The organism is Vibrio sp. Vb2131 (genome assembly GCF_033338535.1).
Classification (GTDB): Bacteria; Pseudomonadota; Gammaproteobacteria; order Enterobacterales; family Vibrionaceae; genus Vibrio; species Vibrio alginolyticus.
Map to the genome: position 1 here is coordinate 1 of NZ_JAWOSW010000024.1, position 57,389 is coordinate 57,389.

A 57,389-nucleotide genomic window follows, 5' to 3' on the forward strand; every position below is an offset into this window, starting at 1 on the left:
TGGCGCTGGACTAAACAAAGGCCCCCTTTTAGGGGGCTCACACAAAGCCACCTTCTTTAGAAGGTGGTAATTTACTTGGTTCTTCTACTGAGCTTAATGTTTAACGCTTAAGAGCGTGTCCACTCTTTTCAGCTTGGAACAGAGCGAGGTAATGGGCAAAAAAGCGCTGCATTTGTTGTTGGTTGTTTTGTTCTCCAAGTTGCCCGAGCAAATGTGCAGCGACTTCAAACGTGCACAAGTTACCTTGTTGTTGGTTGCGTCGCAGCTGATATTGTGAGTCCGCCGACGCAGACAATCCCATAGTAGGGATACCTTCTAACCAACGGCTCTTATTGATCATCTTGCGCGCCTCTTGCCAGGTGGCATCCAAAATAATAAACAGCGGAGTTTTGGTTTGTTGCTGGCTTTGGAGTACCACATCTTCGAGTGTGATACTTTCTTCACAGGGGAAGAGCAACACCGGATACCGCGACGGATCAGCTAATAGAGTGAGCAATTCTGCTGGTGGCTGTTTGCGATCCCAGATTACTCGCTCAATGTTGAGTTGGCACTGCTCTAGTAGCTGGCCGGTATTAGTATCACGCTTCAGTTCATTCGGATGCATTAACAGCAGGATGTTGTGCTCACTGGTAAGTTTCGGCATTAGCGAGCACATACAATTGAATTGAAAACCGCAGGTTGGACACGGTTGTGACATTACAGACGAACTCCTTCGCGCACCGGGCTTATCCCATCAGAGAACAGACGCACACCACTGACTTGGTTCGGCGTTGCCGTTGGCGCCATGCTTGGGTTGAGTGGGTAGCTAACCCCAGTGTATTGCATCACGTGTTGAGCCGCTTTAGCTCCGCCACCGCTGACATTAAAAATCAGATCTCGCCAACCATGAGAGGTTTGTTGGCCGAGCATAATCGGGCTTTGCACTAGTGTAATGCGGCTATTAAATCGCCATTCCTTTTCGTGATGTTCAAATATCAGCAATGTACAGCCTCCGGAACCACACCAATCCAACTGTACCAATAGCTCTTCGTTACCATCGCTGTTGAGGTCGTAAGTTAGCCAACGGTATTGGTTATTGTTGGGGGGGGGTTGATGGATAAAGAAGTAGTTGCGCACCGCGGCATCTACTTTTGAATCAAACTCTGCACTAGAAGGGACGTCAGCACTACCGATGGGGTTGTTGGTGCGTTTTTCGGCTGGTTGCATGATGCCTTCATCACGAACGGTGGCAGGATAAAGGACTAAACCACCATCGGCGATTGGGTATACCAAGTTACCGACTTTTTCTTTGGTCGCTTTGAGCTGATTGCCTTCTCGAGTAAACAGTCGCTCTGACACTAGCCTTTGCTGTTGATGATGCGTCATGACAACTTGAACCTGATACGGACTTAACTGTTGCCAGTAACCACGCTCGATTAATGGTGCTTGTCCATTGGCGTAACGGTATTTTGTTGTGGCGCTATGGTCTGGGTTTAAGGTCATTTGTACTTCAAAGCCTTGTGATTGGGTTGAGGTCGCGACATAGGTATTAGCCCAGCCAAGCGTTGCATCGACGTTTGCAGCCATACCACAACCTTGATACGTCTCGCCATCATGTTTTAGTGTTGCTTTCCAGCCATACAAAGAATCGCTCATTGTGTCTGAGCAGAGGTTTTCTGTTAAGCGAAGCTCACCATCTTGTAGTTGATAAGTGCGCTGGCGAGGTTGAAGCTGACTGCTTTTAATCGCTAATTTTGTGGTTTGTTTGCCGATTTGCTGGAATGTTAGTCCATTAGCCTCAAAGCTTGCCGACCAAGAAGGCTCATTACCAAACACGCGAGTTGGTTTGTTTGGTTGCTGACAACGGTTTGGATTTTCCGTTGTGAGGAAGTTCACTTGTTCCACGACAAAGTTAGCATCGAAATCAGCAGAAAACCCATCGATGCCCGGTGGGTTGAGGTGGCCGATAACCTCGCCATACATGGTCTGGTAAGGCTCGTTATTTAACTGAATTGCTCGTTGCATTTGCTGTGGTGACAGTTGCAACCAATATTGCTTGTCGCTGCCACAAGGCATGATGTATTGGCTCTCGTGACCGACGATCACTTTTCCGCGCAGCATAAAAGTTTGAGGTTGAATGGTTTCAGGCTTATCTAAGGTTGCTGGTGGAGAGGTTGGGTCAGCGGCACCAGATTGTGGCGACTGTGAACTACATGCTTGCAGAACCAGCAGGGTGGCAAGCGCCACTGGGTTTTTCAAAGCCTTCATGTTATATCTTCCTCATTATTGTTACTCAATCGGCATCGGATGGCATTATGGCATATTGGTTATTTAAAACTGAACCAGATACCTTTTCTATTGACACGCTTCGAACCCAAAAGGTTTCATGTTGGGAGGGAGTTCGTAATTATCAGGCGCGCAATATGATGCGTGACCAAGTGAAGGTGGGCGATTTAGTCCTGATTTACCACTCTTCTTGTAAACATGTTGGCGTGGCAGGTATTGCTAAAGTTGTGAGAGAAGCCTATCCCGATCATTTCCAATTCGATCCCGAAAGCGATTATTACGATCCAAAGTCAGACCCAGACAACCCGCGTTGGATTATGGTGGATGTCGAGTTTGTACGTAAAACGGCGCGAGTGATTCCGTTGTCGGTGATGAAAGCGATGCCAGAACTTGAGAACATGCCGTTGGTGAAACGTGGAAATCGCTTGTCGATTATGCCCGTGACAGAAGAAGAATGGGACGCGATTCTTGGCAAAGAGAAGCTGCCAAGTCAGCGATAAAAGAAAAGGGCTGCGAATGTGCAGCCCTTCATAATTTGGAGTATTGAAGCTTACAGCAAGTGTTCTTGTAGGTAGTGTGCAACCGCATCTTCCGCATTGCTGCCAATCACTTCATTATTTGGTAGAGCTTTCATCACTTTTTCGTGTGATGTACCCATAACTAGCCCTTTACCTGCCATCGACAGCATTTCTACGTCATTCATGCCATCACCAAATGCTACGCAGTTTTCTAACGTGAGGTCGAGTTTTTTCGCTACCGCTTCAAGAGCATGGCCTTTAGACACGCCAGCGCTCATTACTTCCAAACACCAAGGCGTTGAAAATGCGATGTTCAGCTTATCACCAAACTGCTCACGTAGTTTGTTTTCAAATACGACCAAACGTTCGTGGTCTTCTCCTGGATGCGTGAAGAAAACTTTCGCAATACCGTCAGTTGGGGCGTGGTCTTCATCAAATAAGACGTAAGTGAATTCATCGTGGAAGTCACGTAACGTTTCATCATCCTTGTTCATCAACCAGCTATCATTTTGATACATGTGAATAAGTATTTCTTGATCATGTTTGATCGTGTCGATCACGCCTTGTACCAGTTCCGCAGGGACATTCTCGCTGTACATTAGCTGATCTTCCTGGTCATGCACTCGGGCACCATTCGACGTGATCATATAAGCTGGAATGCCAACTTGGCGACGGATGCTCGCAACGTCTACGTGGTGACGGCCGGTTGCAAAGACAAAGGTATAACCCTTTTCATGCAGCGCTTTTAGCGTCTCTTTTGAGTAAGCACTGAGCTGATGGTTTGGTGCGAGTAACGTGCCATCCAGATCAGAGGCAACGATTTTGGTGATCTCTTTGCAAGGTAGCGATGTGCTCATGAAGTCCTCGTAAACGGTTTGGATAGTGTGGAACAGGTGAATTGCAAACGGAGTACAGCAGACTGACTAGATCGTACTGCTCCGAATGCGGGGGAACTTGGGCCCGTAGCACTATGCGGTTAAACACTGTGTCAAAGTAGCCAAGTTCAAGCAGTGTACGCCAAAATGAGGATGAAAAAGAGGGTAAATCGATGTGTAGACATTTCCTCTTTAATCTTAGTCGTGAAATGGTCGCCTAGAGTTCTTATTGTGCTTGTTCGTTTGATGGCGATTTAGGGTCATTCATAAAGCGGAAAATCGCATCGAGCGCTTGATTACGATACTTGTCGGTCTCGAATAAGATTTCATGCTGTGCGCCTTCGATGGAAAGCAGCTCCGCGTGCGGGTTGGTTTTCCGCAATTTATCAATAAAACGCTTTTGCGCGAGGTTGCTAACAATCCGATCGTTTCCGGCTTGGATTAGGATTACTGGTATTTTGACTTGGCGAGTTAATAAAAAGCACTGCTTAGCGGCCATGAGCCCTTGCCAAACCCAGCGAGTGCTTGGCCCACCGACTTGCAGTTCCGGTTTTTCCGTATATAGGTTTCGGAACCATTGGTAGCGGCCGTAACTTTGGCTAAGTGGGTTATCTTCAAAGGGCTTAGGGAAGTAGGCCTGATGTCCTGGTGCATAGCGTGGCAAAGTCGATACCGCTGACATAATTTGTGTGACCGGAATCGCTATTGGTGATAGGTACCATGGCAGGTTAATGCCAAACATGGGCGCACTTAGAATCAAACCAGTAAAAGGGTGTTCTGGGTGAGTTTGCAGGTAACGTGTGGCGATCGCGCCGCCCATAGAGTGCGCGATGATGAAGCATTGTTGATATTCGCTAAGGTCGTGTTTTTTTACGACGATGTCCATATCATCAATATAATCAGTAAAGTCATAGACGTGACCCATATCTGAGTCAGATAATAAACGATCTGATAAACCTTGTCCGCGGTGGTCAAAGGAATAGACATCGAAACCTTGGCGGTAGAGATCGTAAAACAGCTCTTGGTATTTCCAGGAAGACTCAATGCGTCCATTTACGATGAGCACGGCTTTTTTATGCTCTGGGTTGGTTAGCTTGCACCAGTAAATGTTCTTTTTCTCAGTCCCTTTAACAAAGCCCTCTTGGCGAGTTTGCCAAAGTGCTGCGATCGGACCACCAATTGCTTGCTCAAATAATGTCTCTTGAGTATAAGTCAAAGGTGAATGGTTAGTCGCCATTAGTTGATTACCTGAAGATACGTTGTTTACGCGATGTATCATCGAAGAATTAGTGAGGAAATGCAATGGATACCCATGTCTGGTTAGCTTATGTAGTAACAGCAATCGTTTTTAGTTTGGCTCCGGGCTCTGGCACGGTGAACTCAATCAGTAATGGTTTGAGTTACGGTACCCGTAAATCACTGGGTGCCATTATTGGCTTACAAATTGGTTTAGTTATCCACATCGCGCTGGTGGGGGCGGGTATTGGTGCGCTTGTCGCGCAGTCAGCAACCGCATTTTCTGTCATTAAATGGGTTGGTGCCGCTTATCTGGTTTGGTTGGGGATTCAGAAATGGCGCGATACATCAAGCTTAGTCGCAGCTGAAAACCACAACGAGATGTCAGGCACGGCGCTGTTGTACAAGGCAGTGTTGATTAACCTCACCAACCCTAAATCGATTGTTTTTCTGGTGGCGTTGTTCCCGCAGTTTATTGACCCGGCAAAAGACCAAATCACGCAACTGTTGGTGCTTGGCGTCACTACAGTCGTGATTGATGCGTGTGTAATGTTGGGTTACACGAGCTTGGCAGCACAAATGGGACGCTTTATTCGCTCCGATAAAATCATGGGAAAAATAAACAAAGTATTCGGTTCAATGTTCATGGGTTGTGGTGCATTATTAGCAGCTGCAAAGTCATAAGCCATTTATAGGTCCTTCTTTAGCATGAATACAACGTATGTCGCTCGCCAGCCGATCTTTAACCGAAAAAGACAGACGCTGGGTTATGAATTGTTGTTTCGAGACGGGGAGAGTAACGCATACCCTTCACATATTGATTCAAATCGAGCGACATACCGACTGATCGTCGAAAACTTCCTATCACTGGGTACTAACCCAGTGATTGCCTCTTCAAGATGCTTTATTAACTTTCCTCATCAAAGCTTGGTGCGACGTTTGCCGCGCAGTTTGCCGAAAAACAAAATTGTCATCGAAGTGTTGGAAACGTGCCAACCTACGGATGAGCTTCTTGATGCGATTCGTGAGTTTTATCGAGAAGGTTACTTGATCGCTTTGGATGACTTCACCCTAACACCAGAATGGCGTCGTTTTTTGCCATATGTGCATATTGTGAAGCTCGACATTATGGCGATGGGGCTCGAAAAGGCCTGTGAACTGGTCAAAACACACCTGGCCAAACGCGTCAAATACCACTTTTTAGCAGAACGTGTTGAAACCGCAGAAGAGTTTGAGCAAGCGAAAGCGGCTGGCTTTAAATTTTTCCAAGGTTATTTTTTAGCAAGCCACTCGTCTCGCAGACTAAATACGTCAGTCCTGAGCAAGTGTTGGCATTGCAACTGTTTCGTGAAGTTTGTGCTCCTGAGCCTGACTTTACTCGTATCGAGTCCATCATTACGCAAGATGTCGCGTTGTCATATAAATTATTGCGTTTTGTAAATACGCAAGCGCCGAATTTGGCTGTCGAAATCAGCTCTTTTCGTCAGGCATTGATTTATCTTGGCCAGGATAACCTTAAGCAGTTTGTCTCTTTGGTTGTGGCATCGTATATCTCCAGTAACAAGCCTCGAGAGCTGTATCACCTTTCATTGCAACGAGCTCAATTTTGCCAATTGATGTCGCGCTATCAGCCATTCTCTCACCTCAACGAGCAAGGTTTCATGGTTGGTTTGCTGTCGATTCTAGATGCGCTGCTGGATCTTTCGGTGGAATCTTTAGTTAGGCAGTTACCGCTTAGTCATTCAGTACAACAAGCGCTATTACATCGCAAAGGGGTTTATGGTGCACTTATTTCCCTCGAAGAGTGCTACGAGCGTGCCGATTGGTCAGGGGTTGAAAAAATCACGATGCAATTGGGGTTGCCTTTAGAGGAAGTGAAGCTCTCCTTAGGTGAAGCGGCTCGCTGGAGTCAAAGCATCGCGACTGCATAATTTCTTGTCTTATCTTTTATCTCTTTGAATCTCTCTCTTTACAATCAAGCTGTTCGTTAGATGTGAAACTTTTATGACGATGGACGGTTTCCTCTTGACGATATATCTTAATTAAATAAACATATACGCATATCCATATATAGGTATGTTCATTATGCTTCCACATCAGTTTTTTAAGCTGTTATCCGATGAAACACGCGTACGTTGTTTAATGCTCGTGGCCCGTGAAGGTGAAACTTGCGTTGGTGATTTGGCGTTTGCTCTACAAGAGAGCCAGCCGAAAGTTTCTCGTCATCTTGCTCAGTTACGATCCAGTGGCATCTTGGTGGATAAACGCCAAGGACAATGGGTGTATTACGAGTTATCACAGCAATTACCAGGTTGGATGCGAAAGTTAATTGAAGACTTAGTGGCATCAAACTGTTTGAAGCAGGAATACCAAGACGACATCACACGCTTACACGATAAAAGTCGTGAGGCTTGCTGTTAACAGCGAATAGAGATTCAAGGTAGAAGATTAGAGGGTAAAACTATGACAATTAAAGTAGGAATTAATGGCTTTGGCCGAATTGGTCGCTTAGCGCTGCGAGCGGCATTTGATTGGCCAGAATTGGAGTTTGTGTTAATCAACGATGTCGCAGGTGACGCCGCTACGCTTGGTCACTTATTAGAATTCGATTCAGTGCAAGGTCGTTGGCATCATGGAGTTCAGGTCGAAGGCAGTGAGCTCGTCATCAACGGCAAGCGTGTCGCCACGACTCAACAACGCGATATCGATGCGGTGAACTGGTCTGATTGTGATGTTGTGATTGAAGCGACAGGCGTACATCGCAAAACATCATTCCTAAACAAATACCTAGAGCAAGGCGTGAAACGTGTCGTGGTAAGCGCACCTGTGAAAGAAGAAGGTATTGCGAACATTGTGGTGGGCGTGAACGACCATATTTTCGACCCTGAAAAACATCGTATCGTGACAGCAGCTTCGTGTACGACTAACTGTATCGCACCTGTGGTTAAAGTCATTCATGAGAAATTGGGTATCGAACAATCTTCTTTTACGACCATTCACGACCTGACGAATACGCAAACTATTTTGGATGCGCCACACAAAGATCTACGCCGTGCAAGAGCATGCGGCATGAGCCTTATCCCGACCACGACGGGTAGCGCGAAGGCGATTGTCGAAATTTTCCCAGAATTAAAAGACAAAATTAATGGTCATGCGGTTCGCGTACCTCTAGCAAACGCATCGTTAACAGACATCATTTTTGATGTGAAGCGTGATACCACAGCAGAAGAAGTGAATGCACTGTTAAAAGAAGCATCTGAAGGTGATTTGAAAGGCATCCTTGGCTTCGAAGAGCGTCCTTTAGTTTCTATCGATTATAAAGGCGACCAACGTTCAACCATCGTTGATGCGCAATCAACCATGGTTGTGGGTTCTCGTATGGTTAAGATTTACGCTTGGTACGATAACGAAATGGGTTATGCAACGCGCACAGCAGAGCTGGTTCGTAACGTTGGTTTGGCTTAAAAAGGGGGTCACAATGTCTCATCCTACATGGCAATTAGATTTGGACTCCGGTGCTTTAATCTTAACACCGTGCCCAGGAACGAAAGGTGTCGATTTGCATGCGTCGTTAGAACAGTTGAAAGAGCAGGGTGTTCAAGCGGTCGTTACTGCATTAGATGATAGTGAATTAGCTGCGAAGAATGTCTCTGCATTGGGTGAAGCCACTCAGCAACTGGGTATGAAATGGTTCCAGATCGAGATTGAAGACGACTGCGCACCAAATGAAGAATTTGCGACGAAGTGGCAACAAGCCAGTCCGGAACTGCACGCGATTCTTGCTCAAGGTGGCAAAGTTGCGATGCATTGTATGGGTGGTTCGGGGCGCACAGGTTTGTTCGCTGCTCACCTACTCCTAGAAAAGGAATGGCAGTTAGAAGATATCGTGCGAGAAGTGCAGGCATTGCGCCCTGGTGCATTTACAAAACCTGTGCAAGTTGAGTACATCGAACGCGTGGCTCAAGACGCTTGATCAGCTTAAATAGCTTTTGGTTCATCATGATCCAAAAGCTAAATTCGAGCTTCTTCAGGATACGACTGTTTACAAAAAATGCCACTAACATTGACTAATGTATTGTTTTTAAAGTGCATTTTTCTTTTTATTGATGTTGGGGAATTTTTTGAAAATCACAGCAACATTGTATTGGTCAATGTTGCTGTACAGGTTAGGAAGTATTTAGAACATGATGATCTAAATACTTCTATCGCTGTACATATGAGGTCAATATGATTTCTCAATTAAGCAAAAGTATTCGTCAGTACATGTTAGTGACGTTTAACTATTGGAACTTTACGGTGACCGATGGCGCACTGCGTATGCTGGTGGTGCTCTATTTTCATGACTTAGGTTATTCCACGTTAGCTATTGCCTCACTGTTCCTTTTTTATGAATTTTTTGGTGTGGTGACAAACCTAGTTGGTGGTTGGCTGGGCGCAAGGTTAGGCCTAAATAAAACCATGAACATTGGTTTAGCGATGCAAGTGTTTGCGTTGCTGATGCTCGCAGTACCAAATGCATGGCTGACCATTCCTTGGGTGATGGCAGCGCAAGCTCTGTCGGGGATTGCCAAAGACCTGAACAAAATGAGTGCTAAGAGCGCGATAAAAACGCTAGTACCAGACGAGCAGCAAGGTGCGCTCTACAAATGGGTAGCGATTTTAACTGGCTCGAAGAATGCACTCAAAGGAGCGGGCTTTTTTGTTGGCGGCTTGCTGCTGTCTTGGGTGGGTTTTCAAAACTCGATGTTTATTATGGCGGGTGTACTTACATTAGTGTTTGTTTTCAGCATGATCTGGCTAGAAGCGGACATGGGTAAAGCAAAGCGTAAACCTAAGTTTCGCCAAATATTCTCCAAGTCTGAATCGATAAACATTTTATCCGCAGCTCGCATGTTCTTGTTTGGTGCTCGTGATGTGTGGTTTGTCGTTGCTCTGCCTATTTATCTTGGTAGCGTGTTTGGCTGGGATCACTTGTGGGTTGGTAGCTTTCTCGCTACGTGGGTCATTGCTTATGGGTTTGTGCAAGGCTTTGCGCCGCGTATTACTGGCAAAGCGCAAGGTCGTGTGCCTGATGGTAGTGCAGCATTGGTGTGGGCAGGAGTCCTAGCGTTAATTACGGCTGGTATTGCTTATGGTGTGCAAATCGGTTGGCAGCCTGAATTGGTGATTGTGGTAGGTTTGATGATTTTTGGCGCTGTGTTTGCCATTAACTCTTCGCTGCACTCGTACTTGATAGTGAGCTACGCTAAAGGCGATGGCGTCTCGTTGGATGTCGGTTTTTATTACATGGCCAATGCGATGGGACGTTTGATTGGCACGGTATTATCGGGTTGGATCTACCAAGAGGCAGGCCTCGCAGCGTGCTTATGGGTTTCTTTTGCTTTCTTGGCACTGACGACGCTGATTTCAATTAAGTTGCCAAAAGCTGATGTTGCTACTGCGTAACTATCCCCAGTATCGCTATCTGTAGATGGTATAAATGGCTCCAAATCGGAGCCATTTTTGTTTCTTATGCGCCGTTTGCTGTAATCAGATTGTGTCGGTTTGGCATCGAGAGTGAATACTGATGCTTGGTTTTTGGTTCTCGTTAAGTGATTAGAGTGGTGATGAAATCCCCGTTGTAGGTCATTGTTGAGTTAAAAATAAGCAAAAACAGATTGTTAACCATTTCACTGCTTGAGATTTACCCTATGCTATAAACGATAAGCGACTCAAAGTAGGGAAAGGTATGAGAGAAAGGGTTCTGTTTTTTGATTTATTGCGCTGCTTCGCAGCGGTAGCAGTGATCGCCATTCACGTCTTGGCACCGTATCGAAATGAGTTAGGAGTGATTCCATTTGACCAATGGCTGACAGCGGTAGGCGTGAATAGCGTAACCCGTTGGGCAGTGCCAGTTTTTATTTTGATCACCGGAGCGCTAATGCTCAGTGACACTCGACCATTTGACGGTAAGTATTATATCAAAAGGCGTTTGGGCAAAGTTTTAGTTCCATTTCTTATTTGGTCGATGTTTTATGCATACCTTTCAGGTTGGACTTCTCAAGGCTTTGATTTTGAAACCGTAAAAGAGGTATTAAGCAATAGCCCATTCCACGCAACGTATTACCATCTCGGCTTTTTCTATTACTTTATACCACTGTATTTTGTGATTCCGCTGTTTCAATGGATGGTACGCAACGTGGATAACAACGTCTTGTATACCTATCTCGCATTTTGGCTTTTCACCAGCACTCTGTTCTTGTTCAAGATTGATGGCCCTTGGAGTAATCAGATGTGGCTTTATATGGGTTACCTTCCACTGGGGTATGTTTTATTTCAAAAGGTACCTTCGAATCGCTCTATGGTGACCTTATTTGTTGGGCTAGGACTCGTGGCGTTGGCAGTGACCTTTACGATGGTTGTGACAAATAGCTTAGAGGCGGAGAAGTATACGGTTGGGCGCTGGCTCTCTTATAAAACACTGAATGTGATTCTAGCGGCTTCGATGATTTTTATGATCGGGCGTTACTTTGGTGAAGGCTTATCACCAAAAGTACAAAAAGTGGTTAGTGTGATCAGTCAGCACAGCTTAGGGATTTACTTACTTCACCCTATTTTCTTATGGCCGATGAAAGAGTTCGGTTGGTACACAGGACATCCTGCGTGGGTGATTCCAGTCTGGATCGTTCTAAGTGGAGCTGGAGCCTTGGCGATGAGCTATCTCTTTTCTCGTTCTGCCAAGACTCGTTGGTTACTGCCTTAACGTTTGATAGCGAAGTGAAGGAACTTGTTGCCGCGATAGGTCAGTGTTCCCTTATCTCCAGGGTTGAGTGCATGGTAGTAATGCACTCCAATTTGGAATTCACGCTTTGGACCGATAGAACCACGTTGAACGTAAATCCAATACTCTTGATCGTCTTGACCTGGTGGTGCGTTTGGTATGTCTATCGCTTGTTTATCTAAAACCGTTACCTGCGCGCTTTGCTCTGGAGCGTCTTCGCCCACATAGTGCTTACTATAAAAACGGAAAAACACCCACGCGCCCAAGGCAATAAGGGCGAATAGGGCGACAATAAGTGAGATTGGCATATTAACCTCCAATGTTTTATCGGGTCCCATTCTACAGTACTCGCTGACGAAACGATGAGTTGAGGTAACTTATTCATAATCTAATGAAAGGGATATGGAGATTATTCGGCGCACTTCACGATTTATCTTAATGATGCACGATGAAATCGTCGCTTCATCTGCAAGCGAAGTCACTAAAGCTGAACGAAGCGGCTTTCACTTGTTAGGCTATATGCGCTCAAGGGCACAAATTGAAAGTAAAATTGCACTTAACGGCTCGAAAAAGCTCTAAATTTATAGAAGAATAAAAATAATGAACATAGGAAGGGTCTGGTAAGGAGGGTTACGATGTCAGATATTGAAAAAGTAGTCATGCGTACCCGAACGATCGAAAAACTTTTGCGTACTCAGTACCATGCAGAAGGGAAAGGGTTGCACCAACTTATTAATAGTTGTGAAGAACGTTTACCGCATGACGTGATAGCAAAGCTTCGATTCATCGCAACCGTGCGTAACAAAGTGGTGCACGAAGACGATTACAAGCTGGATGATCGTAAAGGCTTTATGGCGGCATGTGATGCTTGTGAAAAAGAGCTGACACCAAGAAGCTCTCGCTTTATTTGGCGTACAGCAATTTTGCTAATGACGTTGATTACGCTGGCCGCTCTTGGTTTCTACTATATGCACTGGGATATTTTGTCTAAGCACATTCAGTAGAGCTATACAGATAAATAAAAAAGGACGCATTTGCGTCCTTTTTTATTTTAAATCATTGGGTTAGTACATCATTGGCAGTGTCATTAAACCCACAACCACTGCAATCATAACCAGCCCTTGTTTTTGAGAAGATGAAATCATAACACTACCCCTTAATCTTTGATGAACTCGATGAATTTAATATAGCACTGTTTTTGGGGTTTGATCAACATATGCTCGTTAATCTTTTCAAAAACCACACTTAACTTGTCTGGTTTTACATGATTCTGACTAATGAAACTATGTTTTTTGTGCTGTGTTTAAAGTGTTCACATTGTTTTATTTCTATCCTTTTTTGTTTTAAGTGTATGATTTCATAATGTTAAATGGTTTGTGATGTTGGCTTTGTAATTGTTTTTTGTTTCGAATGGTATGTTGGGTGTTTATTTTGTCTGTATTTCTCAAAAATTGAGAAAATTAAAAAATGTGCTATGAGGTTGCATCGTCAAATCGAAAGCATGGAGTGAGATTTTCTTACCTTATGAGAAAATATGGGCTTCAAAAGTGTTTAGTGATTTTATGGTTTATGAAGTCCGCACTTTTATCTGTTATTGAAATTATGGTTTTATTTATCATTGACTTACTTTTCTTGTCTGATGTTTTTTTTACTGAATTAAGGTCGGTTTTCTTAGTTTTTACCCCTAGTCATCAGTGGTTTCTCCTCTCTTAGAGCGCTACTAAGACTATTTTCTATTTTGTGTCTGTTATTTATTCTTGTTGCCTGCATTACATACATCCTGGTGGTTTAATCGTCAGTTTGTGAAATGGCGGCTTACCTGGAGCACTTATCTGTTTTTCAGTTAAATAGTTTTAGAAAGCGTTGGTTATTGTGTCGTGTGATTTGATGGGTTCGGCTGATGAGCAAAGCTTGGCCCCAATGTTTAGTGGCATCATTCAGGCTCATCGGCTTTATTATTACGTAGGCTGAGGGTTACAAAATGTTTCGAATCGCTAGCGAGATCCAACTTTCGTAGATTGTGTCTTTACATCAAAACTGGTCTACCTAGACTAGCGGCGAGTTTAAGTAAAAGGTGTATACTGCATGTGGAGTTGGCTGGCGATAGGGCTATCAGGTGTGTATTCCGTGTTGGGAGCAAAGCAAGCTAACCCGACACAATCCCTCGTGTTTAAAATCTTTACTCTGCTACTTCTTCTTGTGTTGGTGTTAACTCAAGGTGCATCCGCAACATATACCTACTGGATTGCGGGTGGGCTTATTGTATCTATGGTGGCAGATACGCTGCACTCGTTTAAAACTCGTAAGCTAATCTATTTTACGGCTTATCTGGTTGCCCAGGTATGCTACAGCAAGTCATTTTGGGTGCAGCTTAATGGTGAGATTGTCTGGTGGCTGTTGGCCCTGCTGCTTGCAGCGAGTATCGTGGCGTTCTTTTTGTTGCTACCTCAACTCGACTCTCTGGTATTCCCCGTTGTGATCATGGGGATGATGCTGGTTCAACTTGCTTGGGCAGCCGGTGAAGTTTGGTTACAAGTGCCGAGTTACGCCAATGCTATCGGTTTTAGCGGAACCTTAGTTCTGATCTATTCGGCGCTGGCATACGCGATACACGGTTATCGAAAACCGATGAAACACGCCTATTTGTGGGTGAGTGGCAGTTACTTTTTTGCTCATGCCCTCATTGTTGCCTCAATCATTTACTAATTTAAGTCAAAGCAGCTCTTGAGGATTTCAGTAAACTGAACGCATTGTTCTTAATAACTGGAGTCAATAATGAGTGAAATCCATGCTCACGAGCTGCTAAACCTACTTAGAGAAACACCAATGGATCGCGAAGCCCTCACACAGCACTTTGGTGCTAGCGTTCGCTTTCACACCTGTAAACTGAATGATCTAGACTTAGATGCATTACTAGCATTTTTGCTCAAGCGCGACAAAATTCGTGAGCTTGAAGGTAAGTTTGTGGTCAATATGGCGCGAGTTTGCAATCACTAAACGGCGGCTAAGATCGAGGGTGACTATGGTGTTTTCGCCCTCAGTCATATACTCATGTTGTCAGTTTGCTATACACTGGCCGCCATTTTTTAGGTGAGGCCAGAATATGGACATTCTTTCTGCAGCGACCATGCTGTTTCTAATCATGGACCCCCTCGGTAACTTGCCGATTGTGTTGTCTATTCTCAAACATATCGATCCCAAGCGTCGTCGTAAGGTATTGATTCGTGAACTACTGTTTGCCTTACTGATCTTGATGCTGTTTCTGTTTGCAGGACAAAGCATCTTAAGTTTTTTGCATGTCCAGCCAGAAACGCTCAGCATTTCAGGTGGCATTATTCTCTTCATTATTGCGATTAAGATGATTTTCCCGAGTGCTGGCAGCATCACTGGACTGGCAGCAGGCGAGGAGCCCTTTATTGTTCCGATGGCCATTCCTATGATCGCGGGCCCTTCAGTGATTGCAGCCTTGCTTTTACTGTCTTCGCAACATCCAGAGAAAATGTTGGAAATGTCAGCATCAGTCGTAATTGCGTGGGGCGCAACATTTTTTATACTGATGTTTTATGGCTTCTTTAATCGCTTGTTGGGTGAACGTGGCTTGAAGGCGGTAGAACGCTTAATGGGCTTGTTACTGGTGATGATCTCCACTCAAATGTTCTTAGATGGTGTAAAAAGTTACATTGGGTGACGAACGAAACGCAGAAAAAAGCCGCTCACAAGAGCGGCTTTTTCGTATCTGAGCGATTACATCATGTGTTTACGACGAATATCGAGTAGGGCAAAAATACCAAAAATCAGGATTGAATATTTTTCCCAACTGCTCATTTTTATTTTGTCGCCAAATGCACCAATGAAGATGGCCATTTGTAAACCGTGCATGATGAACAAAAAAGCGGTCATGATGTAAAGCGCAATCGCGGCATTGCCGGGGAAGGGCATAAAAATATTTAGGATTAATACTAACCAAACAAAGGCGATAGCCGCTTTGGCCAGCATAATTAGTGCTTTCATTTAAGTATCCTTTTAAATCGAGGCGTTATGCGGAGGTACGTTCGTACAGACGATAGCTCACTTGGCCTGCTGTTTTTTCTCGATGTAATTGCCAGTTTTCTGGTAAGTCGGCAATATTGAGTTCTTTTTCTGTTTCAATATAAATCATCGCATCTTCCGCGAGCCAGCCATTTTGTTCTAGCAGAGCCACGGTCTCATCCAATAGACCTTTGCGAAACGGTGGGTCAATAAACACCACATGGTGAGCAGAACCCGGTTGCTTCAAAAAACTCAGTGCGTCGGTATTTACCACTTGGATGTTGTTCGCGTTAAGAGAGGCAACATTCTTTTGTAACTGTTGGAAAGCTTGTGGGTTTAGCTCAACCATGGTCACTTGCTCTGCTTGGCGCGAAGCTGACTCAAATCCCAAGCCGCCAGAGCCAGCAAACAAGTCGAGACATTTTGCCTGTGGTACATCTTGAGCTAACCAGTTAAACAGCGTTTCTTTGACGCGATCGGTCGTGGGGCGTAAGCCTTCAGCATCGTGTACAGGAAGTTTTCTGCCTCTCCATAAGCCACTAATAATGCGAACAAAGCCCGTTGTTGGCTTTTTTTGTGATGAGTTTTGCTGGCGACGTCTTACCATAGATTTTTTGACCGCTAATAAAGTGATACTATATCTAATCGCCCAAGCAATGAGCTTGGAGCTTGGATACAGCCCAGAATATTCAAGATGACAGAGTGTAACACTAATAAGATTAGAATTACCTAATCGGAAAGTTTTCAGAACTTTGTCATTAGCCTTTTTTAGACAGATAATAATCTTGTCAAAAAAGAGTCATTAATAGATAAAAGAACAATCTAGGATAGCCCCAGATGACGGAAAAAAAGAAGCGCGGATTACTTTCGTGGCTAGGTTTTGGTGACGAAGAACAAAGCCCAAAACCAAAAACTGAAGAAACAGTAAAAGAAGAAGCAGTGGAAGCGCCTTCTGAAGAGCAGCAAACCGAAGCGGTTGCTGAGCAAGCGGAAGCAACGCCAGAACTTGAAGAAGAAGCGAAACAATCAGAGGCTGCCCCAGCAGAAGCAGAAGCAGAAGCAGAAGCAGAAGCAGAAGCAGAAGCAGAAGCAGAGGAGCCAGAAGTCGTATCGGCCGCGCCTCGTGTTCAAGAACAAGAAAAGCCAACAGAAAGCTTTTTTGCTCGTCTTAAACGCAGCCTAAGCCGAACAAAAGCAAATATTGGTGCTGGCTTCTTCGGTCTATTCAGTGGTAAGAAAATCGATGAGGACTTATTTGAAGAGCTAGAAGAGCAACTGCTTATTGCTGATGTGGGCATGAATAGCACAACAAAAATCATCAACAACCTGACAGAAAAAGCCACACGTGGCGATCTGAAAGACGGCGAAGCCCTTTATGGTTTGTTGAAAGAAGAAATGGCTGAGATTCTTTCTAAAGTCGAACAGCCACTAGAAATCGATAGCAACAAAACGCCTTACGTCATCTTGATGGTAGGTGTAAATGGCGTGGGTAAAACCACGACCATCGGTAAGCTAGCGAAGCAGTTCCAAACTCAAGGCAAAAAAGTGATGCTTGCAGCGGGCGATACTTTCCGTGCCGCAGCGGTTGAGCAGCTACAAGTGTGGGGGGAACGTAATAATGTTCCTGTGATTGCTCAACATACTGGCGCAGACAGTGCCTCTGTTATCTATGATGCGATTGAAGCGGCAAAAGCACGTGGTGTGGATGTGGTGATTGCTGATACAGCAGGTCGTCTACAGAACAAAGCGAACCTAATGGAAGAGCTGCGTAAGATTGTACGTGTGATGAAGAAAATTGATGAATCTGCACCACATGAGATCATGCTAACGCTTGACGCAGGTACAGGACAAAATGCCATTAGCCAAGCGAAACTTTTCAGTGATGTTGCCCCTCTAACCGGGATTACTTTGACTAAGCTGGATGGTACAGCCAAGGGCGGCGTAATTTTCGCTATTGCTGATCAGTTCGGTATTCCAATTCGTTACATTGGTGTGGGTGAAGGTATCGAAGACTTGCGTCCATTTGAAACTCAAGAGTTTATTGACGCACTGTTTAGTCGTGAAGAATAAAAAGAGTTAGAGGAAATCAACGGTGATCAAATTTCAGCAAGTAAGCAAAGCTTACCGAGGTGGTCGACAAGCACTGCAAAAAGTCGATTTTCACCTGAGGCGCGGTGAAATGGCGTTTTTAGGCGGACATTCCGGGGCTGGTAAAAGTACCTTGCTGAAATTGATCTGCGCGATAGAGCGACCAACCGATGGCAAAATCCATTTTAATGGCCACGACATCACGCGTATTCCAGGCAAAGACATCCCTTTTTTGCGCCGCAATATTGGGATTGTTTTTCAAGATCATCGCCTATTGATGGATCGCAGTGTGTACGACAATGTCGCTCTGCCAATGCGTATCGAATCGATTTCTGAAAACGAAATCAAACGCCGTGTTTCTGCGGCGTTAGATAAAACGGGCTTACTCGATAAAGCTCGTTGTCTACCTAGTCAACTTTCTGGTGGTGAGCAACAGCGCGTCGGTATTGCCCGTGCTGTGGTTAATCGACCAACGTTGCTGGTGGCTGATGAGCCTACGGGTAACCTTGACCCAGAATTATCCAACCGTGTGTTGCGTCTATTCGAAGAATTTAACCGTGCGGGCGTGACTATCCTACTTGCCACGCACGATGTGGGGTTAGTAAACACTCGCCCACAGTATCGTCATTTTGAATTGAACCAAGGCTTCCTAAGTGAGGTAGAAGACTATGGCAGGTAACAAGCACTCCCAAAAGAAGGGGAAAGGCCGCAGTGCCAAGCGTGCGAATACCGATGGTTTTTTCTCTGTCCACGCAAAACAAGCTAAATCCTCTTTTAGCGCCTTATGGCAACGACCACTAGGCAACATTCTGACCCTAGCGGTCATCTCCATGGCACTTGCCATGCCAGCTTGTTTGTATCTATTGGGGAAAAACGTTGCGGGGGCAGCGGAAGATGTCGCTTCTCCTTCACAAGTTAGTGCTTACTTAGTTGAAGGCATGCCGGATGCGCGAGTGATGGTTCTCAAAGATCAAATTGAAACTTGGCCTTTGGTAAAAGAGGTAGAGTATATTTCACCGCAACAAGGTCTATCTGATTTAAGCCAATATGCAGGGTTCGACCAAGCTATCAGCCTCTTAAGTGGCTATGCGCTACCTGGTGTGTTGGTGATTACGCCAGATTCGGAGCTAAAAAGTGATATTCAGTCATTAGCCAAAGACGTTCGAGAGCAACAAGATGTGACCGACGTGAGACTTGACGAAGACTGGCTGGCGCGTCTTGATGCCATCAAAACTCTCGCGAGTATTATTGTCATTACCCTGACAGTGCTGATGCTCGGTGCGGTATTTTTAATCGTTGGCAATACATTGCGATTTAATGTGCTGGCGAATAAAGAAGAGATTCAAACCATGAAACTGATCGGTGCGACGGACAGTTTCATTCTGCGCCCTTACTTGTACACAGGTATGTGGTTTGGCGTGTTAGGTGCCACTATTGCGTGGTTGGTAACGGCTTTAGTGACCATTGTCATGAATAGTGCGGTGGAAGACCTTGCTGCGTTGTACGATAGCCAGTTCCGCCTGATTGGTCTAAGTTGGGATGAATCTTTGTTACTAATCATCATTGGGAGTCTTTTGGGATGTATTGCGGCGCGCTTTTCTGCGCAACGACATTTAAAAGAAATTGAACCAGTTTAAGTGATGGCGGTCTTATTACTTGGATTTCATTAGCACTAGCTAATTTTGAACCCTTGCTTAGACCAAATGTTTATGGATAATTGCTTCCCCTTCTTGAAACTTGTTCATTTTGAGTTCAAGATATCGAAGCTAAATTGCAATGTAATGCTCCAGATCAGAGATTGATGAGGAATTGAATGACAAAAGAAGCGTATCCGATGGCTCTAGTCACGCAAGATAGCCTTGATAGCTATATTCGCTCAGTAAACAGCTACCCAATGCTGACTGCAGACGAAGAGCGTGAGCTGGCAGAACGATTACACTATAAAGGTGAGATTGAGGCTGCAAAAGGTCTAATTCTTTCGCACCTACGATTCGTTGTTCACGTTGCTCGTGGTTACTCTGGCTACGGTTTGCCAATGGCGGATCTTGTGCAAGAGGGTAACATCGGTCTAATGAAAGCCGTTAAGCGTTTTAACCCAGAAGTAGGGGTTCGCTTGGTTTCTTTTGCTGTCCACTGGATCAAAGCAGAGATCCACGAATACGTGCTACGTAACTGGCGTATCGTGAAAATTGCGACCACTAAAGCGCAACGTAAATTGTTCTTCAACCTGCGTAAGTCGAAAAAGCGCTTGGGTTGGTTTAACAACGGTGAAGTGGAAACCGTTGCGCGCGAGTTAGGTGTTGAGCCTTCTGAAGTTCGCGAGATGGAATCACGCTTAGCGGCGGTGGATTCAACCTTTGATATGCCAACTGATGAAGACGACAGTTCAAACGCTTACACAGCGCCGATGCTATACCTAGAAGACAAATCGTCTGATGTGGCCGACAACATTGAAGCCGCCAACTGGGAAATGCACACCAACAATCGCTTGGGTCATGCATTAGCGAGTTTGGATGAGCGTAGTCAGCGCATCGTGCGTTCTCGTTGGTTAGATGATGAGAAAGCAACATTGCAAGACTTAGCTGATGAGTTCGGTGTTTCTGCCGAGCGTATTCGCCAGCTAGAAAAAAATGCAATGAAGAAACTAAAATTGGCCGTGGGTGAATTTTAATTTCCACTGCTAATTGAAAGTAAGATTTTCATAGAAAGCCGAGATCATGTGATCTCGGCTTTTTTATTGTCGATCGAAAATCGATAGCGTTTGCGATCCGGATTTTATGTGCTACCTGTGTATAACTCTGTGAAGTAATTATTTATCAACTGTTCGAAACCCGGACAAAACAAGGGATTCAAGCACTTTTCCATCTGGGGATAGTTATAGATATACACACAGTTAGATCAGGATCATCACTACATATTGTGGATCAAAAGATCCAAATACACTTTATCAACGCAATTCACAGCTTTATCCACAAATGGTTGGAATGTGTACACTTTTGAAAACCCTGATTATCCATGTGTCTAAGTTTGCCGTTGGATAGGTTACAATAGCGGCAGTATACCCAAGCAGCTTCAAATATGGATTTTATGCTGTACCACGGGTGCTGATTAGTACGTTAGGTTCGAGGTTGCTTGGGTATATTAATAAGACAATGAGAAAGTAAATGGATCAGTTTAAGCATATCGATGTACAAGGTGCGCAAGCGCTGCTCGAGCAGGGTGATGCGAAGCTTGTAGATATCCGTGACCCTCAATCGTTTGCCGTTGCGCATGCGGAGTCCGCGTATCACTTAACTAACGATACGATCGTTGCGTTTATGGATGAAGTGGAGTTCGAACAACCTATTCTAGTGATGTGTTACCACGGCATTAGTAGCCAAGGTGCGGCGCAATATTTGGTTAACCAAGGCTTTGAACAGGTGTACAGTGTAGATGGTGGCTTTGAAGCCTGGCATCGAGCAGAACTACCGATAGTGAGAAGTTAATGAAGAGATTGGTAACGTTAAATAATCCACGTATGGCGCAAGCCTTTATTGATTATATGGCCTCTCGCCAAATTGACATCGAAATGATGCCTGAAGGGGATGGGCAATTTGCGCTGTGGCTGACTGATAGCCAGCATGAAATAGAAGCGGAAGCCGAACTTAAGCTGTTCCTTGCTAACCCGTCTGATTCAAAATACAGCGCCGCCTCGTGGGACGTTGCCGATACTCGTAAGAGCACATTTCATTATTCCAGCCCGAGTATCATGAGCATGGTCAAAGCGAAAGCTGGCCCCATGACTTTGCTGATCATGACAGTCTGTATCATCATCTACTTGTTACAAATGTTTGGCTTTGGCAATGGCGTGTTTAAGTTGTTGCACTTCCCGGCTTTTGAGGGGCAACAATGGCAAGTGTGGCGATGGCTAAGTCATGCGTTACTGCACTTTTCAGTAACTCACATCGTGTTTAACTTACTATGGTGGTGGCAGTTGGGGGGCGACATCGAACGTCGTCTCGGTTCCGGTAAGCTATTGCAACTCTTTGTGGTGTCGGCAGCGCTTTCAGGGGCAGGCCAGTTCTATGTTGAAGGGGCTAACTTCGGCGGCTTGTCTGGTGTGGTCTATGCACTGCTTGGTTATTTGTGGATATTGGGTTACCGCTTGCCACATTTAGGCCTTACGCTACCCAAGCCAATTATCGTCTTTATGTTGGTATGGTTAGTTCTTGGTTTTGTGCAGCCATTTATGGCGATTGCAAACACCGCTCACTTAGTTGGGCTACTGTCGGGGATGGCGATTGCGCTGTTTGATTCAGGCAAGATGAAATACCAACAGCAAGCCTAAAGCAGATGAAATGAAAAGACCGCTCAAGGGCGGTCTTTTTTTATGTTCAAAACGGATTTGGGTTTATTGATAAAGGTATTTTGTAAACAACAAATCGGCAATGATGGTTTTACCTGTTTCAGGCAAAAGTGTTTCGTTGAGGGTCGTCACTAAGGTTTTGCGCAGATCTTCTCGGCCAGACAGGGACTTAATCGTATCTTCTGTTTGCTTACCCAGTAATTCAATCACTGCATCGCGAATCAAAGGTTGGTGATGCTCAACAACTGATAAATCTTGTTGACTCATTACCATGATGTCGATGCGCACTTGCACATAACCTAACTTTTTGCCTTTGGTGTAAAAGTTAGTAGTGAGATCAGGCTCTAGGGTAAAGTATGCCAACTTAGGTCCAGCTTCTTCCGTTTCAGCCCAACTTGGTGCGGCGAATAGTATGGTTAACGCAAAAATAATTTGGGCTATATAACGTTTGTACATATTTCTAACTTTTCTTTCTCTGGATCGCGATATTCGAATCGCTTCAGTCTTGATACAATGGGCCGTCTATAACAAATAACGGAACTTACGGTTACATACATTACTATGGACGGTAAGTTGTTGCTTTATTGTACGCATAAAGCCTCCAATTGAATACTAGTATGAATCAGCCAACATCACTCTATCTTGCTTCTTTATTGGAAGTAGAGTGGCAAAACCCCGAAGAATTCGAATTTCCAAATGAATTTGCCAAGCATTGGCTTGAAGAGCAAGGGTCTTTGTCACGTCGTTTAAAACAGCACTGCCAAGCGTTAACGGTAGAATTACTACAAAATCAGATCGTCACTGCAGCGACATTAAAACAGGACGAAAGCCAGTTATTGTCCGAACAAAATTGCTTACTGAGAGAGGTAATTTTGTGCGGTGACAATAACAACTGGGTTATTGGGCGGACATTGATTCCTCGTTCAACCTTAGTTGATCAGCAGTATGATTTGGCTCAACAAGGGGATATCCCATTAGGACTAACTGTGTTCAGCGCAGATAACGTTGAGCGGGACTCTTTGCAAATGGGATGGGTAGCCGTACCAGAAGGACGTTTGTTAGCGCGACGCTCAAGGTTGTGGATGAATCACAAACCGATGCTAGTCGCCGAGTTATTCTTATCTAATTCACCAGTTTACGCTAAGGAGACAGTGTAAATGTCCGCAGAAAAAGCCAAAGCATATTGGCAACTGATGCGCATGGATCGCCCGATTGGTTCACTGTTACTGATGTGGCCAACGATTTGGGCGCTAATTATCTCAGCCCAAGGGATGCCAAGTTGGGATGTATTCATCGTGTTTGTATTGGGGGTATTCCTAATGCGTAGTGCGGGGTGCGTGATTAATGATTTTGCAGATCGCAAAGTCGACGGCCATGTAAAGCGTACTAAGCAACGTCCACTGCCATCAGGGAAAGTGACAGCAAAAGAAGCGATTGGATTATTTTTGGTTTTGGGTATCAGCTCGTTTTTGTTAGTGCTGACCATGAACCCGCTGACGATTCAGCTATCCTTCGCTGGCATTGTGTTGGCGTTCATCTATCCATTTATGAAGCGTTACACTCATATTCCACAGCTATTTTTAGGCTTGGCTTTTAGCTGGGCGATTCCAATGGCGTGGGCTGCACAAACTGGGGAATTACCATTGATTGTTTGGTTTTTGTTCCTCATTAACGCTTTGTGGACCATTGCGTACGACACTCAATATGCGATGGTAGACCGAGATGATGATCTAAAGATTGGCATTAAATCGACGGCAATTCTGTTTGGTCGTCATGACAAGCTTATTATTGGTGTGTTGCAACTTATTACACTCGCGATGTTGGTTTGGTTAGGGCAGTTCTACCAATTGGGACAAAGTTACTACTGGACCCTTTTGATTGCAGCGTCGTTGTTTGTTTATCAGCAGCACTTAATTCGTCACCGTGAGCGTGAGTTGTGCTTTAAGGCTTTCCTTAACAACAATTATGTTGGCATGGTGATAGCGATAGGGTTACTGGTCGCATTTTGGTAAGCGAAGAAATAGAAAAAGGCATCCGATTGGATGCCTTTTTTCTTATTGGACGAAGGTAAAACGGTTACGACCGAAGTTGGTGAATACTCTCTTCGATCGTCAGTTTCACTTCTGGATAAAGCAGAGTGAACAGTAGCCGTGCAAATTGCTGCGTTTTCTTCGTATCACAGTTACCATCGTTATCGAGGTATTTTTGCTGTTTGAGCGTATTGAACATCGCGGTAAACACACCTTTATCGAAGAATTCTGGCGCATTAATACCGTGCAAACGCCCTAGGCGCTGAGCAATATCTTGGCTCTTCTGCTCTAGGTCCGATTTACCCAGCTCAGGGTAAGCAACAAGCAAGTTCATCGCGATAGAGTAGCGTTGCAGCGTTTCAGTTATCGTTCGACCTAACAGAACCAAAGGCTGGTTGTTCGATTGATTGATCTCTAGCTTATCACCATCAAGACTAATCATTTTCTGATCGGCAAATTCATGCAGTGTTTTAACGACCAATTTATCTAACTCGTCTTCTTGGTAACTTAAGAACAGCTCTTTCTTCAAGAATGGGTAGATTTGCGCGACATTCGCTTGAATCTTGGCTACCGAAAGGTTGCGCTGACGAATGAGCATTTGGGCAATTAATGACGGCAGAGCGAACAAGTGGATGATGTTGTTGCGATAGTAGGTCATCAGGATCGATTGGCTACGGTCCAGCGAAATGATGTCACCCATGCTATCGGTTTCAATCACGAACTTATCAAGCGAAATTGCATGATCGACCAACTCCTCAGCACTTTCGGTAGGGATAGTGGAGGTGCTTGAGTACGGGTTATTTTTGAGTAGCTTTAAGTAACACTCAATCTGATTGATCAGCGAGTCACGAGAAAGTGCACGTTGACGAGAAGCAAGCAGTGCGGTTGCACACAAGGTCAACGCGTTTGCCGCCGCCGCATCGTTGATGTGCGTCATCATCTTATTAGCAAGGTCGTTCACAACAGGATTCATCCATTGTGGTTTGTTACCACCCATGCTGTCGATGTCTTTCGTCCACTCAGGAGCATGCTCGTTCAAGTATTGGTTGAGCTGAATTGGCTCACCGAAGTTCACATAGCCCAAACCAAAGTTACGCAGTTTACGCAGAGTACGCAGTACAAGCCCTGCGTTTTCTTTCTCTTTGCGTTTGCCACGCAGCTCTTTCGCGTAAGTGCCTACTTCCATTACGTGCTCGTAACCGATGTAGACCGGCACTAGTGTTACTGGGCGGTTTAGACCACGTAGCATTGCTTGGATGGTCATAGCCAGCATACCCGTTTTCGCTTGCAGTAAGCGACCTGTACGTGAACGACCACCCTCACTGAAGTACTCGACTGAATAGCCTTTGGCAAACAGCTCAGCTAGATACTCACGGAAAATGGTTGAGTACAGTTTGTTGCCTTTAAAACTACGACGAATAAAGAACGCCCCACCACGACGGAAAAGAGGACCGGCCGGGAAGAAGTTCAAGTTAATGCCTGCCGCAATGTGCGGAGGCACCATGCCTTCATGGTATAAAACATAAGACAAAAGCAGGTAGTCCATGTGACTACGGTGACAAGGAACGTACACAATTTCGTGGCCGTCTTGCGCTAAACGACGCACAGTCGAGGCGTTATTGATGTGCAAACCTTGGTATAGTTTTGTCCATAACCAACTCAGGATGCGGTCGCCGTTTTTCACCAGACTATAGGAGAAGTCGGCAGCGATTTCATCCATGATGTCGTGGGCTTCTTTACGTGCCTTATCAATCGAGATGTTTTTGCTCTTGGCTTCGTCAGCAATCGCCAGTTCAATAGCTGGAGACTTTAGTAAACGAGCAAACAACACTTGGCGTTGTGGCAGGTTTGGGCCTGAAGCAGCCAGTTTCTGGCGTGAGAAGTGGATACGCGCCACGCGAGCCAGTTTGTGCGCAATTGCGCTGTCGGTACCGTGGGAGTCTGCCATATAACGCAGAGATACCACGGGACTAAAGCGAACTAAGCAGTCGCGTCCCGCCGCCATTACCGCTTTGGCTTTTTGCGGACCATTCATCGGTTGAAGGTAAGGCTTTTGGTTCTCTTCTTTACCTGGCTTACGACCCCAAAGCACGGTTGCAGGGATCATTTGAACATCCAACTCACTATCCAGCTTGTGCAGTTCCAGTAAGTCAGTGAACAGAGAAACAGAATCGGTTGGGACATCATTATCGTTGTTCATCACAGTTGGACGCGCAGCGATAAAGACGAAACGGTTCAGCGTTTTGCCATTGATTTCCAGCGGGCTGAGCGGGTCGGGTAGACCAAGGCTCATGGCTTGTTTTTGCAGTGTCAGCAAATCCACGTTCGAGCGGAACGGCAGGGCATATACAATCGGTTTAGTTAGGTCGATGTTCAGATCTTCAATCGGGTTCGACGGGATTGCGGTGCCCTTTACCAGTACCGATAAAGGTAGTTTTAGTAATGAACGTGAAAATGATTGTCCAGAAGACATAAAGTTCACAGCCTCAATAGGTATTCAAACAGGCCTAACCTTATTTCAGTTTCCGCTTTGCATGTCTTCTCTATAAAAAGAGATGAGTACGGCAATAGAAATAAGCCTAGGCGATAAAATTTAAGCGCTGCAAGGATACCAGAAACTGGTCAAACCTTTTAATTTTATTGGCTGTAAATTAGTCGAACCCCTAAGTTATTGCTTTGACTTGATTAACTGAAAAGTCGGTGTTTTAAACGAATAAAGAATGAACTTAATTGGTAAGCTGAAAGCTCCCCACAAATAAATTAAAAAACAACCAATTGGGTTTTCATTTGAGCATTTACTGGATATACTCACAGTTAACTGTATAAAAAGACAGGTGAGACATGAAGCCGTTAACGCCACGCCAACAACAAGTCTTCGATTTGATTAAAAGTAAAATCGACGACACCGGAATGCCACCAACTCGTGCAGAGATTGCGCGTGAGCTTGGCTTCCGCTCTGCGAATGCCGCAGAGGAACACCTAAAAGCGCTTGCTCGTAAGCAAGCAATTGAAATTATTCCAGGCGCTTCTCGTGGGATTCGTATCCTGCTTGAAGACGCAGCCAATGATGAGCAGGGTTTGCCTTTGATTGGTCAAGTCGCAGCGGGTGAGCCAATTCTGGCTCAAGAGCACGTAGAGGCGCACTACCAAGTCGATCCTGCGATGTTCAAACCGCAAGCGGATTTCTTACTTCGTGTAAATGGCGAGAGTATGAAAGACATCGGGATTATGGATGGCGATTTGCTCGCGGTGCATAAAACCCAAGATGTGAGAGACGGTCAAGTTGTCGTTGCGCGTGTTGATGATGATGTGACTGTGAAGCGTTTGGAGCGCAAAGGTTCAACCATATTACTGCATGCTGAGAATGAAGAGTTTGCCCCAATCCAAGTGGACTTAACGTCTCAGCACCTTACGATTGAAGGCTTAGCCGTTGGTATTATTCGCAATACCGATTGGATGTAAGTGTGTTTAAGCAGCCCAGTTCATCTGGGCTGTTTTGTCTTTTCTCTTTTTCTACTTCCTCCAAAAGCTTGCTCATCATCTTGACCTTGTTTGTTTTGACCAATTTATAAGCTTGATAATGTAATTGATATTCATTATCATCTTTATTAATGTCTATGTTTTCTCTCTGGCGCAGGAAATGCCCATGTCTCAGTCTAAACATCAAGTTCCTAACCATTTATTAAAGCCACTGTTATTGCGTAGCCGTGAAAGCATGGTCGACAATGGCTTGGTGTACGATCCGATAGCTGCTAAAGCGTGTTTGAGCTGTAAGATGGCGCCGGATTGTTTGAGTGGTGATATTGCGCAGAAGCAATTGCTGCACGTGACGCTGACTCAGCTTTGTGACCAGCAGGTTAGTCACTTCTTACAGCAGTATCCCGATGCTTGGATAATCAATGTCGGAGCGGGGTTGGATACCCGCTTTTATCGTTTGGATAATGGACGTTGCCATTGGATAGAGCTGGATGTGACGGAAAATTTGGTATGGCGTCAGCGTTTGTTCCACAAAAATGAACGTTATGAACATCGCTGTGGCAGTGTGGATGAAATGTCGTGGCTAGAGACGTTAGCCATTCCAGAGCAAGCACCGGTACTCATTTTATGTGAAATGGCACTGCTCGATTGCACAGAGCGTCAAGTCGCGAAATTTATTCAAACCTTAGGTCGACATTTTGTTTCTGCTGAACTGTGTATGGTGCTGGCAGGAGATTTAACGGAAACCAAGTGGGGACAAAAGCTTGGCTCTGATCGTTATGCTCATGGCTTTGAAGCGCCTGCAGCACAGATATTGCAATGGTTACCATGGGCACAGTGGGTGAAAGCTTTCTCGCCATTCGATAGATTCTGTTCTCGTTGGAAAGCTTGGCAGCGTTGGCTTAATAAGATTCCAATGTTGAAGCATCGCCTCACGCCAGTACTCGTTCATATCAAGTGGTAATTGGCTAGTCGTTAAGCGCTCAGGTACACTCGTCGATCTTACTGATGAGGTGCCTGTGACAAACTCAATCTTCTCTCTTTTATCTAACCCAAAAGTTCATCGCCAAGTCTTAGCTTTAGCTATACCTATGGTGCTGTCGAATATTACTGTTCCATTGCTCGGTTTGGTCGATGCTGCGGTGATTGGTCATCTAGACCACGCTTGGTATTTGGGTGGTGTTGCGTTGGGCAGCACCATGATCAGCGTGACGTTTTGGCTGCTTGGTTTTTTGCGTATGCCGACTACTGGGTTGGCGGCGCAGTCCTATGGCGGTGAAGACCGAAAGCAACTTGCCTTGGTGTTTATGCAAGGCTCACTTATGGCGCTGCTGTTTGCGTTAGTCTTCCTTATTGCCCATACCCCGATAGCTGATTTGATCTTTGGTTGGAGTGACGCCAGCGCAGAGGTAAAACACTACGGTATGCAATATTTCTCTATCCGTGTGTGGAGTGCCCCCGCTGCGCTAATGAACTTTGTGTTGTTGGGGTGGCTGCTCGGAACGCAAAATTCCAAAGCACCAATGTGGATGGTGATCATCACCAACGTGACTAATATTGCCCTCGATTTGTTGTTTGTGATTGGTTTGGGGTGGAAAGGAGAAGGCGCTGCGCTGGCATCGGTGATTGCTGACTACTCTGGCATGGGTTTTGGTCTCATGTGTGTCTGGAAAACCTGGCGAGAGAGGCAATTACCATCACCTCAAAAGTTGCTAGCCAGCACTCAACACGGTTTAGGGCGATTCGTGAAATTGAATCGCGATATTTTCTTACGCTCTTTGTGTCTGCAAGCGGCTTTTAGCTTTATGACGTTCCAAGGCGCGAGCTTGGGTGATGAGGTTGTCGCTGCAAATGCGGTTCTGATGAGCTTCCTGATGATTATCTCGTATGGCATGGATGGCTTTGCTTATGCGATGGAGGCCATGGTCGGGAAGGCGATTGGTGCCAAAGATAGGCAACAATTGAGTGCATCGCTTGTCGGCACTTTCTTTTGGAGTTTGGTTATTTGCTTAGGACTGACCGCGCTCTTTGGTTTGGCGGGATCGGAGTTGATCGCCATGATCACTTCAATTGAGACGGTCCAACAGCAAGCAGCGGTGTATCTACCTTGGCTGGTGGTGATGCCACTTGCGTCGATGTGGTGCTTTCTATTGGATGGCATTTTTGTCGGTGCAACCAAAGGCAAAGACATGCGCAATAGTATGTTTGTCGCGACCAGCAGTTTCTTCGTTGTCTTTTACTTATTCGCCGAGTGGGAAAATCACGCGCTGTGGTTTGCAATGACGAGCTTTATGTTGATGCGGGGTATTGGTTTAGGGGTTATCTTTCTCTACCAATGGCACAAGGATACCTTCCTAGCACAATGTTGATATAAAAACAGCAGGTCCAAGCCTGCTGTTTTTCTGTCTGCTATCAAGAAGCATAGATTAGAACAAGCGGTTCAAACCATTCAACGCAGCGACACGATACGCTTCGGCCATTGTTGGATAGTTGAAGGTGGTATTGACGAAATACTCGATGGTATTCGCTGAGCCTTTTTGCTCCATAATGGCTTGACCGATGTGGATAATTTCCGCGGCACGTTCGCCAAAACAGTGAATCCCTAAAATTTCTTTGGTTTCACGATGGAACAATATCTTCAAGCTACCGATGTCTTTCCCTGCGATCTGTGCACGAGCTAGATGCTTGAACGAAGAGCGTCCTACTTCATACGGTACTTTCGCAGCTGTTAGCTCTTGCTCGGTTTTACCCACAGAGCTAATCTCTGGGATGGTGTAGATACCCGTTGGAATATCATCAATCAGGTAGTTTTCTGCCTGACCTTTCGTAATGGCTTGTGCGACAAATCGCCCTTGGTCATAAGCGGCGCTTGCAAGGCTAGGGTAACCGATGACATCGCCTACAGCGTAAATGTGTTCGATATCGGTTTGGTAGTTACGGTTTACTTTTAGTTGTCCGCGAGAGTCCGCTTCCAGACCCACTGCACCCAAATTCAACTTATCGGTGTTACCTGTTCGACCATTCGCATACAACAAGCAGTCTGCCTTCATCTTCTTGCCAGATTGTAGGTGAATAATCACGCCATCTTCTGTGCCTTCGATTTTTTCATAGGTCTCATCATTACGAATTACCACACCGCTGTTCCAGAAGTGGTAAGACAGCGCATCTGACACTTCGTTATCCAAAAACTCCAACAAGCGGTCGCGGGTATTGATAAGGTCGGTTTTCACTCCAAGGCCGCGGAAGATAGAAGCGTATTCACAACCTATAACGCCCGCACCGTAAATGATGATATGGCGAGGGTCGTGTTTCAGGCTCAAAATGGAATCACTGTCGTAGATGCGCTCATGCAAGAAATCTACGTCGTTAGGCTGATACGGGCGAGAACCCGTCGCGACGACAAACTTATCCGCAGAATAGATTTCTTCTGTACCGTCGCTTTGCATCACTGCAATTGAGTAGTTATCGATAAATCGCGCGGTTCCGAACAAAAGTGTGCATGAGTTACGGTCATAAAAGCCCTGACGAAGTCGAGTTTGCTTATCAATGACCGATTTAGCATGACCTAAAATGTCAGAAAATGTTGCATGAACGCTGGTGTTGTTTCGACAAAATAGCGGGTTGCTATTAAATTCGATGATGCGGCTAACGGCATGACGCAGTGCTTTTGATGGAATAGTACCCCAGTGAGTACAACCGCCGCCGACACTGCTTTCTTTCTCGACAATGGCAACATTCAGTCCCGCTTTGGTTAATCCCATTGCAGCCCCTTCTCCGCCAGGGCCACTACCGATTACGATCACGTCATAGTGATTAACATGCGCCATGATGCCTTCCTTGTTATATTTGCTTAACATTGCTTTAGCGCGATTTTAACTCATTTACCCTATTGGTACACGTCATGCCTGTTAGAGAGTGGAAGTGATCACGCAGAATCGACCAAAAGGATGATTTGGTATGTTGTATGTCTATAAATTGCATCGAGAACATTGCAATTAGATGCATGCCAATAGTAACGTTCTCGGCGCTCAGAGCGAGCGAAGCAACATATCTTTCTCCGTAGGAGCAAATTGCGTTATATTGAGGCTCTTGTACCCTACAGAAAAAGAGCAAGTTAAGAATGAAATCGATGGGAATCCGCGCACAGCAAAAAGAGAAGACACGTCGATCATTGATCGATGCGGCATTTAGTCAATTAAGTGCGGATCGCAGCTTTTCCAGCCTTAGCTTGCGAGAAGTCGCCCGAGAGGCAGGGATTGCACCGACTTCTTTTTACCGTCACTTCAAAGATATGGATGAGCTAGGCTTAACCATGGTTGATGAAGGCGGTTTGCTACTACGCCAACTGATGCGTCAGGCGCGTCAACGTATTGTGAAAGAAGGTAGCGTAATTCGTACCTCGGTCGAAACCTTTATGGAATTCATTGAAAGTAGTCCGAACGTTTTTCGTTTGTTGTTGCGTGAGCGCTCCGGCACTTCTGCTGAATTTCGTACCGCTGTTGCTCGAGAAATCCAGCATTTTGCGGCAGAATTAACCGAGTATTTAATGAGCACCGGCGTGACCAGAGAAGAGGCGTATACTCAAGCAGAAGCGTCTGTGACTTTGGTTTTCAGTTCGGGGGCTGAAGCTTTAGATTTAGATCGACGTGAGCGCGATGAACTCGCCGAGCGATTGATCATGCAATTGCGAATGATAGCCAAAGGGGCCTATTGGTATCGCAAAGAACGTGAACGTAACCGATTAAAAGGCGGGATAGAATAATGTCGAATGGAAATAAATCTGAAAAGAAAACGCTGATTTTGGCACTGGTTGCAGGTATGTGTGGTGATGCTTTGTTGTCATGGTTGACCATGAGTGAAGTGTCTTTTTCAATCTTCCCATTGATTGCACTCGTACTGGCTGTACAAGCTCTTTACCAAGAGTACCTAAATAATCCGGTATCAGAAGATATCCCATTAGTTGGCTTGGCGTGTTTCTTCGTAGGTGCGTTTGGTCACTCTGCGTTTATTAAAGCGCAATACCCAGAAGCAGGCTCAAACTTCTTCGCGATCATGGTTTCAATGATCTTACTCGCATGGATTGGTAAGAAGCTAGGTTTTGTCAGCAAGAAGACTTCTGCGGAATAAGCAAACGAATCAAATTAAAAAAAGCGAGCCATTGAGCTCGCTTTTTTTTGTCTGAAGCTGGTGGACTAAGCTTTACGTTCCAATAGCACGCCAGCTTCCATGTGGTGGGTATATGGTGACATAATTCCATTAACGTCCACTAATGTTTGTTGTTGTCATATAAATCAATGGCTTATATTGGTTTGTTTAGATTCATTGTCCATTAAAGTCTTTATGGGTACAATAAAAACCTCATCATTGCCGTACCCCGAGCCGTACCCAGAATTTTAGAGAGTTGCTTATAATGACAAAACGAATAAACAGCAATGCCACGCTACAAGCTCTGAAGCCACAAGATAAAGAGTACTTAATCCCAGATAAAAAAATTGAAGGGCTAAATATACGCGTTCGTCCTACCGGTACAATGACATGGACATTTCGGTTTCAGATTGGAAAGAAACACGAAAAAATCTCTATGGGGCGATATGTTCAGTCAAAACCTGAGCGGGGTATGACATTAGAGCAGGCAAGAGTGGAAGCTGGTCGTTATCGGAGTTGGTTGGAGAACAATAAGAATCCAAAAGTTGAACTTGATAAAGAAAAACGTGCACAAGATGAGGCAAAGACCTTTCACGATGCATTTGAAAGTTTTGATGAGAAGCGTCTTTCTAAGCAATTACGAGGCGTTCAGTCGAGAACCATTTACAATCGAGATATAAAGCCAATTATCGGTAATGTTAAATTGGCGGATTTAAGCATATATGATCTCAATAAGGTTTTTGATGCGAAGGTTGATAAAGACGGTAACCGTATGGCTGGTGCTATCGGTGCTTGCCATAAAATCATCAATCAAGTGATTAACCATGCCTTAGCCCTCAATATGCTTGATTTTCATCCGGCCCCACAACTTAAAGCAAAGGATGTTGGAGGGGGATCTAAAGTAACAAAACGAAACCTTAGCTTTTCTGAGTTGAAGATATTGCTAATTAGCTTAGGAGAGTGGCGTACAGCTCCTTCTAACGTGCGTTTAATACGTTTCTTGTTGGGATGCGGTCAACGTATCAGTGCTGTCCTAGAAATGTGCTGGGGTGAGTTAGATCTAGAAAACAAGGTCTGGACTCTACCAGCCAGTTCAGCAGAGCGACATACTAAAAGTCCGGACAGTCGCAAAGTACCGCTCAGTGATTATCTTATTGAGTTGTTGCAAGAGCAACGTGAAAGTGTTCCAAGTAAATGGAAGTTGGTTTGGCCTCAGCTCACTTTAGATAAAGCTCAAGAGCCTGCGGCAGTACGGGCATTGATCAAACGTAACTTACCAGCCGATCTAGAGCGTTTTTCACCCCACGATTTGCGTCGTACCTTTATCAGCCGTTGTAGTGAAATGGGTTTAGATATCGTGGCGATTGAAAAGACAGTCGGTCACCAGTTACCGGGTATGCTTCGAGTTTATAATCACCATGATTATCTTGATGAGCAACTAGCCGTTTTACAGGCGTGGGGCGACAAGCTTCAGGCTTTGACAGTTGAGAATATTGTTCCTTTATCACCGACGAAATCGGCTTGATTTTTAGTCCAACTTGTAAGGAAGATGCAGCCTCTTTCTAATGATTCGAGGAACTGCATCTCTACTGCTTTGATTTAGTTGTAAAACGGATATATCTAACTAAGCTCTCGGTAGGCTTTCTCAATGATATCAGTTAGAGTGTCGCCTATATTTTTATCAGAAAGATCAACTATTCTATCTAGTTTCTTTTTGGTGTCAGGTGGAAGAATAAAAGTGTATTGCTTTTTACCACTATTTTTGGTTCTGTATTTATACTGACTCCATGCCTTACTAAATTTTAATAATAGGTTTTCCTTAATTATCTCATCATTAATAAGGTCGTACACTGCTAAGCAAGTGTCATAAGGATGAGTATTTTCAATATTTTTGAACACTCTAATTTCAGGATATAATCTATGGTTTTTACTTATGAATTTCACTAATTCTATAGATTTTTCATTTAATCTATCTTGATCTTTTTCTAAGAAATTTTTGAGTGAATTATCTTTAATGATAAAGTTCCACTCTTTTATTAAGTCGTTGTAAAAATTCATTGAATCATGAGGGCTGATGTTTAATTTGTCTATGTAATTAATTACCTGATTATATTTGCTTTCTTTATCTACAGCTAATGCATCGAATACACTGGTGTCACTTTTAGTATTGTCGAGGAATTCTTTCTCTATATATCTAAAGTTATAGCTAATAAACCCCCATAGCCAATTTACTTTTCGGCTATCTTTTTTGTCAAAGCTACGTGTTATTATTTCTAATAAGTCATTTTCTTTATATTCTTTATTTAACTCATTTGCCAATTGTTTGGCATCATTTACTGCTAATTCATGGAATGCTTTTTTTATAAGATTGTTCTTTTGTTCTATATGTAGGTTAATGAAGTTTTTAGTGTTACGTCTGTACAATTTCTTCTTTTTAATTAGTAAAGAGATATATAAATTTGCTTCCCTGTCACTTTTGGCCTTGGGTGGTTCAACTGATAACTTGCTATCCATTTCTCATTCCTTATTGCGTAAATGTTAAAATTACACAGAGTTATTATTGAGTTTTCTATGTGTTTTTAATTGGTTATTATCGTGATTTAAGGTTGTTTTTACAATGGTTTATTGAAGTTGTTTCTTGTAGTAAGTCTTGTTTTTAAAAGGGGAAGTCTGTTAGTGGGTGATACTATGTATGGATATGCGATGCTTTTTATTGAGTCTAGCGAGGTTCAAAGGTGACACTGTCTTGTACTATATGTGGAAACAATTAGACAGAGTATCCGAGCAGCTTATGGCTTAATAAAGCACCGAAGCCTCTGGCCTGATATAGTTTAGTGTCGCTGATAAACCGTCGGTATATAGTTATATATGTTTTATTCTTAAGCTGTATTAACAACTAATAAATTATTACCAATATACCTAACCTATGAGATAGATAATCTAATAGGTAAGAGAATGAAGAAAGAGAAAGGGATAAGAGTAAGGGAACCGAAAATTTACCAGGGAGAGTTCTTTTACGATATAAAACTTAATCCAAAAAGGGAATACTACGAGCCTTACCTGATAAAGTCGAAAGAACTTCTTGATTATGTCACAACTGAACACAATCGGGTTATTGCTTTTAGTGTTGTTCTACGATTTCCTCAAGATCTTGAGCAGGATAGAGATATTTCATATATAACAAAGTTTAGAAGGATATTTCAGAGGAAGATTGATTTTACTTTGGAAGAGAAAAAAAAGGAAAAAACTAGAGTTCATCATGTTAAGAAAGGAAATAAGGCTTTTAATATATGGTGCAGAGAAAGGGATAGTGGCAATAATGATCACTATCATATGTTTATTCTAATGAGTAATGAAAACTTCCGATCTTTAGGTCACTATTCTACCAGCCCTGAGCCCCAAAAAAGCTTAGCGGTATTGGTTCAAGAAGCATGGTCTGACGCTTTAGGGTATTCATATTGTGGTATGAGAGGCTTAGTTCATTTCCCTAATAATAATAAATTCAGAGTTGTACAAAATAGGTATGACACAAAGAGTAACTATGACGCCTTACTTTTCCGAATGTGTTATTTGGCCAAAAGAGAGACGAAGAATTTTGGAGAAGGGATACGCTCATTTGGATGTAGCAGGATCAAGAGAGAACCATAAATGAGCTCTGCGAGACAAAAGCCTTAAACTCCTATTAGGAATCACGTACCAATCGTCGTACTTGTTGTGCTTTTAGCTTAATCATGGGGTTGGCAAGAGAATCCATTAAATAATCACATAACACGGAATCCTACGAGGAAGAAGAACATAGGAGATTTCCCAGTGAGATTTATCAGATTAAAAGAAGTGATTAACATGACAGGTCTAGGGCGTTCAAGCATTTACAATTTTATGGTTGAGGGTTCATTCCCTAAAAGTGTACCTCTTGGTGGTAGAGCTGTGGCATGGGTGGAATCTGAGGTAAATGAGTGGATGGAAGCTCGCTTAGCAGAGCGCAGTGAATGTTAGGTAATTTTGAGTTGATATGTAATGAGGCTAGGGAGACCTAGCCTTTTTATGCGCTGAAAGACAGATGACAAAAATGCCTACTATGAAATACAGCAAGCGGACCTGTTTGGTTGAGAAAGATGATTTGCTTATCCTTTGTGACGATGCCTTAAGTCCCATACACGCCACTGACTCGCTTGAATGTGCTCACGAGCGTCACGTTTAAGCTGAGTCAATGTGAAGGTGTTTGAGAAGATGTCACCGCTTAGACAGTAGCTACAGAACTGATGGCAGTTTTCACTTAGCAGGGAATAGTCTGTTTGCACGCCAAGCATGGCTTCTGCAATTTGAGCAGTAAACTCACTACCAATGGAATGGCCCTGAGCATTGCAACTCACGTAAATGGAAAGGGCTGTGGTATCTGCCAGGAATTGATGAATTGATACGGCCTCGGTAAGACCTTTGCCATTACGATGGATGATACGTCCATCTCCCACGTAGACACCCGAATGCTCAGCATATCCAAATGCGAGATCGCAATACACAATGCTACCCCTGATTGGGTGATTGGTTTTCCAGAATAAGTTTTGGATTAAGCTTTTCGATAAGCTACCTACAACAAAGCTTCCTATTGCGTGATATGGGTTCATGTTATTTGCTCTCAAATGTAATAATCGCGAAACTCAAAAAGGCTCTGAGACTAATGTTTATAAGGGATTGAGGGTCCCGCCCCCTCACTAAACGACCAGGCTTAAAGCTCAAGAGAAACAAAGTCTTTATCGACTTCATCTTGAGTGATACCGATATAGCGAAGCGTGACGCCCTCAGATGTGTGACGAAGCATTTTCATGACACGGCCTATATCTTTTGTGGATTGGTAAAGAAAGTAGCCTCGCGTCTTTCTCATCGAGTGAGTCCCTAGCGCAATATTTAGCTCTTGGCCTACTTGTTGAAATGCCATGGACACAGCACGTCGCGTGATTGGCTGCGGTGGTTTGTTTTTCAACTGTTGGCATCGGTGGGATTGAAACAAATAGATGTGGTCGGGATGTTGCTCCCTTAATCTAGCAACATGCTGCTGCGCTTTGGTATTGAGCTGAATGTTTGCCAGTTTGCCAGTTTTACTTTCACGAATAATAAGTCGGTCACCATGAATGTCTTCAAAGCGAATCGATAACAAATCAGAAATCCTCAGTGCCAGGTTTAATCCGATATTCCATACATCGGCCATTTGTGGATGACAACGAATACTCAGCAAATGACCAATCAGGCGTATGGTGTCATCGTTTTTGATTGCTTGGACCTCAGCCATAATCTGCTTCCTTTTTTGTCTGTAGAAGGGTGTTTTGGGAAGCACAGAGCCGACGATATCGAGAACCTCTTGTGCAATAAGGGATTGAAGCTTCCCGTTTTAACAATATGGGAAGCAGACATCGGCTTAGCTCTATGCGGGTGGTTTTGTTGAATGTTTGGTAAGGGAAGGGGAGTGTTCTGGGGTAGTAAGTGGATTGGCTTTGGTTGTTAGCCACACTTAATCTGAATTTGGTTGTAAGCGTCCATTGCTACATAAGCTAGAAAGTTACACTCCCACATTTCATACAGCTCCGTGGTTTCTTGTAGGTGCATGCCCAGCCAGCCGCTAAAGCGCGCGAAAGCGACGTTGTTAGCAAAATCAAAAGTAAGGTCGGGAACCAGTTCCGGTGTCACGTCACCCACATAAACGCGGTCCGTTATCTCACTAATGGCAATATGGCTGTCTTTAATATCGATAGTGATAGAGACAGGATGAAACCCTCCATCTTTCGGGTGGTAACTGGTGTCCTTAAATCGGATAGTTAGCCGTCCTCGGTAATTAACATCATGAATAGAACGTTTGATTAAGTCTTTGAGTTGGTGTGAAGGCTTGGCTCGCTTGCATGCGAACATAGCCAGTTTAGCAGCTTGATTCATAGTGACCTCTTTGAGGGAAATGGAGATTAGCGAATGGGGGTAATGTCGATTGAGATTGCAGAGTGTGCGATGAGCGAGCGAGTGACTGCTTTAAGCCAACTGGCGAGTAAGATTTGTACTTCTGGCCGTTGTAAGCTGCACTGCTTAATTTCAGGGTGATAGAACCAACACCCTGCGAAGTTGAAATACAGCGATAACTCTTTTTGTGGCGAGCCTGTGATGACAACATCAAAGGTTGCGATAAAGCGAAGCTGCCAGGGCGAATCACTGGATGTGCGTTCTAGTTGAATTTCAATGGGCTGAAATCGTTGGTCAGTCTCTTGAGAACGAATGTTTAACGCCAAACGCTCAGCTGTATTAGGAATGGTGCTGTCCAATAGGAGGGCATCAAGAAAGCAATGCATTGGAGTAATGAGCTCATCACTAAGTCCGGGAACAATAAACTCACTCATATCAATCCCTTCTCAGCAAATGAGACACAGTCTTCACCAACCACGATGTGGTCTAAGACACGGATATCCACGAGCTTTAGAGCGTCGATAAGTCGCTGAGTAATGCGTTTGTCGGCTTGGCTAGGCTCAGCAATGCCGGAAGGGTGGTTGTGGGCAAAAATCACCGCGGCAGCGTTGTGGTTTAGTGCTGTCTTCAATACTTCACGGGGATAAATCGAAGCGGCGTCAATCGTGCCAAAGAACAGCTCTTCAAAACTGATCAATTGATGTTGGTTATCAAGAAACATCACGGCAAACACTTCTCGGTCATGAGCTCCTAACTTGAGCTTTAAGTACTCTTTGACATTGGTTGGCTTAGTGAAGGTGCCTTCACGTTTGTATTTCACAGCCAGCGCCTCGGCTGCACGCTCTAGCAGTTCATTGAGTTCTGAAGTCTCAAAGGGGTAGTCATGGTCAGTATTTGGGGTACGCATAAGAGCTCCTTAAGCTATCTGTTTGGGTATGCGTACTGATGAAATATATCTGAAAGGGTTTTAAATCAGGCTTGTTAGGAATTGGAGGGTAGAAAGAAAGCGTGCCCAGAGACAGGTAAAAAAAAACTTACTTGCCGTTGTTATGTAGAAATCGCTGTAAAGCAAGTTATTAACAACCAAGCCGAATCAGAGAATGTATCGGCTTTTTAGTTTCTGGAGAGTATGACAATGAGTATAGAAATTTATGTAGAAGCGGCCATGGTTAGAAAGCTAAGAGGTCGTCTTGTTGGTGGTATTGCGTACATAGCACTCGATGCTGATGGATGTATTGATGATGAAGATTGGGAGTATATTGACTATGTAGCAGACCAGGCTTATCTAGATCTATCGGCGCTTGCTTTTGGGTTAAAGAGTGCGAGAGACGGCGATATTATCTATTCAAACAGCGATTATTGCGTCAAAGGCTTTAATGAGTGGCTAGACGGTTGGAAGAAACGAGATTGGCGAAAGGCAAATAAAGATCTGATAGCTAATGAAGATCTTTGGCGGCTGGTGGATGAAAGAAGCACGGAGAAGCGTGTTGAGGTGAGAAAAGTCGCCGCCTGTTCTGCAGGGAAAGATGCCGCGTATAGATACGCTCTCGCAGCGGCGAGTCGTCAGTTGTAATAATAAGGGCTCACTTGCTGGCTGTACCAGCAAGTGAGCCCTTTTGTGTGGTTATCGAATCTTAATGCCTTGGGACGTGTTTGATAATTGGAAACTAGTTGATTCACTTAATATGCAAAATTCAGTAGGTAAATAATTGGAGATAAAAACGGTTTTCGATGTGTCAGTCAATCCCATGGGAACACACTGCATAGGAGGATATCCCATGAGATTTCTAAAACTAAAAGAAGTAATGCAAAAGATCGCTCTGAGTCGTTCAGCTATTTACCGTAAGATGAACGATAATAACTTTCCGCAATCAATAAACTTAGGTGATAGAGCTGTTGCTTTGGTTGATAGTGAAATTGATGATTGGATGGAAGTGTGTTTGGGAAAGCGTGGAATTAGAAAATGATAGCTCTCACCGAAATAAGTAAGTGTGAAGTGAGCACCAAGCGATTCTGTGTTAAGTAACCGCGAGCAAAAAAACACACCACCTAGAACTAGAGAGAGGCGAACGATTCGCCTCTCTCTTGTATTTGTATATCGCGATCTCATCCAAAAGAGCGTACCGTGCTTGTTCTCATCTCATTTATGTTGGCGGTAATAACGAACCATATTTAAACAGTGTTCAGAAAAACCTTGGTCATTACCACCAGATCCTAAATCTTAACGGGCATTCGTGCTGATGCTCATTAGCAAAGTCATGGTTACTTTTGTTTTATTGCACCCGCCTAGTGGATTACGTTTAGCAACCTCCAGAGCTCTCTTTTAGAATTCATTAAAATCATAGAGTGTTTCTTCAATAAATAAGAAAAATTCAGACCATTGGATAAGGACCGTGCGTGGTTTGATTTTTTTGTTTGGTGTAAGTGATTAATTTTATTGGGTTTGTTGATGTGTTGCTTGGTCTATTGTGTTGTGAAATTTGCATGAGTGTTTCCTTTTTTAGAATAAAATACTGGAGGTCGCCTTGTTACTAATGAGGCTCTTAGAGTGATGGGGAGCGTGTTTCTTTAGGCGTTAAGCTGGTGGAGTAACAGTGATAAATGGTGTGGTCAATATGGTTGCTATGATGCAATCATTTTGATTGCATCATTGTGTGTGGTGTTATATATTTTTAACAATGATAAACAACATAATTTTCCAAATGAAAAAACTTGATGAGCTGTCCCATGCTCAGCGCGAAAGGTTGGCTTTTATAGACTTCAGTTTGAGTTATTTTGGTGAGGTTAGTAGAGCGGATCTTATAGACAAATTTCAGACTAGTTTAGCAGCAGCAACTAGGGACTTCGCAACATATAAGGATTTGGCTCCGGCTAATATGGAGCTGATCCACCAGACAAAGTCTTATCATCGGTTAGATAGTTTTCAAGCGCTGTTTGAACATGAACCAGAATCCATCCTGTACGGTTTAGCTAAAGGTTTTGGTGACGGAATTTCATCGCCTGTAGTACACAGTTCATCTTGTATTGACAATCTGAGTCTTGTCCATCCGAATGCAGATGTGATTTCGACATTGATGCGCGCGATCACTCAAAGGTCAGCTGTTGAATGCGAATACGTGTCTTTGTCATCAGGGGGTAAGAAGAGAATTATTGTTCCTCATGCATTAGTCAATAATGGTAAACGATGGCATGTTCGAGCGTATGACCGTGATTCATCAAGCTTTAGAGACTTTGTTGCAACTCGTTTTAAGCAACTATCCATCGTTAGGACTCCAATAGGTGAAACTCAATCCCGATCTTCAGATAAGCAATGGAATAGGGTTGTCGATTTGACATTGATACCACATCCAAATGCTTCATTTAAAGAAGCGATAGAGCTTGATTATGCAATGACTAATGGTGAGCTTAAAGTTGAAATACGAGCAGCTCTCGCTGGCTATTTTCTCCGTTATTGGTCGGTGGATTGCTCAAGAACGCATGCTCTTGATTCCAACCAATATCATTTAGCACTCAAGGAAGTAGAATCGATTTTTGGTGTCGAAAACATTCAGTTGGCACCCGGTTATCTGGCTGATAAACGTGGTCTAGACGGTAAGGACTGTTCATGAGTACATCTATTACTAGTTTTCGCCTGGCAGAGCAATTGTTACAACATGTTCAAAATGCATGTTTAGAAGCAGAGTATCGCTCTTTCAAGTTAGTATTTGTGGTAATCCCTGAGGATTTTCGTCGCGAGATCGAGGCCGAAATTCTCAACAACTCTATTGGTTTCGTCAACCTCTCTAAAGAGCTTGCTCGTAAGCTAGTTAGTTTGTCGATGAGAGAGAGAGTTAGGAGACTTGAATTTGAAGTTGACAAAATTGCCAACGATAGCGGAAGTTCTATCTGGCTAACAAAGCTTAATGTGTTGTTTGAGCCGGCTTTAGAGACTGATCCAATAAGGTTATTAAAATGGATAGCTAAGTCTAAGACTGTTGTAGCCATATGGCCCGGAGAGATAACAGAAACGTCAGTGGTTTACTCAAAACCAGGTAAGCCAGATTATAAAACTTATCCATTAAAAGAATTAAACGATATTCAGGTGATTGACGCCTGCAACGGAGTAATGAAATGAAGAAGTACGGCGACTTGATTCAGTTCGAATCAGTAACTGCTAACATTCAGCTTAAGACCTCAAGTGACCATGATAAAGCAGTAGGCTTGGTTTCGTCATATGTGATTTCAGACAAGATGTCTCAGAAGCTGAGTAATGTCATTATTGAACAACTTCAATATGATGAGTCAGTCGATAACAAAGCGCTTTGGATCGTGGGTAACTATGGTTCAGGTAAGTCTCACTTGATGTCCGTTATCTCCGCAGTCGCAGAATTCCCTGACTTAGCAAGCCATATTTCAAATGATGTTGTTCGTAGTGCAGCAAACAAGATAGCGGGTAAGTTTAAAGTTATTCGATTTGAAATCGGTGCATCAAAAATGGCCCTGACTGATATCGTTACACAAAACTTGACTGATGGCTTAGCCGGTATGGGGGTGGACTATCAATTCCCTCCAATGACCGAAATCTCTTCAAGCCACAAGCCTTATTTCGAAGAGATGATGGCCGCATTCCATGAAAAATATCCAGATCATGGTTTGCTTCTGGTTTGTGATGAGATGCTAGATTATTTTCGCTCTCGTAATGAACAGGAGCTACCGTTAGACATCGCGATTCTTCGAGTTATTGGTGAGGTTATTGATGGGACTCGCTTCCGCTTTATGGCTGGTGTTCAGGAAGCGATTTTTGATAGCACGCAGCTAGAGTTTCTATCTAAGGAAGTAAAACGAATTCGTGACCGTGCAGAACAAGTACTGATTGCTCGTGAAGATATCAAGTATGTTGTTGCTGAGCGCTTGTTAAAGAAAGATGCTCAACAGCAGGAATGGATTCGCGAGTATCTGCAAAAATTTACGCCATATTACGACAAAATGAACGAGCGCTTAGACGAATTTGTTCGCATGTTCCCTGTGCACCCAGATTACATCAACACGTTCGAGCGAGTGCGAATGGCTGGTCTTGAAAATCGTCAAGTACTGAAAAGTCTTTCCCGTCAGATGAAAGAATTGATGGAAGACGAAGTTCCTCAAGATGTACCGGGGATCTTTTCTTATGATACCTACTGGAACGAGCTAAGCAGTGAGCCAAGCATGAAGACTAACCCAGAGGTTGGTCAAGTCATTGAAACAGGTGAGCTTCTAGTAGATCGCATTGATCAAGCGTACCCAACTCCAGGTGAGAAAGAGTTTGCCAAACGATTAGTTGCTGGCCTTGCGATCCACCGTATGGCTGTAGGCGATATTTATGCTGAGATGGGGGCAACAGCAGCTGAACTACGTGACTCTTTATGTTTGTATTTGAAGAACATTGAGATCATGCCTGGCGATAAGAGTAAGAACTTAGAGAATCACATTGTCACTGTTCTCACTAAGGTTCGTCGTACTGTTAATGGTCAGTTTTTCTCTAAGAACAAAACCAACGATCAGTTTTATCTGGATCTGAAAAAGACCGAAGACTTTGATGCACATATTGAAGCAAAAGCCGCAGGCTTGTCTCCAGATAGTATCAACTCTGCTTACAGAGCGGCAATGCTAGAGATCTTAGAGCAAACAGACTCTCAACAATCAAAAACAGCGATGTGGCAGCATGAACTTAAGTGGTTAGACAGAAACGTTAGCCGTCCTGGTTGGTTGTTCCTTGGCTCTCCTAACGAGCGTGAAACCGCGAAACCTCAGCTAGACTACTACATGTACTTTATCCAGCCTGAGAACCCGCCGAAGCAAAAGAAAGAGTTTATCCGTGAAGATGAAGTGCAGTTTGTTCTAAAGAACCGTAGTGAAGAGTTTAATCAATCTCTAAAGAACTATGCGGCATCTGTGGCGTTACGTTCACTAGCGACAGGCAGTGCACAGCAGACATACAAGATCAAAGCGGACGGTTACCTTGGTGAGATGATTAAATGGATTAGAGCCAATATCAAAGACGCATTTGAAGTTCAGTACAATGGTAAGTCTAAGCCAATCATGGACTGGTTGAAGGGAGCAACTGTTCGCGATATCACCGGTATCGCAGATAGTGACCATGGCAGTGTTAAAGACATCTTCGAAGCAGTAGCAAGCTTTATTCTAGAAGGTTACTTTCAGTCTCTTGCTCCAGAATATCCTAAGTTTTCACAGCGTATTACAGAAGATACCATCAGTGTCGCAAGCAAAGATGTACTGAGCTATTTAGCTGGTGGCGCTGTAACCAAACGTGCTACCGCTGTACTTGATGCGCTTGAACTACTTGATGGTGATAAGCTAAAACCAAGAAGCTCGCGTTATGCTCAAGCAGTACTGGAATTGCTAGAAGCAAAAGGTCACGGTCAAGTCGTTAATCAAAGTGAACTACTAGAGGCTGTTCACGCTCGCCTATATTTCAAACCAGGCACTTACAGATTGGAACCTGAATGGCTACTTGTGATTTTAGCAACGTTAGTTCATGCCGGAGAGATAGAGCTATCTGTGGTGGGCAAAGTCATTACTGCAAGTGATGTTGATGCACTTAAAGGAATCGACTTTGAAACATTGACAAACTTCAAACACATCCAAGCACCAAAAGACTTTAATGTTAGTGTGATTAAAGCTGTCCTTGAATTACTTGGAATGAATGAGGGCTTAGCGACTTCAATCCAACAAGGTGATGACAGTGTTGTTCGTACTATGGGGCAAGAGATTGAAAAGTTAGTTAAGTCTCTCGTTCATGATCAGCAGCTCGTAAAACAGCGACTTATGTTGTGGGGCAACCATGTCCTTACTGAAAACGAAGCGACATTGTTAGCAGGTCGTTTGGGTAAAACAAAAACATTCCTTGAGTCTCTGCAGCGTTTTAATACACCAGGTAAACTTAAGAACTTCAAAGAGTCGGCGGAGTCAATTGTAGAGCACGCCGAAACTTTGAAAGAGTGGAAGAGCTTTAAACAACTTTCGGAAGTGGTGGATAGCTTCGCTGAATACGCTCAATATCTTAAAGAAGCTCAGCTCATTCTCGATGAGAATGATGAGTGGCAATCTGATGTGCGAGATGCAGCGCTAGCACTTAGAAATGGTATTGAAGATAAAACCACTCGCTTAGAGTCAAGCTTTAAGCAAGCGCAGCTAGCAAATCTGCGACAGCTTAAAAAAGCGTATATTCAGCGCTATGTTGCTTTGTACGAATCGGCTCGTTTAACAATGGAGCAGGATAAAGAGAAAGCAGCACTGATCGGCGATGAACGTCTGCAAACGTTAGAAGCATTGTCTGGTATCTCATTACTTCCTGCAGAGCAGGTTAAACAGTGGAGGTCAGATTGGGCCTCTTTACAAGTTGCTGAGTCGATAGACCCTAAAACAATTGAGTTGACGCCAAACCCAGTTAACTTCTCACCGCGCAGTGAAGGAAGTAAAGCTTCAGCAAGTGTACGTTTAGCTCAGTTAGATAACCAGTTAACCGAGATGTTGTCTGAATGGACCCAAAGTTTAAAATCGACGCTAGCCGATCCGTTCTTGCAACTGGATCTATTGTCGGAAGTGCAACGCTGTGAAATCAATGCTTTCATTAATTCAGGAAGTTTATCAACTCCTGTGAGTAAAGAGTTTATTGCAGGCGTAAACCAGGCCCTTTCAGGTCTTGAAGAGGTGAAAATTTCAACGATGGATCTCGTTGTAAGTTTAGGTAAAGGAACGCCGCAAACATTGGATGATGTTAAAGCTCGCTTTGAAGAACTGCTTAATACTCATTGCAAAGGCAAAGACAGCAGCAAAGTGCGAATAATTATTGATTAATCCAATTCTAACTAAATTACTAGAAGCCAGTAGTTACTGGCTTCTAAAGTGAGTGAACTATGATACAAGAAAACCTGTTTGGTACTGAAAACGAAAAAAAAGACTCTGGCCCGGTAGAGTGCCTGGGGATGACGTTTGAAAGTGAAGAAGCTCGACGTACCCATTTTACTGATCTGCTGCGTGAAAAACTAAAAGATCCAGAATTTAGAGCCATTGAAGGCTTTCCGATTGGTACTGATGAAGCCATTTTAGAGCTTTCTGATCCACCATATTATACTGCTTGTCCTAACCCTTGGTTGAGTGACTTTGTAGGGTTATGGGAGTCACAAAAAGATAATTCAAATGAAGAGTACCATCGAGAGCCTTTTGCTGTAGATGTCAGTGAAGGTCGAAGTGGATTATTTTATGATGCCCATTCGTATCATACGAAAGTTCCTCATAAGGCAATCATGCGCTACATTCTTCACTTTACTAATCCTGGTGATATTCTAATGGACTCGTTTTGTGGAACCGGTATGACTGGTGTTGCCGCTCAGCTGTGTGGTAACCGCCGCATAGTAGAAGAGTTAGGTTACGAAGTTGATCAAGACGGAGGTATTTTCCAGCGAGCTGATGGTCTCGGCAACGAAAGAATTAAAATTAGTGAATTAGGTGAGCGTCATGCATTGAATAATGATTTGTCACCCGCCGCAAGTTTTATTGCGTATAATTATAATGCTCCACTAGATGTTGAAACTTTTGAGCAAGAAGCAAAAGATTTGCTTGACCAAACTGAAAAAGAGTTCGAATGGCTGTATTCAACAAAACATGAAAATGGTCAACTGGGGATTGTTAATTATATTATTTGGTCTGACGTTTTTGAGTGTAGTGAGTGTAGTGCAGAGGTGAACTTCTACCATACAGCGGTAGATTTCGAGAATAATAAACTATTAGATTCATTTTCTTGTCCAGAATGTGCTGCTACATTGACAAAGAAAAAACTTGAGCGTGTATATACCAGAGGTTTAGATATTGATACTGGTAAATCTGTTAGAAAGGCGAAGCAAGAACCAGTTTTAATTAATTATACTTATGAAGGTAAACGTTACGAAAAAAAACCGGATGATTATGATTTTGGTATTATTGAACGTATAGATAATTATGTTATTGATGACGGTGTTTACATACCTAAAAATTCTCTCATTGATGGCTATAATACAAAACAGCCAAAGGCTTCACATGGTGTAGAACTGATCAAAGATTTTTACACCAGGAGAAACTTGATAGTCCTTTCTGGGTTAAGAAAAAATATTTCGTTAAAGTCTAAAAGAATTAAAAGCGCACTATCATTTTTGATTAATTCTTATGACTTAACACATAGTACTATTATGAGCCGTTTGATATTTAAAGGTAAGGGAAAGAAACCGGTTTTAACGGGCTATCAGTCCGGAACCCTTTACGCATCATCCTTACCTGTAGAGAAAAATATATTCAGCGGAATTCGTAAGCAGAAATTACCTATTATCACGTCTTCTCTGAAAGAAGTCTCCAAAAGTCAATTGGTAAATACAGGTAGTGCCTCAAAGCTTCTTTTAGAAGATAACTCATTGGACTATATATTCATCGATCCTCCGTTTGGTAGCAATATAATGTATTCAGAGCTAAATTATATTTCAGAGTCCTGGATGAACTTATTTACGAATAACCATAAAGAAGCAATTGAAAATAAAGCTCAGAGTAAGTCTTTGGACGACTATCGTTCACTAATGTACTCTTGCTTTAAAGAAGCTTATAGGGTGCTTAAGCCAGGGCGCTGGATAACGATTGAGTTCTCCAATACCAAAGCAAGTGTCTGGAACAGTATCCAGTCATCACTTACAGAAGCTGGTTTTATTGTTGCCAACGTTTCAGCACTAGATAAAAAGCAAGGTAGTTTTAAGGCGGTAACTACGACAACGGCAGTAAAGCAAGACTTGGTTATTTCAGCTTATAAATCTGATAACTCTGTGTTTGAGTCAGTCCAAATCGCTTCTAATGAACAGTCCGTTTGGGAGTTTATTGAGAATCACCTCAGGTTTCTGCCACTGTCGAAAGTACAAAATGGCGAAATGATAAAAGTGCCAGAGCGTGATCCTCGGATACTGTTTGACCAGGTTGTTGCGTTTTTCATCAGAGCAAATAAAAGAGTCCCGATATCTAGCTACGAATTTCAATTAGAGCTATCAAACCGTTTTGTTGAACGTGATGGAATGTATTTTACTGTCGAACAATCAGTTTCTTATGATAAAGAGCGAGCGAAACAACCTCGAATTAAACAATACTCTATTTTTGTTGAAGATGAAGAAAGTGCTATTGAATGGCTGAGAGGAACACTTAAAGAACCAAAAACCTACTCAGAAATTCACCCACTTTTCATGAACGAGCTTTCCGGTTGGAAGAAAAATGAAGTTCGATTGGAGCTTTCAACTTTGCTAGAGCAAAACTTTCTTCAATATGATGGGGTTGAAGATATACCTGAACAGCTACTTCAATCAATCGAGCTAGGGGGAAAGAAAGCTACAAATGACGATCTAAAATCTCAGCATAAGGAAAAGTGGTATATCCCCGATTTAGAACAAGAGGAAGATCTCAGAAAATTACGACTTAAGAGTTTGCTACGTGATTTTGAACACTACAGAAAAGAAATGAAAAAGATAAAGCAGCCAAGAATAGAAGCTTTAAGGGCTGGTTTTAACGTCTGTTGGGAAAAGCAAGATTACCAAACTATTTTAGATGTTGCGGCCAAGTTACCACCAGCAGTCCTCCAAGAAGACGAGAAATTAGTAATGTTCTTTGACAACGCAGCTACATTGACAAGTGACACATTGGAAGAGTGGGATTAAATGAAAGCAGTTTTACATACAAGTAAGAAAGAGGTTTTCGAAACTTGGGTCAATGATTTTTGCTTAGAGAAAAGAGTGAAATATATTTGGCCTCAGATTTGCTATCACAATCAAACCGGTGAGGTTATACATTTAGTATTCGAGAAAAATCATAAGAATAAAGATGTTATCGAATGGCCAGTAAAGCTGAATTTTAAAAGTGGGAATAATATCCCAGTGACAAATATCGACTTTACAACACAAGAACCGACCTTAGATAATGGACAGCGATGGGAATACGAAACATGGTATGAAACAGCGTTAGGTGGTTCATTGCAGAAAAATTGTGGTCAAACGCCTTTCAGTTTTTGGAATTGGCGCACTCTCACTTGGCCTCAAGGAAACCTAACTTGTGACATGGATTTTCTTTTTTTTAAGAAAAGTAACAACACGTACTATGGTTTTGAAGCCACAGAAATTTACCATGTAGACAAATCCGCTAACAAAAATCTAGATGTATATGAGCATTTTGAAAGGTTGCTTAAGCTTCGTAAAGGGAGTACGAATGGCTTCAATACACTGCAACTGAAGGCTCAATTGAACTTACTAAGCCAGCTAGAGGGGGCTCTAGGGTTAATACTGCACCAGATTGTTGAAGAAGTTGATCAGCCTACAGAGCAAAACCAAGTTAGAGAGATGGCAGCTTCTTATTCTGTAACCAATGATAAGCCTCAATTTAAACTTAGAGATGACAAAGTTGTCACTCTAAAAATAAACGATGAAACAGTTCAAAATATTAGAAAGTTCTTGGAGAACCCATCTGAAAATAGCCTAAATAAAGAAAAATCTGCGTTGCGGTTTCAATCACTTGTAAATGTAATGTCTAGAATAGTGGAATAGAAGGAAGTGAGTTAGTGATGTTTTGTGATATCGCAGCAACGCTAGTAGGAAGTAAGGATGCTTGAAGTCGGTGATTGGGCTTGGAGTCAAGCCCATCAACAATATGTTAAAGTGATAGAAAGCTCTGGCCTTTGGGGCCAGAGCTTTTATCGTGTTTGGCTCCAGCAACAAGATAGTGTTGTAAAAGTTTCAACTGATGATTTGTCTAAAACTTCTATGGACAAATCGCCTAACCCACATTTTTTCTCTTACATTGGCATCGCAGCCAAAATAGCGAATGCCCAAAAAGAGGACATTCTACTTGCTCCTGTAGAATCAAATGTCATTCCATTGCCTCACCAATTGAAAGCACTCGACAAAGCGATGTCGCGTAAGCAAGTCCGTTATCTATTTGCAGATGAAGTAGGGCTTGGTAAAACCATCGAGGCTGGCTTGGTTATGCGAGAACTCAAGCTAAGAGGGATGGCTAAACGAATCTTGGTGTGCGCACCTAAAGGCTTGGTAAGCCAATGGGTGAGTGAGATGAGCACTCACTTTGGGGAATCATTTCATCTGCTCATCCCAGGGGAGAATAAACCTGTAGATGAAAACGACAATGTTTGGCTTCGGCATGATTTGGTCGTTTGTCCGGTTGATAGCATAAAGCCAATTGAGAGCAGAAAAGGCTGGTCGGTTAAACAAGTTCATGAGTACAACAAGCATAGGTTCGATGATCTGTTGTCTGCGGGTTGGGATCTCATTGTCATCGATGAAGCGCATCGATTAGGTGGCAGTACCGAGCTCGTTGCACGTTATAAGTTAGGGCAAGGTCTGGCGGAAGCATCACCCTACTTATTGCTGCTGTCGGCAACACCTCACCAGGGCAAGAGTGACGCTTTTCACAGACTTATGGCCTTACTTGATAAAGAGGCTTTTCCTGATGTTTCGAGTGTTACGAAAGAACGTGTTCAGCCCTATGTCGTAAGAACTGAAAAGCGAATATCAATAGACGGTACAGGTAAGCCATTATTTAAGCCTAGAAAGACAGAGCTAATTCCTGTGGCCTGGAAGAGTAGACACGCTTTACAGAGGCACTTGTACGAAGAAGTCACTGAGTATGTAAAAGAAGGCTATAACCAGGCAAAAGCTCAAAAACAAAATGCTATTGGCTTTTTAATGATCTTGATGCAGCGCCTTGTTAGCTCGAGTAGTGCAGCAATTGCAATGACATTGTCTAGGCGATTACAGTCACTCGAGAATACTGTTATTGAAGATGAGCTTCCGCTAGCTTTTGCCGATGACTGGGCGGACCTTGATGGCCAAGCACAATTAGATGAGTTGATTGCAACGAGTAAGCAAGCGTTGGCAAATGAGAAAGCTGATGTACAGCGTTTGTTGAATATTGCTAATGAATGCGTCGCCAAAGAAAGTGATACTAAAGCAGAAGCACTGATTGACTGGCTCTATCAACTTCAACAAGAAGAGCAAGATCCTGAACTAAAAATGTTGGTCTTTACTGAGTTTGTGCCAACGCAGCAGATGCTCACGAAGTTCTTTACCGATAGGGGGATCAGTGTTGTTACGCTTAATGGCTCTATGGATATGCATGAGCGGAAAAGAGCACAGGCTTCGTTTGCTGGTGATACGCGAATTTTGATCTCTACTGACGCGGGTGGTGAAGGTTTAAACCTTCAATTTTGTCACGTCATTGTAAACTACGATATGCCTTGGAACCCAATGAGAATGGAGCAGCGCATTGGACGTGTTGATCGTATTGGCCAGCCCCATGTCGTGCGAGCTCTAAACTTTGTATTGGAAGACTCTGTGGAGCATAGAGTGCGAGATGTACTGGAATCGAAGCTTCAAGTCATCTTAGATGAATTCGGAGTAGATAAAACCAGTGACGTACTTGACTCAGCCGAGGCAAATCATCTCTTTGATGAGCTCTTTATGGAATCCATATCGAACCCGGAAACGATGGATCAGGAATTAGCGAAAGCCTTGAAAGTGATTCAGGGTGGAGCACGAGATAAACGTTCTCAAGACGGTTTGTTTTCAGATGGAAAGTTGCTAAATCCAATTGATTATCAGAAAGTTATTGATCACCCTTTGCCGTATTGGGTTGAGCAGATGGTGAGTCAGTTTCTAAGTTTCAAGAGCTCTCAAGGTGCGGATGCGTCATTTACTCGTGCTGAGAATGGATCGATATGTGTTAAATGGCCAGATGGCGCTAACTGGGAAGACATTACCTTTATTGGTAAGGAAGCGCAAAAAACACCAGGGTTAAAGCACATTACTCTTGAAAGCCCAAAGGTGAGAGGCTTGAGCACACACTTACCAATTTGGAGCGAAGTCCAAAACATACCTCTTGTGCGAGTTCCTTCCCTGCCTTCTGGTGTGACCGGGTATTGGTCCCTCTGGAGTGTTCGATTTTCTGGTCAGGATGAACGTCAATTGCAGTATTTGCCAATCTATATAAATACAGCAGGCCAGTATTTCTCTACCGCATCTAATCGAGTGTGGGATGCAATATGTTCAGATATTCTCGAGTCCGACTTAAGCTCAAATCCAGAGCCTGAAAAAGCATATCAATTGCTTAGAGAGTCTGCTGAGATCCAAGGCAAAATTTTGTTTGATTCCATGCTAGCTGAGCATTTGAACGAACTAGAACTTAGCGTTGAGAAAGGAGAGTATTCCTTCAAAGCCAGAAGAAATGCGATTGAACGAATAGGTCTGCCAGAAGTTAAGAGCTATAGAATGCGTCAGTTGGATATTGAATACAGTCAATGGAAGGTTGATATTGAGGCAAAGCGTGAGATATACCCTGAGTTAAACCTTCATCTAGTGTTTGAAATTAAAGGATAGATATGAATTGGCAAGAGAAGCTTACTAGTCAGATGGCTTTGACAGAGCCTGTTCACTATATTGTTAACGACCCTGATAATTTATGTTTTGAACCCGCAATAGCTGACCTAATCGAACAGGCGGGAGCTGTACTTTTCTCAGATACTGATCCTATCGCACTAAGGTTATGTTTTGAAGAATGGCTTGATAGTGATGAGTGCAGTGCTCTATTGATTAGGGTTGTCGATGAACAGCCTAGTATTCCTTATGATATTGAATTTTCAGCTAAGCGTGCTGATTTTGATATTAGTGAAGTGATACCAGAGTTGGATGCATCAGTACTGAGAGCTTTATCGCCTAAAGATTATGAGCAACTGCAGTCTGCAGTGAAGAGCTATGGTGCGGATAAGCTAAACCGAAATGCTAGTTTGGATTTTGTCTTACGACATATCTACAAAATTGCTCCGGAGATTATTCAATCTGAGACAGATTTAGTGCGCTTGCTCATTCGAAAGCATTACCTTGGTATCGAGATGCCTCTGGTCTTTGAAGAGAGGCTAATTGAAACTCTCCAAGTTCGTGAGCAGTTTAGTCGTTGGAATTTCTCAAGGGTTGTGCCTGAGAGAACAGAGTTCTTCGTGTTTCTTCAACAGCAGTGGTTGCTTCACTTGCAGCGAAAAGCCCAGCGATATGAAATTAAGGAATCATCATGGCCTACCGATGAGCTTGTTGTTCCATTTGACGACCAAGATATTAAAGTATTTGTTGATAATCTATTTGCTGAAGGGATTCTCCAAGCCGTAGATTTTGACGGTTTAGGAAAAGATGATTGGGAGTGGGTTGGAGTTATCGCGGATGATGAGTCTAGAGATCTATTACGAGTAAGGCAGCTACTTAATAAGCTTTCGAATCAATTCATCGTGCAGGATTTGCCGCTACCTGAAGGTTCAGAGCAGTGGGAAGAGATCGCACTAGAACTTGGTGTACTGAATTCGTTATCTCACACTTTGAAAGGCACAGATAGTTATGCTCTGAACGCTGAGATCGCGAACTTAAACGCTAAAGTAGATGATTACTTTGAAACGTGGTTGCAAGCGAACTTTGGCAAGCTGATAAACACGCCAACAACCCGCTTCCCTAAGATGTTACATAAAATCCCGGAGTGGTTGAACCTTAAAGTCTGTAAAGGTCAAAAGGTGTGTCTACTGGTGATGGATGGCATGGGGTTTCAGCAGTGGAATTACGTTAAAGAGCACATTATTGAGATACCTCATGTTCGAGTTGAAGAGAGAGGTGTTTTTTCATGGGTTCCAACTATTACCTCCATAGCGCGGCAAGCTTTATTCTCTGGCAAGCCGCCACGTTCGTTTCCTGATTCATGGCATACAACCGCGAAAGAGAAAGCGCTTTGGCAGGCGTTTTGGGAAGATAAAGGTTTAAGCAAGACCGAAGTAGCATATGCAGTTACTCTTGAGAAGAGTAAAGATATAGAGTCATTCAAAGACAGTTTCCATTCGCCCAAGCTAAAGGTTGCAGGTTTCGTTATCAATTATATAGATAAGCAGATGCACGGAATTGAGGGTGGGATGCCATTACTAAATGTTGCAGTGAGTAAATGGCTCGAGCTGTGGCAGTTTTCTTCAAAGATAGAGGCTTTACTGGATTCTGGTTTTGAAGTGGTGATTACGGCTGATCACGGTAACCAAGAAGCAATAGGTCAAAGTTGGCCAAATGAAGGTGTTAAAGCAGAGACAAAAGGTGAAAGAGTTAGACTGTATAAACATACAGTTGAATATTCGAGTGATAAGACAGACGTGCTAGAATGGCCAGCAAAGAAGTTTGGACTACCATCGGATTTGTATCCGCTTGTGAGTAGAGGTCGTCATGCGTTCATCCAGAAAGGCAAACAGATTGTCGGGCATGGCGGGATTAGCTTACATGAGGTGATTGTCCCATTAGCTATTGTCACGAGAGAGCAGCATGTCAAAGAGAGTCAACTTTAGTCGTCATATCGAGATTCAATGGTTAGATTCCGTTGCGGTTTGGGTCGCTGAGGGAAAACAAAAAAAAGAACTCGACGAACAGATTGATTTGATGCTTGAGCCTTCGGTTACGTGCAAAGTAAATAGAGGGAAAACTCGAAATCAGTTGACCAAGTTATGGTCCCGTAAATCTGATGATGTTACTGATAGCTTTACTTGGTTTGCCATTAAAGCTGTGCTTGGTAGTGAACGTCCAGACTTTGTATTGCACTGGGGAATGTTAGTTGCTAAAAATAATTTTTTTGCTGATGTAGTCCGATTTATTGGGCGACGTGAAAAACACGCTGAGGTGTTTACCTATGCTCAAGTTCAAAAGAACATTGTTGAACTGTACGGGGATACCGAGACGGTCAAGCGTGGTCTTCGTTCTGTGTTAAAAACACTGGTCGATTTTAGGGTTCTTGAACGTCAAACGAATAGGACGTACAAAGCGAATAAGCTCGAACATAAAGTAGAAAGTAAGTATAAGAGCTGGCTTCTGCAATCTTTGATGTATAACCAAAGGTATCGAAGTCGTTCTCTTGCAGATATGCTTGATGATCTAGTTTGGTTTCCATTTGTATTCTCAGTATCAGTCAATGAGCTTGAGACAACCTGGTTTGATCTTCACCAACAAGGAAACGACCTTGTTTTATTTAAAAAGTAGAGAGAGTTGTATTGAAAGTTTCAATTGGTTTTAATCGTCACTTAGAGCCTGATTGGCTAGCGCAGACGGCATCTTGGGTCGCTAATGGTATAGACGGGCAGGCGTTGAAAGACCGAATTGATTCCATGCTTGAGCCTGCATTTACCAGTAAAGTTGCAAAGGACAAAACCCGGAATTTGTTGTTTGGTATTTGGAACAAGCTACCTAAGCATATCTCAGAAAGATTTCAATCGAGAGGGGCTAGCTTGTTAATGGAGCATAGTGAGCAACACTTGGTGTTTCATTGGGGTATGATGCTGTCTAAGTACCCATTCTTTGCCTTTGTTGTAGGCCAGATTGGTAAGTTGACTAAACTTAACGATACCTTTATATACTCTCAGCTTGAAGATCGTGTAACAGAGCAATATGGCGATACATCTACAATAAAACGTAGTATGCAATTTGTTGTAAGAACTCTTATAAACCTTGAAGTGCTCAAAAATCCAAAGCAGGGTGTATATGAGCTAAATAGAGCTGTATCTATTGAGCTACCAGAGATAAAGGGTTGGCTAGTGGAAGCGATAATGCATTCAAACCAAAGTTCTAGTCGGAGTCTATCAAGTATAAATGACGATACGGTTTGGTTTCCATTTAAACTGTTTTTTGATTTATCTGATGTGCAAGCTAATAAAGAACTAGAAGCACATCTTCAATCGTCGGACACGGTTGTTTTTCTGTAGTACCCAGAACTACAACCAGTGTTTCGGGATTTCTAACTCAAAGCTCTTTGCTGCATATTCAAGCATCGTGATGATCTCACGATGCTTTTTTTCATCATAGGGCTGACGGTTTTGCTTTTGCTGAACAATGACTTTGAGCTCTACGAGGTTAAACATGCCCAGTTTGTAGAAGTTTCCCCAACTTGGTATTCCAAATAAGTTGTATATTGTCTCTGTACTGTCACGCTCACTGGCAAGGCGTTTGGGCTCATCAATTTTGGCAAGTGCAGCTTCGCCTTCTTCTTTTGTATCGTAGGTGTTTAGTTGTTTCATTAAGTACCCGTTTAAGCAATAATTTTAGATACCGATAGAGCTAGTTTCTCTAGTACTTCTCACCGCTCTTCAAAATAATCATGTCGGTAATAAATCCCTTTAACACCTTTTAACTTGTGATTTAAGCACCTCTCGGCCACATGGCCGGGAGTGCCTTGTTGTGTCAATAAGGTTCGGCACGTACGGCGTAGCTAGGCATATCTCCCATAAGATTTAGCGGCTGTTTCTTTTTACCAGGTTCATGACCGAATAGTTTGGTAATCGCACGATCAAGCGTATCTGGCCCCATATGTGGATTCTTACTGGATCGGCGATTAGGGAATACATACTCAGAGCCTAAGCTTCTCACTTTCAGTTCTTCAAGCCATTCTAATACTGGTGTCGCTAAAGGGATAGTATGTTAATAGGCTATGGTTGGTGTGGAGTAGATCGTGAACCGAAAAGTGTTTGGTGTTTTCATTCTAGCTGGGGCTAAGGCATAGCCCCCGAATATTTCTAAATACTTTATCTGTTTAAATGTTTCCCGTACCCCAAGCCGTACCCAGGGCGTTTTTTTCTAA

General features: G+C 43.4%; 55 protein-coding genes and 2 pseudogenes. 39 read left to right on the top strand and 18 right to left on the bottom strand.

The genetic code is table 11. From position 1 onward, the window contains the following. Nucleotides 1-100: 100 nt before the first annotated feature. Both R7E38_RS20190 and R7E38_RS20195 read right to left on the bottom strand, forming a co-directional pair. On the bottom strand, nucleotides 101-697 hold the full coding sequence (locus R7E38_RS20190; RefSeq protein ID WP_025768162.1) for a tRNA-uridine aminocarboxypropyltransferase: 597 nt from the start codon (nucleotides 695-697) through the stop codon (nucleotides 101-103). Then, nucleotides 697-2,247 carry a hypothetical protein gene (locus R7E38_RS20195; RefSeq protein ID WP_318082047.1) on the bottom strand — a complete coding sequence of 517 codons (1,551 nt, stop codon included), beginning with the start codon at nucleotides 2,245-2,247 and terminating at the stop codon, nucleotides 697-699. The genes R7E38_RS20190 and R7E38_RS20195 overlap by 1 nt, the downstream gene beginning before the upstream one ends. 47 nt (nucleotides 2,248-2,294) lie before the next feature. Between R7E38_RS20195 and R7E38_RS20200 the strand changes: the two genes are divergently transcribed. Continuing rightward, a complete protein-coding gene (locus tag R7E38_RS20200; protein ID WP_005378735.1) occupies nucleotides 2,295-2,765 on the top strand; it encodes an EVE domain-containing protein in 471 nt (156 codons plus the stop codon). Between the two features lie 50 nt (nucleotides 2,766-2,815). On the opposite strand, the gene R7E38_RS20205 is transcribed toward R7E38_RS20200, so the two are convergent. Together R7E38_RS20205 and R7E38_RS20210 are read right to left on the bottom strand one after the other, a co-directional pair. Further along, nucleotides 2,816-3,640 carry a Cof-type HAD-IIB family hydrolase gene (locus R7E38_RS20205; RefSeq protein ID WP_017636084.1) on the bottom strand — a complete coding sequence of 275 codons (825 nt, stop codon included), beginning with the start codon at nucleotides 3,638-3,640 and terminating at the stop codon, nucleotides 2,816-2,818. A gap of 244 nt (nucleotides 3,641-3,884) precedes the next feature. After that, complete coding sequence (locus R7E38_RS20210) at nucleotides 3,885-4,895, bottom strand: alpha/beta fold hydrolase (RefSeq protein ID WP_005378733.1); 1,011 nt, start codon at nucleotides 4,893-4,895, stop codon at nucleotides 3,885-3,887. 65 nt (nucleotides 4,896-4,960) lie between these two features. On the opposite strand from R7E38_RS20210, the gene rhtB reads away from it, so the two are divergent. The 7 genes and pseudogenes from rhtB (at nucleotide 4,961) to R7E38_RS20245 (ending at nucleotide 11,636) form a co-directional block, all read left to right on the top strand. Next, complete coding sequence (rhtB, locus tag R7E38_RS20215) at nucleotides 4,961-5,578, top strand: homoserine/homoserine lactone efflux protein (protein ID WP_005378732.1); 618 nt, start codon at nucleotides 4,961-4,963, stop codon at nucleotides 5,576-5,578. A 24-nt stretch (nucleotides 5,579-5,602) separates the two neighbouring features. Further along, nucleotides 5,603-6,825: pseudogene (locus tag R7E38_RS20220) on the top strand (EAL and HDOD domain-containing protein). Nucleotides 6,826-6,979: 154 nt separating this feature from the next. Further along, complete coding sequence (locus R7E38_RS20225; RefSeq protein ID WP_005378730.1) at nucleotides 6,980-7,315, top strand: metalloregulator ArsR/SmtB family transcription factor; 336 nt, start codon at nucleotides 6,980-6,982, stop codon at nucleotides 7,313-7,315. Nucleotides 7,316-7,357: 42 nt separating this feature from the next. Beyond that, a complete protein-coding gene (locus R7E38_RS20230) occupies nucleotides 7,358-8,359 on the top strand; it encodes an ArsJ-associated glyceraldehyde-3-phosphate dehydrogenase (RefSeq protein WP_005383630.1) in 1,002 nt (333 codons plus the stop codon). Between the two features lie 13 nt (nucleotides 8,360-8,372). Further along, nucleotides 8,373-8,867: a cyclin-dependent kinase inhibitor 3 family protein gene (locus tag R7E38_RS20235; RefSeq protein ID WP_005383629.1), complete on the top strand. Its 495-nt coding sequence runs from the start codon at nucleotides 8,373-8,375 to the stop codon at nucleotides 8,865-8,867. Nucleotides 8,868-9,121: 254 nt separating this feature from the next. Next, nucleotides 9,122-10,339 carry an organoarsenical effux MFS transporter ArsJ gene (gene arsJ, locus R7E38_RS20240; RefSeq protein ID WP_226084158.1) on the top strand — a complete coding sequence of 406 codons (1,218 nt, stop codon included), beginning with the start codon at nucleotides 9,122-9,124 and terminating at the stop codon, nucleotides 10,337-10,339. Nucleotides 10,340-10,622: 283 nt separating this feature from the next. After that, nucleotides 10,623-11,636, top strand: a complete 1,014-nt coding sequence (locus R7E38_RS20245) for an acyltransferase (protein WP_054577272.1) — start codon at nucleotides 10,623-10,625, stop codon at nucleotides 11,634-11,636. Here the strand turns inward: R7E38_RS20245 and R7E38_RS20250 are convergent. Next, nucleotides 11,633-11,962 (bottom strand): DUF2500 domain-containing protein, encoded by a 330-nt coding sequence (locus R7E38_RS20250; RefSeq protein WP_005389668.1) that lies wholly within the window; start codon nucleotides 11,960-11,962, stop codon nucleotides 11,633-11,635. The genes R7E38_RS20245 and R7E38_RS20250 overlap by 4 nt on opposite strands. A 327-nt stretch (nucleotides 11,963-12,289) precedes the next feature. Here R7E38_RS20250 and R7E38_RS20255 point away from each other — a divergent pair, with 327 nt between their 5' ends. The 4 genes from R7E38_RS20255 to R7E38_RS20270 all read left to right on the top strand — a co-directional run bounded on the left by R7E38_RS20255 (nucleotide 12,290) and on the right by R7E38_RS20270 (nucleotide 15,342). Further along, entirely contained in the window at nucleotides 12,290-12,658 is a 369-nt protein-coding gene (locus tag R7E38_RS20255; RefSeq protein WP_005378717.1) for a hypothetical protein, read from the top strand. A 1,081-nt stretch (nucleotides 12,659-13,739) separates the two neighbouring features. Further along, complete coding sequence (locus tag R7E38_RS20260) at nucleotides 13,740-14,360, top strand: lysoplasmalogenase (RefSeq protein ID WP_005389670.1); 621 nt, start codon at nucleotides 13,740-13,742, stop codon at nucleotides 14,358-14,360. A gap of 69 nt (nucleotides 14,361-14,429) precedes the next feature. After that, a complete protein-coding gene (locus R7E38_RS20265) occupies nucleotides 14,430-14,651 on the top strand; it encodes a YecH family metal-binding protein (RefSeq protein WP_005378711.1) in 222 nt (73 codons plus the stop codon). Nucleotides 14,652-14,757: 106 nt separating this feature from the next. Beyond that, on the top strand, nucleotides 14,758-15,342 hold the full coding sequence (locus tag R7E38_RS20270) for a YhgN family NAAT transporter (RefSeq protein ID WP_005389671.1): 585 nt from the start codon (nucleotides 14,758-14,760) through the stop codon (nucleotides 15,340-15,342). A 56-nt stretch (nucleotides 15,343-15,398) separates the two neighbouring features. On the opposite strand, the gene R7E38_RS20275 is transcribed toward R7E38_RS20270, so the two are convergent. Further along, entirely contained in the window at nucleotides 15,399-15,665 is a 267-nt protein-coding gene (locus R7E38_RS20275) for a DUF1145 domain-containing protein (protein WP_005378704.1), read from the bottom strand. Between the two features lie 25 nt (nucleotides 15,666-15,690). After that, on the bottom strand, nucleotides 15,691-16,290 hold the full coding sequence (rsmD, locus tag R7E38_RS20280) for a 16S rRNA (guanine(966)-N(2))-methyltransferase RsmD (RefSeq protein ID WP_005378702.1): 600 nt from the start codon (nucleotides 16,288-16,290) through the stop codon (nucleotides 15,691-15,693). Nucleotides 16,291-16,520: 230 nt separating this feature from the next. Between rsmD and ftsY the strand changes: the two genes are divergently transcribed. The 6 genes from ftsY to glpG all read left to right on the top strand — a co-directional run bounded on the left by ftsY (nucleotide 16,521) and on the right by glpG (nucleotide 22,098). After that, entirely contained in the window at nucleotides 16,521-17,753 is a 1,233-nt protein-coding gene (gene ftsY, locus R7E38_RS20285) for a signal recognition particle-docking protein FtsY (RefSeq protein WP_318082049.1), read from the top strand. A 22-nt stretch (nucleotides 17,754-17,775) separates the two neighbouring features. Then, complete coding sequence (gene ftsE / locus R7E38_RS20290) at nucleotides 17,776-18,450, top strand: cell division ATP-binding protein FtsE (protein ID WP_005378697.1); 675 nt, start codon at nucleotides 17,776-17,778, stop codon at nucleotides 18,448-18,450. Next, a complete protein-coding gene (ftsX, locus tag R7E38_RS20295) occupies nucleotides 18,440-19,408 on the top strand; it encodes a permease-like cell division protein FtsX (RefSeq protein WP_005378695.1) in 969 nt (322 codons plus the stop codon). Before ftsE ends, ftsX begins: the two co-directional genes overlap by 11 nt. A 176-nt stretch (nucleotides 19,409-19,584) precedes the next feature. Further along, nucleotides 19,585-20,442, top strand: coding sequence for an RNA polymerase sigma factor RpoH (gene rpoH / locus R7E38_RS20300; RefSeq protein WP_005378693.1), 858 nt, complete (start codon nucleotides 19,585-19,587; stop codon nucleotides 20,440-20,442). 493 nt (nucleotides 20,443-20,935) lie between these two features. Beyond that, the gene (gene glpE / locus R7E38_RS20305; RefSeq protein ID WP_005378691.1) at nucleotides 20,936-21,256 is read left to right on the top strand and encodes a thiosulfate sulfurtransferase GlpE; all 321 of its coding nucleotides are present in this window, start codon (nucleotides 20,936-20,938) and stop codon (nucleotides 21,254-21,256) included. Next, entirely contained in the window at nucleotides 21,256-22,098 is an 843-nt protein-coding gene (gene glpG / locus R7E38_RS20310) for a rhomboid family intramembrane serine protease GlpG (protein ID WP_017636076.1), read from the top strand. The genes glpE and glpG overlap by 1 nt, the downstream gene beginning before the upstream one ends. Nucleotides 22,099-22,161: 63 nt before the next feature. On the opposite strand, the gene R7E38_RS20315 is transcribed toward glpG, so the two are convergent. Beyond that, nucleotides 22,162-22,572 carry a flagellar basal body-associated protein FliL gene (locus R7E38_RS20315; RefSeq protein WP_005378687.1) on the bottom strand — a complete coding sequence of 137 codons (411 nt, stop codon included), beginning with the start codon at nucleotides 22,570-22,572 and terminating at the stop codon, nucleotides 22,162-22,164. 161 nt (nucleotides 22,573-22,733) lie between these two features. Here R7E38_RS20315 and R7E38_RS20320 point away from each other — a divergent pair, with 161 nt between their 5' ends. Then, nucleotides 22,734-23,273, top strand: coding sequence for a chorismate lyase (locus R7E38_RS20320; RefSeq protein ID WP_017636075.1), 540 nt, complete (start codon nucleotides 22,734-22,736; stop codon nucleotides 23,271-23,273). Beyond that, nucleotides 23,274-24,128: a 4-hydroxybenzoate octaprenyltransferase gene (ubiA, locus tag R7E38_RS20325; RefSeq protein ID WP_005378684.1), complete on the top strand. Its 855-nt coding sequence runs from the start codon at nucleotides 23,274-23,276 to the stop codon at nucleotides 24,126-24,128. Between the two features lie 64 nt (nucleotides 24,129-24,192). Here the strand turns inward: ubiA and plsB are convergent, their stop codons facing one another. Then, nucleotides 24,193-26,619: a glycerol-3-phosphate 1-O-acyltransferase PlsB gene (gene plsB / locus R7E38_RS20330; protein WP_318082050.1), complete on the bottom strand. Its 2,427-nt coding sequence runs from the start codon at nucleotides 26,617-26,619 to the stop codon at nucleotides 24,193-24,195. 368 nt (nucleotides 26,620-26,987) lie between these two features. On the opposite strand from plsB, the gene lexA reads away from it, so the two are divergent. From lexA to dinF, 3 genes are all read left to right on the top strand, one after another. Continuing rightward, entirely contained in the window at nucleotides 26,988-27,608 is a 621-nt protein-coding gene (gene lexA / locus R7E38_RS20335) for a transcriptional repressor LexA (protein ID WP_005378682.1), read from the top strand. Nucleotides 27,609-27,792: 184 nt separating this feature from the next. Beyond that, nucleotides 27,793-28,587, top strand: a complete 795-nt coding sequence (locus R7E38_RS20340) for a class I SAM-dependent methyltransferase (RefSeq protein WP_005378679.1) — start codon at nucleotides 27,793-27,795, stop codon at nucleotides 28,585-28,587. Between the two features lie 55 nt (nucleotides 28,588-28,642). Beyond that, nucleotides 28,643-29,992 (top strand): MATE family efflux transporter DinF, encoded by a 1,350-nt coding sequence (gene dinF / locus R7E38_RS20345; RefSeq protein WP_318082052.1) that lies wholly within the window; start codon nucleotides 28,643-28,645, stop codon nucleotides 29,990-29,992. Nucleotides 29,993-30,049: 57 nt separating this feature from the next. On the opposite strand, the gene sthA is transcribed toward dinF, so the two are convergent. Further along, complete coding sequence (gene sthA, locus R7E38_RS20350) at nucleotides 30,050-31,480, bottom strand: Si-specific NAD(P)(+) transhydrogenase (RefSeq protein ID WP_226084175.1); 1,431 nt, start codon at nucleotides 31,478-31,480, stop codon at nucleotides 30,050-30,052. A 263-nt stretch (nucleotides 31,481-31,743) separates the two neighbouring features. On the opposite strand from sthA, the gene fabR reads away from it, so the two are divergent. From fabR to R7E38_RS20365, 3 genes are all read left to right on the top strand, one after another. Then, complete coding sequence (fabR, locus tag R7E38_RS20355) at nucleotides 31,744-32,385, top strand: HTH-type transcriptional repressor FabR (RefSeq protein WP_005378632.1); 642 nt, start codon at nucleotides 31,744-31,746, stop codon at nucleotides 32,383-32,385. Further along, a complete protein-coding gene (locus R7E38_RS20360) occupies nucleotides 32,385-32,750 on the top strand; it encodes a YijD family membrane protein (protein WP_005378634.1) in 366 nt (121 codons plus the stop codon). Before fabR ends, R7E38_RS20360 begins: the two co-directional genes overlap by 1 nt. A gap of 283 nt (nucleotides 32,751-33,033) precedes the next feature. Continuing rightward, nucleotides 33,034-34,293: a tyrosine-type recombinase/integrase gene (locus tag R7E38_RS20365; RefSeq protein WP_124009082.1), complete on the top strand. Its 1,260-nt coding sequence runs from the start codon at nucleotides 33,034-33,036 to the stop codon at nucleotides 34,291-34,293. A 95-nt stretch (nucleotides 34,294-34,388) separates the two neighbouring features. Here the strand turns inward: R7E38_RS20365 and R7E38_RS20370 are convergent, their stop codons facing one another. Continuing rightward, nucleotides 34,389-35,282, bottom strand: a complete 894-nt coding sequence (locus R7E38_RS20370; RefSeq protein WP_124009083.1) for a hypothetical protein — start codon at nucleotides 35,280-35,282, stop codon at nucleotides 34,389-34,391. A gap of 441 nt (nucleotides 35,283-35,723) precedes the next feature. Here R7E38_RS20370 and R7E38_RS20375 point away from each other — a divergent pair, with 441 nt between their 5' ends. Together R7E38_RS20375 and R7E38_RS20380 are read left to right on the top strand one after the other, a co-directional pair. Further along, nucleotides 35,724-36,416: an inovirus Gp2 family protein gene (locus R7E38_RS20375; protein WP_213972550.1), complete on the top strand. Its 693-nt coding sequence runs from the start codon at nucleotides 35,724-35,726 to the stop codon at nucleotides 36,414-36,416. A gap of 162 nt (nucleotides 36,417-36,578) precedes the next feature. Continuing rightward, nucleotides 36,579-36,764 (top strand): AlpA family transcriptional regulator, encoded by a 186-nt coding sequence (locus R7E38_RS20380; RefSeq protein ID WP_124009085.1) that lies wholly within the window; start codon nucleotides 36,579-36,581, stop codon nucleotides 36,762-36,764. Nucleotides 36,765-36,892: 128 nt separating this feature from the next. Here R7E38_RS20380 and R7E38_RS20385 read toward each other — a convergent pair whose 3' ends face one another. From R7E38_RS20385 to radC, 5 genes are all read right to left on the bottom strand, one after another. Next, the gene (locus R7E38_RS20385; protein WP_213972549.1) at nucleotides 36,893-37,393 is read right to left on the bottom strand and encodes a lecithin retinol acyltransferase family protein; all 501 of its coding nucleotides are present in this window, start codon (nucleotides 37,391-37,393) and stop codon (nucleotides 36,893-36,895) included. Between the two features lie 101 nt (nucleotides 37,394-37,494). Further along, nucleotides 37,495-38,055 carry a tyrosine-type recombinase/integrase gene (locus R7E38_RS20390; RefSeq protein WP_124009087.1) on the bottom strand — a complete coding sequence of 187 codons (561 nt, stop codon included), beginning with the start codon at nucleotides 38,053-38,055 and terminating at the stop codon, nucleotides 37,495-37,497. A gap of 209 nt (nucleotides 38,056-38,264) precedes the next feature. Next, on the bottom strand, nucleotides 38,265-38,693 hold the full coding sequence (locus tag R7E38_RS20395) for a DUF2787 family protein (protein ID WP_124009088.1): 429 nt from the start codon (nucleotides 38,691-38,693) through the stop codon (nucleotides 38,265-38,267). Nucleotides 38,694-38,719: 26 nt separating this feature from the next. Beyond that, the gene (locus R7E38_RS20400) at nucleotides 38,720-39,145 is read right to left on the bottom strand and encodes a DUF2787 family protein (protein ID WP_124009089.1); all 426 of its coding nucleotides are present in this window, start codon (nucleotides 39,143-39,145) and stop codon (nucleotides 38,720-38,722) included. Beyond that, a complete protein-coding gene (gene radC, locus R7E38_RS20405; protein WP_124009090.1) occupies nucleotides 39,142-39,618 on the bottom strand; it encodes a RadC family protein in 477 nt (158 codons plus the stop codon). Before radC ends, R7E38_RS20400 begins: the two co-directional genes overlap by 4 nt. A gap of 228 nt (nucleotides 39,619-39,846) precedes the next feature. Between radC and R7E38_RS20410 the strand changes: the two genes are divergently transcribed. The 11 genes from R7E38_RS20410 (at nucleotide 39,847) to R7E38_RS20460 (ending at nucleotide 56,517) form a co-directional block, all read left to right on the top strand. Beyond that, nucleotides 39,847-40,284, top strand: a complete 438-nt coding sequence (locus R7E38_RS20410) for an RNase H family protein (protein WP_124009091.1) — start codon at nucleotides 39,847-39,849, stop codon at nucleotides 40,282-40,284. A 175-nt stretch (nucleotides 40,285-40,459) separates the two neighbouring features. After that, nucleotides 40,460-40,678 (top strand): AlpA family transcriptional regulator, encoded by a 219-nt coding sequence (locus R7E38_RS20415; RefSeq protein WP_185090786.1) that lies wholly within the window; start codon nucleotides 40,460-40,462, stop codon nucleotides 40,676-40,678. Nucleotides 40,679-41,413: 735 nt separating this feature from the next. After that, entirely contained in the window at nucleotides 41,414-42,319 is a 906-nt protein-coding gene (locus R7E38_RS20420; protein WP_124009093.1) for a WYL domain-containing protein, read from the top strand. Beyond that, nucleotides 42,316-42,825, top strand: a complete 510-nt coding sequence (brxF, locus tag R7E38_RS20425) for a BREX-3 system P-loop-containing protein BrxF (protein ID WP_124009094.1) — start codon at nucleotides 42,316-42,318, stop codon at nucleotides 42,823-42,825. Before R7E38_RS20420 ends, brxF begins: the two co-directional genes overlap by 4 nt. After that, nucleotides 42,822-46,547: a DUF6079 family protein gene (locus R7E38_RS20430; RefSeq protein WP_124009095.1), complete on the top strand. Its 3,726-nt coding sequence runs from the start codon at nucleotides 42,822-42,824 to the stop codon at nucleotides 46,545-46,547. Before brxF ends, R7E38_RS20430 begins: the two co-directional genes overlap by 4 nt. A gap of 59 nt (nucleotides 46,548-46,606) precedes the next feature. Continuing rightward, nucleotides 46,607-49,408, top strand: coding sequence for a DNA methyltransferase (locus tag R7E38_RS20435; protein ID WP_124009096.1), 2,802 nt, complete (start codon nucleotides 46,607-46,609; stop codon nucleotides 49,406-49,408). After that, nucleotides 49,409-50,287, top strand: coding sequence for a hypothetical protein (locus R7E38_RS20440; protein ID WP_318082057.1), 879 nt, complete (start codon nucleotides 49,409-49,411; stop codon nucleotides 50,285-50,287). 57 nt (nucleotides 50,288-50,344) lie between these two features. Continuing rightward, on the top strand, nucleotides 50,345-53,131 hold the full coding sequence (locus R7E38_RS20445) for a DEAD/DEAH box helicase (protein ID WP_124009098.1): 2,787 nt from the start codon (nucleotides 50,345-50,347) through the stop codon (nucleotides 53,129-53,131). A 2-nt stretch (nucleotides 53,132-53,133) separates the two neighbouring features. Beyond that, nucleotides 53,134-55,113 carry a BREX-3 system phosphatase PglZ gene (pglZ, locus tag R7E38_RS20450; protein WP_124009099.1) on the top strand — a complete coding sequence of 660 codons (1,980 nt, stop codon included), beginning with the start codon at nucleotides 53,134-53,136 and terminating at the stop codon, nucleotides 55,111-55,113. Next, entirely contained in the window at nucleotides 55,091-55,798 is a 708-nt protein-coding gene (locus tag R7E38_RS20455; protein WP_124009100.1) for a hypothetical protein, read from the top strand. The genes pglZ and R7E38_RS20455 overlap by 23 nt, the downstream gene beginning before the upstream one ends. Before the next feature lie 11 nt (nucleotides 55,799-55,809). After that, nucleotides 55,810-56,517 carry a hypothetical protein gene (locus tag R7E38_RS20460; protein WP_124009101.1) on the top strand — a complete coding sequence of 236 codons (708 nt, stop codon included), beginning with the start codon at nucleotides 55,810-55,812 and terminating at the stop codon, nucleotides 56,515-56,517. Between the two features lie 9 nt (nucleotides 56,518-56,526). On the opposite strand, the gene R7E38_RS20465 is transcribed toward R7E38_RS20460, so the two are convergent. After that, complete coding sequence (locus R7E38_RS20465; protein ID WP_124009102.1) at nucleotides 56,527-56,829, bottom strand: hypothetical protein; 303 nt, start codon at nucleotides 56,827-56,829, stop codon at nucleotides 56,527-56,529. 59 nt (nucleotides 56,830-56,888) lie between these two features. Continuing rightward, nucleotides 56,889-57,226: pseudogene (locus R7E38_RS20470) on the bottom strand (integrase); the annotation flags it as partial. Nucleotides 57,227-57,389 lie beyond the last annotated feature (163 nt).

Bases quoted from the DNA above. Each gene is read 5' to 3' on its own strand.
- fabR (WP_005378632.1), top strand. From the start codon at position 31,744: ATGAAATCGATGGGAATCCGCGCACAGCAAAAAGAGAAGACACGTCGA.
- rpoH (WP_005378693.1), top strand. From the start codon at position 19,585: ATGACAAAAGAAGCGTATCCGATGGCTCTAGTCACGCAAGATAGCCTT.
- glpE (WP_005378691.1), top strand. From the start codon at position 20,936: ATGGATCAGTTTAAGCATATCGATGTACAAGGTGCGCAAGCGCTGCTC.
- R7E38_RS20235 (WP_005383629.1), top strand. From the start codon at position 8,373: ATGTCTCATCCTACATGGCAATTAGATTTGGACTCCGGTGCTTTAATC.
- plsB (WP_318082050.1), bottom strand. From the start codon at position 26,619: ATGTCTTCTGGACAATCATTTTCACGTTCATTACTAAAACTACCTTTA.
- R7E38_RS20245 (WP_054577272.1), top strand. From the start codon at position 10,623: ATGAGAGAAAGGGTTCTGTTTTTTGATTTATTGCGCTGCTTCGCAGCG.
- R7E38_RS20250 (WP_005389668.1), bottom strand. From the start codon at position 11,962: ATGCCAATCTCACTTATTGTCGCCCTATTCGCCCTTATTGCCTTGGGC.
- R7E38_RS20340 (WP_005378679.1), top strand. From the start codon at position 27,793: ATGTCTCAGTCTAAACATCAAGTTCCTAACCATTTATTAAAGCCACTG.
- R7E38_RS20270 (WP_005389671.1), top strand. From the start codon at position 14,758: ATGGACATTCTTTCTGCAGCGACCATGCTGTTTCTAATCATGGACCCC.
- R7E38_RS20205 (WP_017636084.1), bottom strand. From the start codon at position 3,640: ATGAGCACATCGCTACCTTGCAAAGAGATCACCAAAATCGTTGCCTCT.
- ubiA (WP_005378684.1), top strand. From the start codon at position 23,274: ATGTCCGCAGAAAAAGCCAAAGCATATTGGCAACTGATGCGCATGGAT.
- R7E38_RS20395 (WP_124009088.1), bottom strand. From the start codon at position 38,693: ATGAATCAAGCTGCTAAACTGGCTATGTTCGCATGCAAGCGAGCCAAG.
- rsmD (WP_005378702.1), bottom strand. From the start codon at position 16,290: ATGGTAAGACGTCGCCAGCAAAACTCATCACAAAAAAAGCCAACAACG.
- R7E38_RS20275 (WP_005378704.1), bottom strand. From the start codon at position 15,665: ATGAAAGCACTAATTATGCTGGCCAAAGCGGCTATCGCCTTTGTTTGG.
- R7E38_RS20440 (WP_318082057.1), top strand. From the start codon at position 49,409: ATGAAAGCAGTTTTACATACAAGTAAGAAAGAGGTTTTCGAAACTTGG.
- ftsX (WP_005378695.1), top strand. From the start codon at position 18,440: ATGGCAGGTAACAAGCACTCCCAAAAGAAGGGGAAAGGCCGCAGTGCC.
- R7E38_RS20465 (WP_124009102.1), bottom strand. From the start codon at position 56,829: ATGAAACAACTAAACACCTACGATACAAAAGAAGAAGGCGAAGCTGCA.
- rhtB (WP_005378732.1), top strand. From the start codon at position 4,961: ATGGATACCCATGTCTGGTTAGCTTATGTAGTAACAGCAATCGTTTTT.
- R7E38_RS20230 (WP_005383630.1), top strand. From the start codon at position 7,358: ATGACAATTAAAGTAGGAATTAATGGCTTTGGCCGAATTGGTCGCTTA.
- brxF (WP_124009094.1), top strand. From the start codon at position 42,316: ATGAGTACATCTATTACTAGTTTTCGCCTGGCAGAGCAATTGTTACAA.
- sthA (WP_226084175.1), bottom strand. From the start codon at position 31,480: ATGTTAAGCAAATATAACAAGGAAGGCATCATGGCGCATGTTAATCAC.
- R7E38_RS20365 (WP_124009082.1), top strand. From the start codon at position 33,034: ATGACAAAACGAATAAACAGCAATGCCACGCTACAAGCTCTGAAGCCA.
- R7E38_RS20225 (WP_005378730.1), top strand. From the start codon at position 6,980: ATGCTTCCACATCAGTTTTTTAAGCTGTTATCCGATGAAACACGCGTA.
- R7E38_RS20200 (WP_005378735.1), top strand. From the start codon at position 2,295: ATGGCATATTGGTTATTTAAAACTGAACCAGATACCTTTTCTATTGAC.
- R7E38_RS20265 (WP_005378711.1), top strand. From the start codon at position 14,430: ATGAGTGAAATCCATGCTCACGAGCTGCTAAACCTACTTAGAGAAACA.
- R7E38_RS20390 (WP_124009087.1), bottom strand. From the start codon at position 38,055: ATGGCTGAGGTCCAAGCAATCAAAAACGATGACACCATACGCCTGATT.
- R7E38_RS20360 (WP_005378634.1), top strand. From the start codon at position 32,385: ATGTCGAATGGAAATAAATCTGAAAAGAAAACGCTGATTTTGGCACTG.
- R7E38_RS20420 (WP_124009093.1), top strand. From the start codon at position 41,414: ATGAAAAAACTTGATGAGCTGTCCCATGCTCAGCGCGAAAGGTTGGCT.
- R7E38_RS20375 (WP_213972550.1), top strand. From the start codon at position 35,724: ATGAAGAAAGAGAAAGGGATAAGAGTAAGGGAACCGAAAATTTACCAG.
- ftsY (WP_318082049.1), top strand. From the start codon at position 16,521: ATGACGGAAAAAAAGAAGCGCGGATTACTTTCGTGGCTAGGTTTTGGT.
- arsJ (WP_226084158.1), top strand. From the start codon at position 9,122: ATGATTTCTCAATTAAGCAAAAGTATTCGTCAGTACATGTTAGTGACG.
- R7E38_RS20260 (WP_005389670.1), top strand. From the start codon at position 13,740: ATGTGGAGTTGGCTGGCGATAGGGCTATCAGGTGTGTATTCCGTGTTG.
- R7E38_RS20385 (WP_213972549.1), bottom strand. From the start codon at position 37,393: ATGAACCCATATCACGCAATAGGAAGCTTTGTTGTAGGTAGCTTATCG.
- R7E38_RS20370 (WP_124009083.1), bottom strand. From the start codon at position 35,282: ATGGATAGCAAGTTATCAGTTGAACCACCCAAGGCCAAAAGTGACAGG.
- R7E38_RS20435 (WP_124009096.1), top strand. From the start codon at position 46,607: ATGATACAAGAAAACCTGTTTGGTACTGAAAACGAAAAAAAAGACTCT.
- R7E38_RS20445 (WP_124009098.1), top strand. From the start codon at position 50,345: ATGCTTGAAGTCGGTGATTGGGCTTGGAGTCAAGCCCATCAACAATAT.
- R7E38_RS20455 (WP_124009100.1), top strand. From the start codon at position 55,091: ATGTCAAAGAGAGTCAACTTTAGTCGTCATATCGAGATTCAATGGTTA.
- R7E38_RS20415 (WP_185090786.1), top strand. From the start codon at position 40,460: ATGGGAACACACTGCATAGGAGGATATCCCATGAGATTTCTAAAACTA.
- R7E38_RS20255 (WP_005378717.1), top strand. From the start codon at position 12,290: ATGTCAGATATTGAAAAAGTAGTCATGCGTACCCGAACGATCGAAAAA.
- R7E38_RS20210 (WP_005378733.1), bottom strand. From the start codon at position 4,895: ATGGCGACTAACCATTCACCTTTGACTTATACTCAAGAGACATTATTT.
- R7E38_RS20410 (WP_124009091.1), top strand. From the start codon at position 39,847: ATGAGTATAGAAATTTATGTAGAAGCGGCCATGGTTAGAAAGCTAAGA.
- R7E38_RS20320 (WP_017636075.1), top strand. From the start codon at position 22,734: ATGAATCAGCCAACATCACTCTATCTTGCTTCTTTATTGGAAGTAGAG.
- lexA (WP_005378682.1), top strand. From the start codon at position 26,988: ATGAAGCCGTTAACGCCACGCCAACAACAAGTCTTCGATTTGATTAAA.
- R7E38_RS20195 (WP_318082047.1), bottom strand. From the start codon at position 2,247: ATGAAGGCTTTGAAAAACCCAGTGGCGCTTGCCACCCTGCTGGTTCTG.
- glpG (WP_017636076.1), top strand. From the start codon at position 21,256: ATGAAGAGATTGGTAACGTTAAATAATCCACGTATGGCGCAAGCCTTT.
- R7E38_RS20430 (WP_124009095.1), top strand. From the start codon at position 42,822: ATGAAGAAGTACGGCGACTTGATTCAGTTCGAATCAGTAACTGCTAAC.
- radC (WP_124009090.1), bottom strand. From the start codon at position 39,618: ATGCGTACCCCAAATACTGACCATGACTACCCCTTTGAGACTTCAGAA.
- R7E38_RS20315 (WP_005378687.1), bottom strand. From the start codon at position 22,572: ATGTACAAACGTTATATAGCCCAAATTATTTTTGCGTTAACCATACTA.
- pglZ (WP_124009099.1), top strand. From the start codon at position 53,134: ATGAATTGGCAAGAGAAGCTTACTAGTCAGATGGCTTTGACAGAGCCT.
- R7E38_RS20190 (WP_025768162.1), bottom strand. From the start codon at position 697: ATGTCACAACCGTGTCCAACCTGCGGTTTTCAATTCAATTGTATGTGC.
- R7E38_RS20400 (WP_124009089.1), bottom strand. From the start codon at position 39,145: ATGAGTGAGTTTATTGTTCCCGGACTTAGTGATGAGCTCATTACTCCA.